The sequence below is a fragment of the Brevibacillus nigriterrae genome (assembly GCF_049846925.1).
Taxonomy (GTDB): Bacteria; Bacillota; Bacilli; order Brevibacillales; family Brevibacillaceae; genus Brevibacillus_H.
In genome coordinates this window covers 57,672-115,342 of record NZ_JBNCMT010000012.1, presented here as the reverse complement: position 1 = coordinate 115,342, position 57,671 = coordinate 57,672, and the positions used below count along the sequence as shown (strand labels likewise).

At 44.7% G+C, this 57,671-nt stretch carries 49 protein-coding genes, 1 pseudogene and 1 riboswitch (2 of these 51 cut by a window edge); of the genes and pseudogenes, 26 read left to right on the top strand and 24 right to left on the bottom strand.

Annotation, left to right across the window (positions count from 1 at the left end):
* Positions 1 to 105, top strand: the 3' end of a protein-coding gene (locus ACPW7N_RS11265) for a hypothetical protein (protein ID WP_425651177.1). Its footprint begins 381 nt before the window's first position; 105 of the gene's 486 nt are visible here — the last part of the coding sequence; its start codon lies off the left edge, out of view; the stop codon is at positions 103 to 105.
* A gap of 95 nt (positions 106 to 200) precedes the next feature.
* Here the strand turns inward: ACPW7N_RS11265 and ACPW7N_RS11260 are convergent, their stop codons facing one another.
* The 10 genes from ACPW7N_RS11260 to ACPW7N_RS11215 form a co-directional block, all read right to left on the bottom strand.
* Positions 201 to 1,049, bottom strand: a complete 849-nt coding sequence (locus ACPW7N_RS11260) for an energy-coupling factor ABC transporter ATP-binding protein (protein ID WP_425651176.1) — start codon at positions 1,047 to 1,049, stop codon at positions 201 to 203.
* A gap of 4 nt (positions 1,050 to 1,053) precedes the next feature.
* The gene (gene cbiQ, locus ACPW7N_RS11255; protein ID WP_425651175.1) at positions 1,054 to 1,839 is read right to left on the bottom strand and encodes a cobalt ECF transporter T component CbiQ; all 786 of its coding nucleotides are present in this window, start codon (positions 1,837 to 1,839) and stop codon (positions 1,054 to 1,056) included.
* Complete coding sequence (locus ACPW7N_RS11250) at positions 1,826 to 2,134, bottom strand: energy-coupling factor ABC transporter substrate-binding protein (protein WP_425651174.1); 309 nt, start codon at positions 2,132 to 2,134, stop codon at positions 1,826 to 1,828. Before ACPW7N_RS11250 ends, cbiQ begins: the two co-directional genes overlap by 14 nt.
* A 1-nt stretch (position 2,135) precedes the next feature.
* Positions 2,136 to 2,876 carry an energy-coupling factor ABC transporter permease gene (locus ACPW7N_RS11245; protein ID WP_425651173.1) on the bottom strand — a complete coding sequence of 247 codons (741 nt, stop codon included), beginning with the start codon at positions 2,874 to 2,876 and terminating at the stop codon, positions 2,136 to 2,138.
* 176 nt (positions 2,877 to 3,052) lie between these two features.
* A riboswitch (cobalamin riboswitch) is annotated at positions 3,053 to 3,249 on the bottom strand.
* 39 nt (positions 3,250 to 3,288) lie between these two features.
* On the bottom strand, positions 3,289 to 4,431 hold the full coding sequence (locus ACPW7N_RS11240; protein ID WP_425651172.1) for a GNAT family N-acetyltransferase: 1,143 nt from the start codon (positions 4,429 to 4,431) through the stop codon (positions 3,289 to 3,291).
* Positions 4,412 to 5,740: a F390 synthetase-related protein gene (locus ACPW7N_RS11235; RefSeq protein WP_425651171.1), complete on the bottom strand. Its 1,329-nt coding sequence runs from the start codon at positions 5,738 to 5,740 to the stop codon at positions 4,412 to 4,414. The genes ACPW7N_RS11240 and ACPW7N_RS11235 overlap by 20 nt, the downstream gene beginning before the upstream one ends.
* Before the next feature lie 5 nt (positions 5,741 to 5,745).
* Positions 5,746 to 6,579, bottom strand: a complete 834-nt coding sequence (locus ACPW7N_RS11230; protein WP_425651170.1) for an MBL fold metallo-hydrolase — start codon at positions 6,577 to 6,579, stop codon at positions 5,746 to 5,748.
* Positions 6,576 to 7,568 carry an NAD-dependent epimerase/dehydratase family protein gene (locus ACPW7N_RS11225; RefSeq protein ID WP_425651203.1) on the bottom strand — a complete coding sequence of 331 codons (993 nt, stop codon included), beginning with the start codon at positions 7,566 to 7,568 and terminating at the stop codon, positions 6,576 to 6,578. The genes ACPW7N_RS11230 and ACPW7N_RS11225 overlap by 4 nt, the downstream gene beginning before the upstream one ends.
* Before the next feature lie 4 nt (positions 7,569 to 7,572).
* Positions 7,573 to 8,742, bottom strand: coding sequence for an ATP-grasp domain-containing protein (locus tag ACPW7N_RS11220; RefSeq protein WP_425651169.1), 1,170 nt, complete (start codon positions 8,740 to 8,742; stop codon positions 7,573 to 7,575).
* The gene (locus tag ACPW7N_RS11215; protein ID WP_425651168.1) at positions 8,732 to 9,727 is read right to left on the bottom strand and encodes a beta-ketoacyl-ACP synthase III; all 996 of its coding nucleotides are present in this window, start codon (positions 9,725 to 9,727) and stop codon (positions 8,732 to 8,734) included. The genes ACPW7N_RS11220 and ACPW7N_RS11215 overlap by 11 nt, the downstream gene beginning before the upstream one ends.
* Before the next feature lie 310 nt (positions 9,728 to 10,037).
* Between ACPW7N_RS11215 and ACPW7N_RS11210 the strand changes: the two genes are divergently transcribed.
* From ACPW7N_RS11210 to ACPW7N_RS11195, 4 genes are all read left to right on the top strand, one after another.
* Positions 10,038 to 11,750, top strand: a complete 1,713-nt coding sequence (locus ACPW7N_RS11210) for a methyl-accepting chemotaxis protein (RefSeq protein WP_425651167.1) — start codon at positions 10,038 to 10,040, stop codon at positions 11,748 to 11,750.
* 123 nt (positions 11,751 to 11,873) lie between these two features.
* Positions 11,874 to 12,566 carry a hypothetical protein gene (locus ACPW7N_RS11205; RefSeq protein WP_425651166.1) on the top strand — a complete coding sequence of 231 codons (693 nt, stop codon included), beginning with the start codon at positions 11,874 to 11,876 and terminating at the stop codon, positions 12,564 to 12,566.
* A 155-nt stretch (positions 12,567 to 12,721) separates the two neighbouring features.
* On the top strand, positions 12,722 to 13,489 hold the full coding sequence (locus tag ACPW7N_RS11200; protein ID WP_425651165.1) for a M48 family metallopeptidase: 768 nt from the start codon (positions 12,722 to 12,724) through the stop codon (positions 13,487 to 13,489).
* A 170-nt stretch (positions 13,490 to 13,659) separates the two neighbouring features.
* Positions 13,660 to 14,304 carry a glycosyltransferase gene (locus ACPW7N_RS11195; protein ID WP_425651202.1) on the top strand — a complete coding sequence of 215 codons (645 nt, stop codon included), beginning with the start codon at positions 13,660 to 13,662 and terminating at the stop codon, positions 14,302 to 14,304.
* Positions 14,305 to 14,427: 123 nt separating this feature from the next.
* Here the strand turns inward: ACPW7N_RS11195 and ACPW7N_RS11190 are convergent, their stop codons facing one another.
* Positions 14,428 to 14,712 carry a phospholipase A2 family protein gene (locus ACPW7N_RS11190; RefSeq protein WP_425651164.1) on the bottom strand — a complete coding sequence of 95 codons (285 nt, stop codon included), beginning with the start codon at positions 14,710 to 14,712 and terminating at the stop codon, positions 14,428 to 14,430.
* Positions 14,713 to 14,774: 62 nt separating this feature from the next.
* Positions 14,775 to 15,248: a DinB family protein gene (locus ACPW7N_RS11185; protein ID WP_425651163.1), complete on the bottom strand. Its 474-nt coding sequence runs from the start codon at positions 15,246 to 15,248 to the stop codon at positions 14,775 to 14,777.
* Between the two features lie 76 nt (positions 15,249 to 15,324).
* Here ACPW7N_RS11185 and ACPW7N_RS11180 point away from each other — a divergent pair, with 76 nt between their 5' ends.
* The 6 genes from ACPW7N_RS11180 to ACPW7N_RS11155 all read left to right on the top strand — a co-directional run bounded on the left by ACPW7N_RS11180 (position 15,325) and on the right by ACPW7N_RS11155 (position 21,328).
* Positions 15,325 to 16,020: an ArsR/SmtB family transcription factor gene (locus tag ACPW7N_RS11180; protein WP_425651162.1), complete on the top strand. Its 696-nt coding sequence runs from the start codon at positions 15,325 to 15,327 to the stop codon at positions 16,018 to 16,020.
* A gap of 27 nt (positions 16,021 to 16,047) precedes the next feature.
* Entirely contained in the window at positions 16,048 to 17,412 is a 1,365-nt protein-coding gene (locus ACPW7N_RS11175; protein ID WP_425651161.1) for a sigma-54 interaction domain-containing protein, read from the top strand.
* A gap of 353 nt (positions 17,413 to 17,765) precedes the next feature.
* Positions 17,766 to 19,106 carry a GntP family permease gene (locus ACPW7N_RS11170; RefSeq protein ID WP_425651201.1) on the top strand — a complete coding sequence of 447 codons (1,341 nt, stop codon included), beginning with the start codon at positions 17,766 to 17,768 and terminating at the stop codon, positions 19,104 to 19,106.
* 44 nt (positions 19,107 to 19,150) lie between these two features.
* Positions 19,151 to 19,927 carry a 3-hydroxybutyrate dehydrogenase gene (locus ACPW7N_RS11165; protein WP_425651200.1) on the top strand — a complete coding sequence of 259 codons (777 nt, stop codon included), beginning with the start codon at positions 19,151 to 19,153 and terminating at the stop codon, positions 19,925 to 19,927.
* 26 nt (positions 19,928 to 19,953) lie between these two features.
* Positions 19,954 to 20,655, top strand: a complete 702-nt coding sequence (locus ACPW7N_RS11160; RefSeq protein WP_425651160.1) for a CoA transferase subunit A — start codon at positions 19,954 to 19,956, stop codon at positions 20,653 to 20,655.
* A gap of 16 nt (positions 20,656 to 20,671) precedes the next feature.
* Positions 20,672 to 21,328: a 3-oxoacid CoA-transferase subunit B gene (locus ACPW7N_RS11155; RefSeq protein WP_425651159.1), complete on the top strand. Its 657-nt coding sequence runs from the start codon at positions 20,672 to 20,674 to the stop codon at positions 21,326 to 21,328.
* Between the two features lie 208 nt (positions 21,329 to 21,536).
* On the opposite strand, the gene ACPW7N_RS11150 is transcribed toward ACPW7N_RS11155, so the two are convergent.
* The 3 genes and pseudogenes from ACPW7N_RS11150 to ACPW7N_RS11140 all read right to left on the bottom strand — a co-directional run bounded on the left by ACPW7N_RS11150 (position 21,537) and on the right by ACPW7N_RS11140 (position 24,075).
* Positions 21,537 to 22,550, bottom strand: a complete 1,014-nt coding sequence (locus ACPW7N_RS11150) for a DUF3231 family protein (protein WP_425651158.1) — start codon at positions 22,548 to 22,550, stop codon at positions 21,537 to 21,539.
* A 274-nt stretch (positions 22,551 to 22,824) separates the two neighbouring features.
* Positions 22,825 to 23,136: pseudogene (locus tag ACPW7N_RS11145) on the bottom strand (erythromycin esterase family protein); the annotation flags it as partial.
* A 177-nt stretch (positions 23,137 to 23,313) separates the two neighbouring features.
* On the bottom strand, positions 23,314 to 24,075 hold the full coding sequence (locus ACPW7N_RS11140; protein ID WP_425651157.1) for an SDR family NAD(P)-dependent oxidoreductase: 762 nt from the start codon (positions 24,073 to 24,075) through the stop codon (positions 23,314 to 23,316).
* A 112-nt stretch (positions 24,076 to 24,187) separates the two neighbouring features.
* On the opposite strand from ACPW7N_RS11140, the gene ACPW7N_RS11135 reads away from it, so the two are divergent.
* From ACPW7N_RS11135 to ACPW7N_RS11115, 5 genes are all read left to right on the top strand, one after another.
* Positions 24,188 to 24,553 carry a MerR family transcriptional regulator gene (locus ACPW7N_RS11135; RefSeq protein ID WP_425651156.1) on the top strand — a complete coding sequence of 122 codons (366 nt, stop codon included), beginning with the start codon at positions 24,188 to 24,190 and terminating at the stop codon, positions 24,551 to 24,553.
* An 83-nt stretch (positions 24,554 to 24,636) separates the two neighbouring features.
* Positions 24,637 to 25,446, top strand: coding sequence for a TrmB family transcriptional regulator (locus ACPW7N_RS11130; RefSeq protein ID WP_425651155.1), 810 nt, complete (start codon positions 24,637 to 24,639; stop codon positions 25,444 to 25,446).
* An 87-nt stretch (positions 25,447 to 25,533) separates the two neighbouring features.
* Positions 25,534 to 26,913, top strand: a complete 1,380-nt coding sequence (locus ACPW7N_RS11125) for an amino acid permease (protein WP_425651154.1) — start codon at positions 25,534 to 25,536, stop codon at positions 26,911 to 26,913.
* Between the two features lie 201 nt (positions 26,914 to 27,114).
* Positions 27,115 to 30,336 carry an Ig-like domain-containing protein gene (locus tag ACPW7N_RS11120; RefSeq protein WP_425651153.1) on the top strand — a complete coding sequence of 1,074 codons (3,222 nt, stop codon included), beginning with the start codon at positions 27,115 to 27,117 and terminating at the stop codon, positions 30,334 to 30,336.
* A 204-nt stretch (positions 30,337 to 30,540) separates the two neighbouring features.
* Complete coding sequence (locus ACPW7N_RS11115; protein WP_425651152.1) at positions 30,541 to 31,005, top strand: hypothetical protein; 465 nt, start codon at positions 30,541 to 30,543, stop codon at positions 31,003 to 31,005.
* A 20-nt stretch (positions 31,006 to 31,025) separates the two neighbouring features.
* On the opposite strand, the gene ACPW7N_RS11110 is transcribed toward ACPW7N_RS11115, so the two are convergent.
* The gene (locus ACPW7N_RS11110; protein WP_425651151.1) at positions 31,026 to 33,080 is read right to left on the bottom strand and encodes a LuxR family transcriptional regulator; all 2,055 of its coding nucleotides are present in this window, start codon (positions 33,078 to 33,080) and stop codon (positions 31,026 to 31,028) included.
* A gap of 237 nt (positions 33,081 to 33,317) precedes the next feature.
* Here ACPW7N_RS11110 and ACPW7N_RS11105 point away from each other — a divergent pair, with 237 nt between their 5' ends.
* From ACPW7N_RS11105 to ACPW7N_RS11085, 5 genes are all read left to right on the top strand, one after another.
* Positions 33,318 to 35,321 (top strand): ATP-binding protein, encoded by a 2,004-nt coding sequence (locus ACPW7N_RS11105; protein ID WP_425651150.1) that lies wholly within the window; start codon positions 33,318 to 33,320, stop codon positions 35,319 to 35,321.
* An 18-nt stretch (positions 35,322 to 35,339) separates the two neighbouring features.
* On the top strand, positions 35,340 to 35,813 hold the full coding sequence (locus ACPW7N_RS11100; RefSeq protein ID WP_425651149.1) for a hypothetical protein: 474 nt from the start codon (positions 35,340 to 35,342) through the stop codon (positions 35,811 to 35,813).
* A gap of 3 nt (positions 35,814 to 35,816) precedes the next feature.
* The gene (locus ACPW7N_RS11095) at positions 35,817 to 36,956 is read left to right on the top strand and encodes a LuxR C-terminal-related transcriptional regulator (RefSeq protein WP_425651148.1); all 1,140 of its coding nucleotides are present in this window, start codon (positions 35,817 to 35,819) and stop codon (positions 36,954 to 36,956) included.
* 87 nt (positions 36,957 to 37,043) lie between these two features.
* Positions 37,044 to 37,499 carry a DUF2269 family protein gene (locus tag ACPW7N_RS11090; protein WP_425651147.1) on the top strand — a complete coding sequence of 152 codons (456 nt, stop codon included), beginning with the start codon at positions 37,044 to 37,046 and terminating at the stop codon, positions 37,497 to 37,499.
* A 16-nt stretch (positions 37,500 to 37,515) separates the two neighbouring features.
* Positions 37,516 to 38,322: an arylamine N-acetyltransferase gene (locus ACPW7N_RS11085; protein WP_425651146.1), complete on the top strand. Its 807-nt coding sequence runs from the start codon at positions 37,516 to 37,518 to the stop codon at positions 38,320 to 38,322.
* Between the two features lie 112 nt (positions 38,323 to 38,434).
* Here the strand turns inward: ACPW7N_RS11085 and ACPW7N_RS11080 are convergent, their stop codons facing one another.
* The 3 genes from ACPW7N_RS11080 to ACPW7N_RS11070 all read right to left on the bottom strand — a co-directional run bounded on the left by ACPW7N_RS11080 (position 38,435) and on the right by ACPW7N_RS11070 (position 43,635).
* Complete coding sequence (locus ACPW7N_RS11080) at positions 38,435 to 39,271, bottom strand: hypothetical protein (RefSeq protein WP_425651145.1); 837 nt, start codon at positions 39,269 to 39,271, stop codon at positions 38,435 to 38,437.
* A gap of 84 nt (positions 39,272 to 39,355) precedes the next feature.
* On the bottom strand, positions 39,356 to 40,507 hold the full coding sequence (locus ACPW7N_RS11075; protein WP_425651144.1) for a response regulator: 1,152 nt from the start codon (positions 40,505 to 40,507) through the stop codon (positions 39,356 to 39,358).
* Entirely contained in the window at positions 40,504 to 43,635 is a 3,132-nt protein-coding gene (locus ACPW7N_RS11070) for an ATP-binding protein (protein ID WP_425651143.1), read from the bottom strand. Before ACPW7N_RS11070 ends, ACPW7N_RS11075 begins: the two co-directional genes overlap by 4 nt.
* 325 nt (positions 43,636 to 43,960) lie before the next feature.
* Here ACPW7N_RS11070 and ACPW7N_RS11065 point away from each other — a divergent pair, with 325 nt between their 5' ends.
* Positions 43,961 to 50,608, top strand: coding sequence for an NHL domain-containing protein (locus ACPW7N_RS11065; protein ID WP_425651142.1), 6,648 nt, complete (start codon positions 43,961 to 43,963; stop codon positions 50,606 to 50,608).
* 132 nt (positions 50,609 to 50,740) lie between these two features.
* Here ACPW7N_RS11065 and ACPW7N_RS11060 read toward each other — a convergent pair whose 3' ends face one another.
* The 4 genes from ACPW7N_RS11060 to ACPW7N_RS11045 form a co-directional block, all read right to left on the bottom strand.
* The gene (locus ACPW7N_RS11060) at positions 50,741 to 51,568 is read right to left on the bottom strand and encodes a prohibitin family protein (protein ID WP_425651141.1); all 828 of its coding nucleotides are present in this window, start codon (positions 51,566 to 51,568) and stop codon (positions 50,741 to 50,743) included.
* A 114-nt stretch (positions 51,569 to 51,682) separates the two neighbouring features.
* The gene (locus ACPW7N_RS11055; RefSeq protein ID WP_425651140.1) at positions 51,683 to 52,024 is read right to left on the bottom strand and encodes a YrdB family protein; all 342 of its coding nucleotides are present in this window, start codon (positions 52,022 to 52,024) and stop codon (positions 51,683 to 51,685) included.
* A 1-nt stretch (position 52,025) separates the two neighbouring features.
* Complete coding sequence (locus ACPW7N_RS11050; RefSeq protein WP_425651139.1) at positions 52,026 to 52,688, bottom strand: response regulator transcription factor; 663 nt, start codon at positions 52,686 to 52,688, stop codon at positions 52,026 to 52,028.
* Positions 52,689 to 52,706: 18 nt separating this feature from the next.
* Entirely contained in the window at positions 52,707 to 54,830 is a 2,124-nt protein-coding gene (locus ACPW7N_RS11045) for a GAF domain-containing sensor histidine kinase (RefSeq protein ID WP_425651138.1), read from the bottom strand.
* A gap of 213 nt (positions 54,831 to 55,043) precedes the next feature.
* Between ACPW7N_RS11045 and ACPW7N_RS11040 the strand changes: the two genes are divergently transcribed.
* The 4 genes from ACPW7N_RS11040 to ACPW7N_RS11025 all read left to right on the top strand — a co-directional run bounded on the left by ACPW7N_RS11040 (position 55,044) and on the right by ACPW7N_RS11025 (position 57,490).
* Entirely contained in the window at positions 55,044 to 55,607 is a 564-nt protein-coding gene (locus ACPW7N_RS11040; RefSeq protein ID WP_425651137.1) for a hypothetical protein, read from the top strand.
* Positions 55,608 to 55,633: 26 nt separating this feature from the next.
* Positions 55,634 to 56,497, top strand: a complete 864-nt coding sequence (locus ACPW7N_RS11035; protein WP_425651136.1) for an aldose epimerase family protein — start codon at positions 55,634 to 55,636, stop codon at positions 56,495 to 56,497.
* Between the two features lie 87 nt (positions 56,498 to 56,584).
* A complete protein-coding gene (locus tag ACPW7N_RS11030; RefSeq protein ID WP_425651135.1) occupies positions 56,585 to 56,707 on the top strand; it encodes a hypothetical protein in 123 nt (40 codons plus the stop codon).
* Between the two features lie 150 nt (positions 56,708 to 56,857).
* The gene (locus ACPW7N_RS11025) at positions 56,858 to 57,490 is read left to right on the top strand and encodes a nitroreductase family protein (protein ID WP_425651134.1); all 633 of its coding nucleotides are present in this window, start codon (positions 56,858 to 56,860) and stop codon (positions 57,488 to 57,490) included.
* Positions 57,491 to 57,559: 69 nt separating this feature from the next.
* Here ACPW7N_RS11025 and ACPW7N_RS11020 read toward each other — a convergent pair whose 3' ends face one another.
* Positions 57,560 to 57,671, bottom strand: the 3' portion of a protein-coding gene (locus ACPW7N_RS11020) for a benzoate/H(+) symporter BenE family transporter (protein ID WP_425651133.1). 1,115 nt of this gene lie beyond the right edge of the window; the window shows 112 of its 1,227 coding nt (coding positions 1,116-1,227); the start codon falls outside the window, past its right edge; it ends in the stop codon at positions 57,560 to 57,562.

The window sequence follows — 57,671 nt, the reverse complement described above, 5'->3', positions numbered from 1 at the left end:
TGGGGTCGTTTCGGTATTTTCGTCACAATATCCATTGTTATTTATGTCTATCAATCATGGCTAGAGGAAGTTTTCAAGCCGGAATTAAAACGAACAAGAAATTGATACCCTGTAAAGCAGTAAAAACTGTTGAGAAAATTTCCTCAACAGTTTTTTACTTTCTCAACAATTCCTTTACCTTTGGTTCAAGCAAAGGAAATCTACCTCTCTTTTTGTTTTGCAGCAATAAATTGATATAGCTCATCTCTGCTTTTCGGTGCGGCTGTTCCAGAATCAACGAGATGTTTACCCAACAGAAACTGAAAGGTTTCGAGTATCCACGGTTTTTCCAGATGAGCCTTATGTAGCCAATCCTCTTGTTCAAACACCTGCGCAGGCTCACCCTGACCCAAAATTTCACCATCGTGCATGACAATGATCTCATCGGCCCACTGATAGGCAAGATTGACGTCATGGGTTGACAGGATAATGGTCTTGTTTTGTTGGTGGATATGATCGAGCACTTGCATGATCTGCCTTGAAAAATAGGAATCCAGCCCAGCAGTCGGCTCATCGAGAATGATGACTTCCGGTTCCATCGCAAGGACTCCTGCAATCGCTACACGCTTTTTTTGACCGATGCTTAAAAAATGAGTGGGTTTATCTTTTAAAGGCGTTGTTTCTGTCAGTTCCATTGCCCATTCGACTTTTCGCAGAACGTCTTCCCTGGATAGCCCTAAGTTTTGCGGGCCAAAGGAAATGTCCTCCAGCACACTGGCTGAAAACAACTGGGCATCCGGGTCCTGAAAAACAATGCCTACCTGTTTGCGCAACGAGCGAAGCGAATCCCGGCTATACGTAATGTCTTTTCCCAGAAAACGGATCGTTCCGCTTGTTGGTCGGAGGATGCCATTCAAGTGCAAAAACAGCGTCGATTTGCCTGCGCCATTGTTGCCCAAGAGTGCGATTTTTTTCCCTTGCTGGATGCTAAGTGTAATGTTTTTCAGAGCCAATGTGTTATCGATATAAGTATGGGTTATTTGCTCGATGTCAAAAAGAAGCGGCTTCATTTTTTCAATATCCTCCAAATTGCCAATATACCGTAAGCATGGCAGTGAATATCCCTGCGATTAAAAACCAGTTCAAAAAAGAGACAGGATACGTTTGTTCTACCAGTACAATATCATTCTCGTAGCAGCGGGAGTCCATCGCAATGGATAGCTGACTGGATCGATGGAATGATTTCAAAAACAAGGTGGCGACAAGCTGACCAAGTGACTTGAGGCTTTGTCGAATGGTGATGTAACCCAAGCGGGACGTCTGTGCCTGATGGATCATGGCTGCTGTCTCCAGGAAAACAAAGATAAAGCGATAGGTTAATGCGATCAGGTCAAGCAGCAGGGGGGGCAGTCTCAGTTTGCGCAGAAGCCCCAGCATGACGGTAATCGGTGTGGTCAGGATGAGAAAGTACAGACAACTGATACCCCCCAGTACACGAAAGATTAGGTTCACAACCTGCTCCATACTCGACTTGCTAATAAAAATCTGCCAATTCCACACATGCACATTCCAAATCGGGTGAACGATCGCTGCCTGTCCATCGGTGACTGAAAAAAGCAGGGTAATCACACCTGAAAGCAAGAAAAATACAGGTGCCAACAGAAGTTTTCCATAATAGGAAGAGGGAATACGTGCTGCCCAGACAACAAAAGTACTCATTACAAGAAACGTGATGAGTGAAACCAAGGGGTCCTTCGCAATCAGTGAAAAGAGAAGCAGACCAAGCGAAAGGGTCGCCTTTTCGACTGGGTGAACATGTCGTAACCGATTGAAATAAGCATACTTATCAATCAGCAGCATGATACACCTTTTCTTCCTGCTGCTCGTCTCGCTTGCTCTTTCCCCTCATGAAACCGATATAATAACCAATGAAACCTGCCCCAATCGCTGCCTGCAGAGCAAAAAGTAAGCTCTCAATTTCGGCACTAGGAGGTTCCCAAACGCTGGTAAACCAAGGCTCATAGTCAGGAGAGATTTCCTGGATGGCAGCTTCGGCCTGACCATCGGCTCCGCTAAACTCTGCCCCTTGCTGGATAAAAAGCGGAACGACGGCGAGGAAAACCACTACAAGCAGTAGCAACGTGTTCTTTTTCATGTTAGCGTGCCTCCTTGGTCAAGATTTGCAGCATCTTTAATTCTCTGAAATTATATTTGGTCAGGATGTTCATCACGATGACGGTCAATAGTCCTTCACTAATCGCCAACGGAATTTGGGTCAGAGCAAAAATACCTGAAAACTTGGCAAAGGAAGCGAATACGCCACCGACCTCAGAAGGAAAGGACAACGCAAGCTGGATCGATGTCATGAGATAGGTACCGAGATCCCCTAACGTAGCTGCCAAAAATACAGCCACGGAAAATGATAAACCCGCCTTTGTAGAAGCTTTATAGACAAAATAGGCAAGGAAGGGACCGACGACCGCCATGGAAAAGGCATTGGCACCTAACGTCGTTAAACCACCATGAGCTAACAGTAACGATTGAAACAGGAGAACGATAAATCCGACGACGCTCATTGCTGTCGGGCCAAACAAAACGGTGCCAAGCCCAACTCCGGTAGGATGCGAGCAACTGCCGGTCACAGAAGGAATCTTTAAGGCGGATAATACAAAGGCAAATGCACCGGATAGGCCCAGCATCATTTTGATTTCAGGATGTTGCTTTACTTTCTTCTGAATGGAGTACAGGCCCACGAGTAAAAAAGGAATGGTCACAGCCCACCAGAATAATGACCATCGGACGGGCAGGAAACCTTCCATGATGTGCATTGCGTATGCTTGCTCTGGAATACATAGGAACATAAACAAGAAAAAGACGCTCATTTTCAACTGTTTCATCAGTATCACTCCCACTTTACTAAATGTACGACTAACAAAAATAAAAAAGCACTTCTTTCCATTTGGAAAAGAAGTGCGTTACTACGACATGATATATCGCTTGATGGTTTCGGGGCTTGCCCTGTTATTCATTCTCGCCATCATCGTAAACACCTCCCTAACTCCCGTAGGTTTTGCAGTGTTTGTTCTCTATGGCAGGTCTCCTGACTTAGCTTCAACCATCTGTTTCGCCTTCCCAGTCTTGGAACCAGTGGCATTAGAAACAGATGTCAGCATCACAGTGGCGGGTCCGTGTCGGATTTGTACCGAACTTCCCTATTAAGCCGTTTGATCGAGATGTCAATCAAACAGCACCATAAAGCAACAATATTTGGTTGTTTTCATCAATTCTACTACATTGTTGGTAAAAATACTATCTCGAATACTTCTGCACCAGCGGCTTCGCCACTTTTTCAAGCAGAGATTTCAACAAGCGCCACGGGAGCTTTCGAACCCAGGGCAGATGATTGAGATAAACGGCATTATACTCAAAGCTCTCGAGTGCGCCCCGGGACTTTTTAAACTCGGCTGCGCCCGAGCTTGCATGCAAAAGATAGCCGTATTTCCTTGCATCGTACAGCAAAAGCAGGGAGATCATTCGATACAGCCCCCACTCTTTAGGGAGGCGTGTATCATAACCAAACAAAGGGGTAGTCATTACCCCGTCACGATGGAAATATCCGAGGATGGCATCTACATGGCCATCCTTTTTTAATAGCTTCATCTGGAGCAATCGCTCTTTGTGAGCCAGATGAAAGAATTCATCGGTAAACTGCGGGTTGTTGGGCGAGTACTTCTCCAGATACAACGCATTGTAATTATCGAGAATTCTTTGCATATCGTCTGCCAGAATTTCACCGTGTTCAACGACTTGGTAGGGGGTATGCGCCAGTATCTTTTCGTCTTTTCCCAAGTTGTAGCGTGCCCTTGAATTGATCCTTTGAGAAGTGTCCATTAGAAAGATTTGGCGACTTATCAGCATGTGAAAGCCCATCTGAGTGAGAGACTCAAACAGCGATTGATTCCGGTAGTCCTCGACAGAGCGAAAGATGATGGCATGGTCGGGGAACTTTTTTAAGAGAAACGCTTTGATTTGCGCCAGCTGCTCCCGCTTGATGTACGGGTAGAGATTTGTTGAGACCATCCAGTTGTTGACGATGACGACCTTGTTGATTGAAAGCAAGCGAAGCAACGAGCCAAAACCCGACAGAAAGCCGCCTAGTATTGATTCCAGCAGCGGATTTTTGATTAGATACAATTCCTCTTTGGTATAGGTAATGTACTGATCAAAAGGTGAAACGACATACGAGTTTCCATATTCAGCATCATTTACCGTGACTGGCAGAACCAACTCATCGACTGTTAGGATACCAACCCTAGTGTTTACATTGGCAATGTATTTCGCTGTTCCATTCTCGATGAACGGAGTCAGGAATTTTCGAGCGTACTGCTGGTTCTCGCTTTCTCCCCATTCGCACTCATGCAAATTCTTTTGATCATACCACCTGATCGTCATTGATTGGAAACCTTCTTTCCACCCGGCGTAGCTTTTTATCTGTTGGAACATGGTTATATGGATTGAAGCGAATGGTCGGGATTGCCGTTCCCAGTTCTGTGCACATAGATTCTATCGATGCTCTCACGAGGCTTTCCACCTGTTCTGGTGCATCCAGGTAGATCGTCATCTCCAGTGGGGAGTCCTGAACTACGATGTATTGTTCAAGCAATGAAGATGAGGCAATCACAGCTCTTCGGATAAAATCAGGGAAGACGGGGATGAGTCTCTCTCTCACCTTGCTGGAAGGCAAGTAAAACAGGTCATCACACCTGCCCTCAATGGCTTCTATCGCCGTAAAAAGGGAACCGCATGGACAAGCAGATTTCTTTTCAACCAGAATGTCGTTCAACCGATAACGGATGATCGGTTGGGCTTTGCGAGAAAAATCGGTAATAATCGGTGAGAATCTGCTTTTGGATTCATCGAGATAGTCTTTTTGAATGACAACCAAATCTTCGTTTACATGCAGTGTTCCGTATGCACAGGTAGTAGCCAAAAAGCCTTCTGTACACTGATACACCTGATGGATGACCTGATTGAATGTTCTTCGGATGTGCGCTTCGTCAAGCGGATCCAGCACCTCTGCCACCGACAGGATTTTTTGCGGATGAAGCTTCAACTGTCCTCGTTCCTGTTTTGTTGCGATGTAGCGCAGCATGGAAGGTGGAGCGACGAGAATCGTCGGGTCAAAGTCTGCTAACTGCTTCATGTTTTCCGAGATGTCCTTTTGTAAGTCAAAGAAACAAAACTGAATCCTGCCTTTGCTAACCGTCGTATACAGATTGCTGTTTGCCCGAAGAAAGAAGGCAACCTTGTGATGCTCAAACAAGGAGCCTGGCATGACTTTCCCCAGAATATATCCCGCCCAGGAAGCCGTTTCTTCGTCTGTTACGAGAAACAGCCCCCGATTGCCTGACGTGCCGGAGGACAGCCCAATCGTGGCTCCGTTTACTTTTGGATCAAAATTTCTTGACCGTTCTGCTTCCAAGGCAATGGCAAAAGCCTCTTCTTTATGTATCCCAAGTGTATTGAGGTCATCGAAGTTGCTCATCATCTCCTGTTTTTGAATGATCGGGAAGCGACTCCACTCATCAAACGGCAGACCCGTATAGAGCGAGCGATAGTACCAGGACTTCGGCAAGATGATCTGCAAGTGTTTCACTATCATCTCGTGCTGCCAACGCTCCAGCTCTTCACGTGAGTTGAATTTCTTTGGATGTCGAGCACGCCATAGACAATAGAGGAAGAGAAATGCTCGTTTTAACATGGGTCTCACACCTGTTCTTCAGAAAATAGCTCGTCGCAATGGGTGGGGATGATCTTAAGCTCAGGACGATTGGTATGCAACTGGTGAATTCGATAGACATTCTCTTTAAACTCTTTGGAGTCATCCATGATGAGGGAAGCGACGGCTGCCGGGAAGCGAAGCGATCGATACGTTTCACTAAGCCAACAGGCATCGGCGATGAGAAAGTAACGCCCCTGTTCCTTTGTCTCAAACGTAATGCCGAATTGCCCCTTGGCATGGCCTGACAGCTCGATTCCTACGATTTTACCGTCTCCAAACAAATCGTAACCTGTTTCAAAAGAACCATCGCCAAACGGATTTTTCACTTTTGGTTGATCCTCCAGATAGCGAAGCCGTTGTGCAAAGTCGGTGGGCAGCAGGTTGGGGATGAAGGCCTTGCGAACAGCCGAAAATCCTGTCCGATCTTTCACATCATCGTATGTCTTTTTCATCGTAATGAATGTAGCCTTCGGAAAATCTCTGGTCCCGGCAATGTGATCGGCATGCAGATGAGACAAAATAACGTAGGAAATATCGTTTGCGGCGATTCCAAGCTTCTCTAGCTGACGGACAATTGATTCCTCTTCCCGAAAATAGACGGGGGTGACCCTCCCGTAAACGGAATAGGGAAAATGCTTCACTTCCTCGTAAAATCTTGAAGAATAGCCTGTGTCAAACAGGATGTAACCGAACTCGGGGTGCTTCAATATTGCAACCAGCGCAGGGAAACGGCGGCTTTTGAAAGAACCGCCTGCAATAGCGACGAATTCCGGATGTGTACAATAACCTGCCTGAAAAAACAGTACTTCTTCGATCATCGATATTGACCTTCTTTCTGCCACCACTCGACGAAAATATCGAGTCCTTGCTCAATGCTCACTTTGGGACTGTAGCCCAAATCCTGTCGTGCTGCTGTTATATCAAGCGTCTGACTTTTGGATAAAACACCTACTGTATAGCGGGTGAACAGCGGTTCCTTGTCGCCCTGAAAGGTATGAGCAAACCATTCCATACTGTGTGCGATTCTCGCTAAGAGCCAATAAGGAATGTTGATAGCGTTCATGGGCATGTTCATTTTCAGAAATACTTTCGCAAGCAGTTCCTTCATCTGCATCGGCTCGCCATTGGTTATATTGTACTTTCGCCCCGCATAAACAGAGGGAGCCTCCATGGCAAGAAGCAGTGAATCTACTACATTTTCGATATAAGTGACATCAATGATGTTCGTTCCGCCGTTGACGAAAGGAATCTTCCCTTTTTCGTTGGCACGGATCAGTCGGGGGAGAATCGAGGTATCCTCTACACCGAAAAGTCCTCTCGGCCGAATCGTGATTGCATTCAGTCCATTTTTCGCAACCGCATCATCTACAACCAGCTCTGCCTCGTATTTTGTACGGGCGTAATGATTGGCGAACGTGCATGGGAGTGAATCAGATTCTTTGACCAGAAATCGATCAGTAAAGTCAAAATAGATGCTTGGTGTACTGACATGTACCAGGCGTTTGACATCGTGAGTCAAGCAGCCCGAAATAATATTCTGCGTTCCCAGTACATTTGCCCGGTGAAAATCATCAGGGTGACCCCACGGGGATGACAAGGCTCCACAGTGAATCACATAATCGCTTCCGTAACATGCGGACAAGACACTGTCGCTGTCTTCCAACTGGCCTTTTACAAACCGGATTCCTCGATTGTGCAGAACTTGTCCAATGACTTCATTACGGCCAAAGACAGTCACATCCATGCCATTTTCCAACAGGCGAAGAGCCAGCGCCTTACCCAAAAATCCGGTTCCCCCGGTAATCATGACCTTACTCACTGTCTTCACCACCATTCCACTCAATATCCCACGTCGACGCTTCCAAGGGGGAGATGTTCTGTTTTTTTGCCAGCATGATCATTTTCCAATAGGAGATAAATTGATAGGCAAACGGAGCGAAATCGTCGTTTTGCCAAATCACATCGCTCGATTGGCGAAAGGTAGAGAACCAACTTGTAAACTCAGACAAGGAACGTACGGCTGGCAAACCATACAACAGCATGGCTAATCCAAGCATGCGCTGGTTCACGCCTGCAGGCTCCAGACAAATGTCCGGTTGACCACCTGCAAAAGCTCTGCTGATCGGTTCATTCAAAAACAAATGAAGTCCGCTAGTCGCTCGTGGATTGCATTCAATGGGAATCAGCCCGTTAGCAGTCTTGATGAAGTCAAAGGAAATCATCCCGGTAAAATCGAGGGAAGCAACAATTTCTTCGACGATTCGTTTTGCGTCCGGCTCCTGCACGTTCTGAAAGGCAATGGTTGCTCCTTTACCAGCAGTAAATTTCGTTGGGTAAGCGACATGGGCGCCGAGGCGTCCGTTTCTTGCAATGGAAAAGGTGCACAACTGTTGGCCCTCCAGGTACTCCTGCACTAGCCATGGATATTCTTCCGTTGGTTGTATTCCTGGTAACAAGTCATTTTTGGTTCCGATTTGCACATGAGAAGCGAAGCGGGAAAATACGGGTTTCGCCACAAAGCGAACGTCATCGCTAAACGAAGAAACGATATCGTTCCATTCTGCTGTTGAGGTTACTTTGACCGAGTGCGGATGCGGCAATTGAAGCTGGGACAATAGCTCCACAAATGCAGCCTTGTCATGGAGAACCCGTAATTTGCCGGGCTCATCAGCAAAAACAGTGGTATAGGGCGATAGCTTCTCTCTTCCTTTGGCAATGTAGAATACCTCTTCACAGGTAGGGAGTAACAGATCAATCTTTTCATCAATCACAATCCGGGTGAGATCCGCAATAAACTGGGAAAAAGCCTGCTTGGGCTGTGCAACCACATGCCATTTATCGATTTTCTTTGAAGACTTTGACAAAGCATAAGGAAAGCTCTCTGCCATCTGGACAGAGATGCCTTCCTTCTGGAATAGACGGGCCAGTTCCAGCGCAACAGGAGCCCTTCCCCCTGTAATCAGCACCCGTTTAATATTCAAAAACAAGCCCCCCTAAAGAAAGCCCGGCAGACGTTCCGATAAGCATGACTTTATCTCCCCGTTTGATCCGTCCACGCTCGATGGCTTCATGCAAAGCACAAGGGATGGAGGCGGCGATCATGTTGCCGTGGTCCTCTATAATGTCCATGAATTTTTCGGCAGGAATTCCTAACTTCTCCCTCATGATTCGCATGGCCATTCCGCTTGCCTGATGCGGGATGACAAAATCAATATCGCTCATTTGCAGGTTGCCTTCAGCAAGGAACCGTTCCATAAATCCTTCGATCAGACGGGAACTGAGCCGAAAAATGGCCCTGCCATCCATCTGAAAGACGAAGTTTCGCTTAGTGGACTCACTGTATGTCCGAGGGTGAATCTTTGTTCCGCCTGCAAGAATTTCCGATTGGTGGGCTCCTTTGGAGTAGGTTTCCATGCGGGAAGCAAGAATTTTGGAGCTGTCTTCCGATTTTTCTACGATGACAGCAACGGCTCCATCCCCGAACAATACGGAACTTTCAGGCTTTTCATAATCGAGCGCAATGGAGGCAATTTCCGATGCAACGAAAACAACCCGTTTGTACCGTCCAAAATGGATGGCGTAGGATAGGTGATCCAATCCGGTAACAAAACTCAGGCAAGTGGAATTGATATCAAAACAGGGGACACCCGACTCCAACTCGCCCAATTGTTCCTGAATCAGTGAAGCCGTAGAGGGGATAGCCTGTTCAATAGAACCACTTGTATAGATAAGCGCATCTATGTCACGAAAGGTGAGCCCGGCCTGGTCCAAAGCCCGCTTGACCGCAATGGCTCCCATAGAAGAATTGGTTTCATCAGTTACATACCGTCTGGAGACAATTCCTGACTTTTTATATGTCCAGCCTTCTTTTAACCCAAGCTCTCGATCGAGTTCATTTGAGAAGACGATTCGTTCTGGAAGATACTTACCGGTGGCTATAATCTTGCAATTTCTCATTTTTTCCATCTTCTTTCTCTTTTTAACAGTTTGGGGCCCCGCCCGGCGATGCACAGGACGTGCGAGTGTCGACGATGCAACACGGATGTTGTGATTAGTCGACCGCCAGCGATAGCTAATGTCAGGTGGGTATTTTAGCATTACTTCTAAATAATAATTACTTTTCTTGTCCATTATCAAGCCTGCCATATGTCATTGTTCCTACACATGAAAAATTAATTTCGTTAAAAATTGTTTAATTAAAGTCAAAAAAGGGAATTTTGTTACATGTCGAGGCAGAACTGTAACTATATTCAGACAAGAAAGGAACTGACTTATTATGTTATCGTTTCGAAATCTTACTACTTTCATGAAAATTTTGGTATTGCTACTGATTGCTGTTATTTTTCTTGTTGGTGTTGGTATTACAGGTTATTACAATATGCAGAATATCAAAGTCAATTCTGACTCGATGTATGATAATAACTTGCTTCCCATCGACATGCTCAACAAGATGAGAATAAATAATCGTGCCATCGATTCGTTTACTCTTGAATTGATGATTAACGTCGACCAAAGCAAAAATCAGGAATTGAAGAAGGCTATTGAAGAGCGGGTTCATGAAAATATTGATTTAATGAATCAATATGAGAAATCAGAACTGGAATTCAAGGAAAAGGCAATCGTTGATCAATACAAAATGATGATGCCCCGATTTAACGGAGCTCGTGATAAAGCCATAAAATTGGCGATGGAAAATCATAACAATGACGCCTACCAGATTTACACGTCAGAGGTAGCGCCTGTTCGTGAACAATTAAACAAACTGCTAAGTGATTTAGCTCAGTTGAATATCGAGGGTGCACAGTCGCTAAATACAAGTAATGACGAAACATATCGTTTCTCCACAAATTTGATTTTGGCAGCTACTATTTTAGCTGTTATCCTTTGCCTCAGCATCGGTCTTGTGATCACCCGTCAGATTACAACTCCGGTCAGGATGCTGCAAGAATTGATGAGAAAAGCAAGCCAAGGCGATTTATCTGTTGAGGGAACGTATCGATCAAAAGATGAAATCGGCCAATTAACCAATGACTTTAACGAGATGATTTCAGGCATCCGACTAATTATTCAAAGTGTCAGTTCCAATGCGGTCAATTTGGCGGCAAGCTCTGAGCAGTTATCGGCAAGCGCTGAACAAACGACACAAGCAACAAACCAGATTGCTCATTCGATTCAAGAAGTGGCCACAGGAGCCCAAACACAGTTGCATAAATCAGAAGAAAGTGCAAGAGCAATGGAAGAAATGGCAAGTGGAATTCAACGGATTGCCGAGTCGTCTTCGAGCGTTGCCGAATCTTCTCTGGAAGCTTCCAAAACTGCTGAAGACGGGAATGTAGTTATTTCCAAAGTAGTCACTCAGATGAATGAGATCCAAGCATCTGTTCAAGACTCAGCGCAGGTTGTTGAACAATTGAATGAACGCTCCAAACAAATCGGGCAATTTGTTGAAGTGATTACAGCGATTGCTGGGCAAACCAATTTGTTAGCTTTGAATGCTGCCATTGAAGCAGCACGTGCAGGTGAACATGGGCGAGGGTTCTCCATTGTTGCTGATGAAGTGAGAAAACTGGCAGAGCAAAGCAAAAACTCTGCTGATCATATTTCGAAGTTGATTGGCGAAATTCAATCCGATACCAATCAAGCCATCATTTCTATGGATAAAGGGAATAAAGACGTCGAAGCAGGCATAGTTATCGTAAATCAGGCAGGTGAAGCATTTCAAAAAATTCTGCGCAGTGTGCAGCTCGTGGCCGAGCAAATTCAAGAGGTGTCAGCAAGTGCAGAAGAAATGTCTGCCACCACCGAAGAAGTGGCAGCATCTGTTGAGGAAATGGAGCAGGTGGCAAAAGAGGCATCAAGCAGTTCCCAAATGGTCGTTGCTGCTTCTCAGGAACAACTGGCATCAGTTGAAGAAATATCAAGCTCTTCTCAATCACTTGCCCAAATGGCTCAAGACCTGCAAGCACTAACGAGCAAATTTAAACTGTAGTCCTTGCTTAATCCCTGTCAATTCCTGTTTTGTTGGGAAAAATAGCCAAAATTTCCTATTTCATTCTAAATGTTATGACTCTAATATTAGAAATAGATTTTACATTTATTGGAGGTAACAAACATGAATAGCTATTTTTCTAAAGGATGTAAGCTGTTATCCAGTGCAGCATTGATCGCAACATTGGCCATCCCGGGACTTGCAAGCGCAGCCGGAGAGAGACAAGTGCTGGAGGCTTCAAACAATAACAAGATTCTGCTGGAGTCAGAAGGGGAATTCAATGCCCTGCAAATCAACAACCGTGTTTTCGTCTTCCAAAATGAGAATCCTCTCTTCCAAACAAAAGGAGAAGGACAATTGGGGCCGCTTAGCGACCTGTTCGTACTGAAATTACATACTCCTGATGGCAACGAAATGGCAATCCCACTGATCGCCGTGAAAAAGTCCAAAAGCGAGTACATTGTGTTCAGCGACTTGTGGCCGAAGTTTGACGATCCCGATAACAGTCAGGCAGACAACACGATTGATGCATACGATGCAGGACGGATTTATCCCGTAGCCAAAAAGAAAATCGTCAGCAAAACAAAACATCATTATGCAGACCAGATTGGAAAAGAAGTAGTAGTCTCTACTGCAAATGACTATGATGATCTAAGCAAGGGGTACCATGAGTCCATTCGTGTCGAGGGAAAATTAAGAGGACTCGTTTTGTATGATTGCTGTCCATATGTAGTTGTTGAGCAGGACGGCAAATTAAACATATTCCATGCGGGTGCTAATGGTGCCGAGCAAATTGGAAGTGTCGATCTTAACTAGGAAATGATCAGAAGAACCCTCTCTCAGATTTATTGGGAGAGGGTTTTACTATCTATGGAATTGTAGATTTTTGTTGAAACAGGGAGTATAATTATGTGCATTATGTAAAATAGTGTAAAAATAAATAATAATCGAAATAGGGCAGGGGGCAGATTATGCACGAAAACAGGCTGATTCATGAAAATGAAAAAACGTATTTTACAATTGCCGTTATTGTTAGCGTCATCATTTATCTTTCCTTGATAATCTCTCTTGTAGGAATTTTTTATATTATCATCGGCGTCTTGATTACGTTTTTTTTACATGGTTTGATGATCGGCAGTATCCGCAGCAATGGTGTGAAGCTGACTGAAATGCAGTTCCCCATCATACATAAAAAAGTGGTAGACCTGTGTCGGCAACTCGATATTCGAGAGATTCCCGATGTATTCATCATCCAATCAAACGGGATTTTGAATGCATTCGCTACCCGATTTTTTGGACGTAACTTTGTCGTACTCTATTCTGATATTGTTGAGTTGATCGAGGCAGAAGGGGAAGAAGAACTAACCTTTGTCATTGCCCATGAATTGGCGCATATCAAACGAAAACACGTTTCCAAGCAATTATTAATCCTGCCTGCTCTATGGGTGCCGTTTCTGGGGAATGCCTACTCACGAGCGTGCGAATATACATGTGACCGCATGGCTGCTGTCTACACCGGTAATCCAGAAGCTGCCATGAATGGCCTGAGTATCCTGGCAATCGGAAAAATTCTTTACAAACGAATGAATCGTGCTGACTATCTGATGCAAAGCAACAAGGAAAGAGGATTTTTTGTCTGGCTAAGCCATGTGATGTCCACTCATCCTCCGCTACCATTACGGATTATGGAGATTGAGAGGTTAAAAAAATTTCCTCAGTTTTTTGAAGTGCAGAATTAGCAGAAAGTTGAGACTGCGTATGGTCCGTCTTATCGAAGGCGCATCGTATGGCAGTCTTTTTTTGTTTTTTGGAGATAATTACCTCTACGTAAAAGAATGATTAAAGCCATTTGGTAAAAAAATAACGGTGAAATTTCCAAGTAAATCCTTTAAAGGAGAAGAGATGAATGATGAAACAGCTCTGGAAGATTACATTTTTGATCATGGCTGTTGCTTTGATTTTTTCACCCATACAGGTAGTTGCACAAGAAGGACAAACGGCTCAACAGCAATGCTTGAACCAATCGGCAGTACAACTAAAGGAAAATATGAGAAAACTGTGGACTGACCATGCGGTTTGGACAAGAAATTATATCGTCAGTGCAGTGGCAGGAATGAAAGATCAAAAACAGGTACTGGCAAGGCTGCTCCGAAATCAGCAGGAAATAGGGAATGCGATCAAGCCGTATTATGGGGATGCGGCTGGAAATCGGCTGGCTGAACTGTTAAAAGAACACATCTTGATCGCAGGTCAAATCGTGGATGCTGCCAAAAAGGGAGACCAGGCTCGCTTAAAAAAATCCAATACAGAGTGGTATCGAAACGCTGATGATATCACCGAATTTCTCAGCAGCGCCAACCCCAATTGGCCGAAACAAAAAATGAAAGAATTGTGGCATACGCATTTGCAACAGGTGGCAGATATTCTCACAGCAAGATTGAAAAAGGATTGGGACGGAGAAATTATCGCCTTTGATAAAGGACTGGACCATCTCTTTGTGTTGGCTGATACCCTTTCAGAAGGGATTATGAAGCAATTCCCGGATAAATTTTAATAGATTTCTGCTCAGACTCTCCGTGATCGAAGGTATTAAAGAAGAAAGGTCTGTTCCTACAGGGATATTACCCCAAGGAGCAGACCTGTTTTTTGGAGAAATTTTGTTCCAGATTTTCATTGCCTATTTTGTCAGAGTCTTTGCTTTATAGAAAGAGTACATTGCTGCTGCCATTCTGCCTTGTTTCGTAAAGAGATTGATTTTTGACTTGAGGCATTTCATAAATTTTTTATCACAACTGAGATTGAACTTGCCATATTTGTCGTAGCATTTATCGTGCTTCATACAGCATCTGTCGACCGAGTCAATCGGCTTCCCAGGGCCACTACAATTTAATCCGCACCATCTTCCGTACAGGCAAAAACCCTCTTCTGTTCTACGAGTTTGTACTGGCTTCTTTTTACGCACCTTCCATCACTCCAGTCTTTGTTATACAAAATATGACAAAGAAAGAGTTTGGAATAGACGTATTAATCCCAAATAAGCGGTCGCTCCAGACCAACCATTCTCATGTATTGAAGAAATTGACCAGTGTGTACAGAGTCATGATAGGCAATCCGCATCAACATATCACCCAAATATCGCTGATATCCAACATAGCTGCGGTCAATTAGCCTCGTAGATAACTCTTCTTCCGTTAAGGCTTCTACATAACTGATAAGATTTTGAAAGTAAGTCTCAGACATCGAAATTTCTTTATCAGCAGAGACAATCGGTTCATCCTGATAGGGTTGGGGTTCTTTTTTATCTATTGAACCATTATTTTGTACTATGATCAGGTAGTCATAAGAACCAGTCCAAACATGGCGAATCATTTCTCCAAAAGACATGGCATCTTTATCAGGTCTCCAAGGCAGCCATTCATCAGGCAAACTGCGCCATAGCTTGATAGAGCGTCTTCTCGTTTCAGTTAGGTTAAGTATGATAGCTTCACGTGCATTCATGATTTTCTGCCTCCAATTAATAGTGAAATGCCACAGTACTATTGTAATAAATTAACACTACGTCTATCATCGAAGTATGAATGCATATCCGAATATTTCTTATATTGCCTCGTTACTTGCTGATTCGACTCGTGCAGTAATTTTGGATGCTTTGATGGATGGTCGGGCTTTACCGGCAGGGGAGCTCGCCTATCTGGCAAGAGTAACTGCGCAAACTGCCAGCAGTCATCTTGCCAAGTTGGTAGAAGGAAACCTTCTGACTGTTGAACACCAAGGAAGGCATCGTTACTATCGCCTCGCTAATCCTCAAGTTGCCTATCTGCTTGAGACTATTAGCACCATCGCTCCACCAGTCCAGGTTCGATCCCTGAAGCAGTCCGATCAATTAAAACAGTTGAGATTTGCACGTACATGTTACGATCACCTGGCAGGTCAAGTAGGGGTATCGATTTCACAAGCGTTGCTTGAACGAGGATACCTGACAGAAAATGAGAAGGAGTATGAACTCACAGCAAGTGGTCATGATTGGCTTAAACACATGGGATTAAACGTAGAAGAACAACGAAAAAAACGACGTGCTTTCGCCAGAAAATGTCTCGATTGGAGTGAAAGACACCATCACATTTCGGGATCATTGGGGGTAAGTATCGCTTCTCGCTTTGTTGAGCTCGGATGGATAGCGAAACTTCCAGGCAGCAGAGCTGTTGTATTAACCGATCAAGGGAAGGAAGGACTACAAAGAGAATTGGGGATTCGTTTTTGGGTTGAGTAGTAGAGTTTAAGTAAAGGAGCAGCTTGAATGTCAACAAAAGATTATCTGGAGCCTACTGAAATACTCAAGGTAGCAATGGAAGGAGCACATGAGTGCATTGTTGTTACTGATGCCAAGGGCTATATCGTTCTGATGAATAAAGCATACCGCCAATTTATCGGAGTGGAGGATGTAGTTGGCAAACATGTAACAGATGTGATAGAGAACACCCGAATGCATCTCATCGCTGAGACGGGGAAACCAGAAATCGCAGATATTCAGAAGATTAACGGGCGGCAAATGATTGCCAATCGCGTGCCGATCTACAAAGACGACAAGATTGTAGCGGTACTGGGCACGGTTATCTTTCAAGATGTGAAGCATTTGCAGTCACTTGCCTCTTCGGTGGAACAACTCAAGCAGGAACTTGATTATTATAAAGGCGAACTCCGATCCAAATTCGGTGCAGTCTATCGGTTTGAGGAAATCGTTGGGACAAGCCCTGTGATTCAAAATATTATTCAAATGGCAAAACGGGTCGCGAAAAGCGATACGACCGTCTTGATTACGGGCGAAAGCGGAACGGGTAAAGAATTGTTTGCCCATGCGATTCATGCTGCAAGCTATCGGGCGATGGGGCCGTTTATCCGAATCAATTGTGCTGCGATTCCAGACACTTTGCTGGAGTCAGAACTGTTCGGTTATGATGAAGGTGCTTTCACCGGAGCGTCACGCAAAGGGAAAAAGGGAAGATTTGAACTGGCTCATCATGGCACGATTCTGCTCGATGAGATCGGGGATATGCCACTCTCCTTGCAAGCCAAACTGCTGCGGGTACTACAGGAAAAAGAGGTGGAAAGAGTAGGGGGTACACGTCCCATCGCTCTGGATGTCAGAGTAATCGCATCAACCAATCGCAATCTCAAGCAACAGGTGATCGAGGGGAAATTCCGTGAAGACCTTTACTATCGCCTTCATGTGGTGTCCATCCCAATCCCTCCTTTGCGAGATCGAATTGAGGATATCCCGTTACTTGCCAACAATCTTCTTAGTCAACTCGTAAGTTCTACCGGAATGGTCGTCGAGAACATTGAAGACGAAGCGTGGGATACTCTGTATTCCTATAATTGGCCAGGAAATATCCGTGAATTGCGTAATGTGCTTGAACGTGCATTGCATCTCATGGAGGATGGGACACTGCGCAAAGAACATCTGCTGCTTCCGGTCAATTCAAAAGAAAAGAAGCAGGAAATGTCAGCACCCCTGACTCTGAAAGAAAGTTTGGAAATAGCTGAAAAGGAAGCGATCCAAAGAGTGCTTTCTTCTGTAGACGGGAATCGGATAGAGGCAGCAAAAATCCTTGATATCAGTAAATCTGGATTATATGCGAAAATCGAAAAATATGGGCTATAGTCATAATTTGTCACTATTCGTCCAAATTATTGGAACTATTCCAAAATTTTGGACGATGACGATTTTGCCCAATTTAACAGAAATAAGACCCGTCTGACAGAGGATTGTTGCTAAAGTCGGAGGGGTTTTCTCTTTGGAACAAGCAGGATCATTCCAGAATTTTGGAATTGGTAAGAGAGAATGTTATTGAAATGTCGATAAAATGCCATTGATTTAGCTTGGCATGAATTGTGCAATAATTCAGGATACATCGATGCAATGATATTTGTACATTTATCAAACAACACATCAAAGGGGAGGAATAAGTAGTGTTCATCGAAATTTTTGCAATTTTACTTTCGCTTGGCTTATTGATGTACTTCGCCTATCGTGGTTTCCCGGTTATTGTGTTCGCCCCGATTTTTACCTTGCTCGCTGTTGTTTTGTCTGGCCTTGCACTATTACCTAGCTATACAGAAGTTTTTATGGTTAACGCAGCTAACTATGTGAAGTCATTTTTCCCAATCTTCTTGCTTGGCGCAGTATTCGGAAAAGTAATGGAAATGAGCGGCGCTGCTGCATCTATTGCTCGCTCCATTGTAAAAGCACTCGGTTCCAAACGAGCCATCCTTGCTGTAGTGCTTGCCTGTGCCACCCTTACCTATGGTGGAGTTTCCCTTTTCGTAGTAGCTTTTGCCGTTTATCCGTTCGCAGCAGCGATTTTTCGAGAAGCCAATATTCCGAAGCGACTCATTCCAGGAACGATTGCTCTCGGTGCGTTTACCTTTACGATGGATGCTTTGCCTGGTACACCTCAGATTCAAAATATTATCCCGACAAATTACTTCGGCACAGATGCTTATGCTGCTCCTGTAGTTGGGATTTTGGGCGCATTAATGGTATTTCTCGGTGGTATGTACTGGCTCGAAACCCGCAGAAAACAAGCTTTGGCGAATGGTGAAGGATACGGAGAAGGTCACACCAATGAACCTGAGGTGAACCAAGAAGAGAAGTATCCGAATATTTGGTTGTCACTTCTGCCGCTCGTACTTGTGCTCGTCTTCAATTATTTGTTTAGCAGAGGCGCCTTGACTGTAGCTGCTTGGTACGATGCTGAAATGCTCAAAACCACTTTTAATATCGCAAATGTGAAAACGGTTACATCGTCATGGTCCCTGATCATCGCTTTAACCATTGGTATTTTGGCAGCGACACTGATTAACTTTAACGGTGTCAAATCAAAGCTTGCCGCAGGTTTGACGGCTGCTTCCGCAGGTGCATTGCTAGCTATTTTCAACACAGCTTCAGAAGTAGGCTTCGGTAATGTGGTGAAAACACTTCCGGGTTTTAAAGCAGTACAAGAGTGGATTGTAGGATCTAGCAGTCATCCACTGGTTTCGGAAGCTGTTGCTGTTAACGTGCTGGCTGGTATTACAGGCTCGGCGTCTGGTGGTATGTCAATTGCGCTCGAAGTCATGGGCAAGCAGTATATGGAAATGGCAAATGCAGCAGGTATCAGTCCGGAGCTTCTTCACCGCATCGCTTCAATGGCGTCTGGTGGTATGGATACGCTTCCACACAATGGAGCCGTTATTACTTTGTTAGCTATCACCGGTCTGACGCACCGTCAATCATATAAAGACATTTTTGCCATCACGGTGATCAAAACGCTTGCTGTATTTATTCTCGCATTTGGTGCATCGCTGCTTGTATAGAGCAAGATGGAAGTTTTGGGAGAGGAGTGGACATTTTGAAGAAACTGTTAGAAGAGAGAGTTGCCTTGATCACTGGCTCTGCAAGTGGAATTGGTTTTGAAATGGCACGAGCCTTTGCGACAGAGGGGGCGAAGGTAGTCATCGCTGACCTGCATGAAGCAGGCGCAATAGAAGCAGCCAACACCTTGCAAAAAGATGGTTTCGAAGCTATTGGGGTCAAGTGTGATGTTACAAACGAGGAGGAATTTCGTAACAGTCTCGATCGAGCTGTTCATACATACGGAAGGCTGGATATTCTGGTGAACAATGCAGGATTGCAGTATGTGTCACCAATTGATGAATTCCCTACCGACAAGTTTGAACTGCTGCTGAAAGTCATGTTGACTGCTCCGTTCGTGGGGATCAAGCACGCCTTTCACATTATGAAAAAACAACAGTACGGACGAATTATCAATGTGTCTTCGATCAATGGTCTTGTCGGTTTCGCAGGAAAAGCAGCCTATAACAGCGCCAAGCATGGGGTCATTGGGTTGACGAAGGTTGCGGCACTAGAGGGAGCACCATTTGGAATTACCGTAAATGCCTTGTGTCCGGGTTACGTGGATACCCCACTGGTCAGAAACCAGTTGAATGATTTGGCAAAGACAAGAAATGTTCCTCTGGAAAATGTACTGGAAGAGATTATTTATCCTCTTGTTCCACAGAAGAGATTGCTTTCGGTTGAAGAGATTTCAGACTATGCAATTCTGTTAGCAAGCGACAAGCTTAAAGGCGTAACCGGCACATCAGCCGTGATCGATGGAGGTTATACAGCCCAGTAAGTACACGAAAAAGGAGAGAACTCACTATGAGAAAAGGAAAAGTGCTGTCATCCGCACTGGATGCGATTCAAAACATTCAAGATGGTGCGACGATTGCCGTGGGCGGTTTTGGGCTTTGCGGGATTCCTGAGAATCTGATTCTTGCCCTGTGTGAGAAAGGCGTGAAAAACCTGACCGTTGTCAGCAATAACTGCGGGGTTGACGATTGGGGACTTGGTTTATTACTTGCCAATAAGCAAATCAAGAAAATGGTTGCCTCTTATGTGGGGGAGAACAAGCTTTTCGAACAGCAATTTTTAAGCGGTGAGTTGGAAGTAGAACTTGTTCCTCAAGGCACATTGGCGGAAAGGCTGCGTGCGGGTGGAGCGGGGATCCCTGCATTCTACACGGCAAGCGGAGTCGGTACACCGATTGCGGAAGGCAAAGTACATCAGGAATTCGAAGGGCGTACTTACATCATGGAAAGAGGGATCGTGGCTGACTTTGCATTGGTCAAAGCGTGGAAAGCAGACCCGCTTGGAAACCTGATCTATCATAAAACAGCGAGAAACTTTAACCCCGTGGTTGCGACAGCAGGCAAAATCACAATCGCAGAAGTAGAAGAACTGGTCGGTGTAGGAGAATTGGACCCAGATCAGATTCATACGCCAAGTGTTTACATTCAGGGCGTACTTCACGGAGACGCATACCAGAAACGGATCGAACGGCTTACTTTGGCGAAAGCATAAAGGGAGGGTGAACAGGATGTCAGATACAAGAACCAAAATCATCGCAAGAGCAGTGAAAGAAATTCAGGACGGGATGAACGTGAATCTGGGGATTGGGATGCCTACCTTGGTAGCCAACATGATTCCGCAAGAATTCAGCGTTTTGCTCCAATCAGAAAACGGATTGCTTGGCATCGGGCCCTATCCTTTCGAGAATGAAGCCGATCCTGATTTAATCAACGCAGGCAAAGAAACTATAACCGCCGTACCGGGAGCAGCTTTTTTTGACAGTGCCGAATCGTTTGCCATGATCCGTGGCGGACATATTGATCTGGCGATTCTCGGAGGGATGGAAGTTTCAGAGACAGGAGATCTCGCCAACTGGATGATCCCAGGCAAGATGATCAAGGGAATGGGCGGAGCGATGGATCTTGTCCATGGTGCCAAACGTGTCGTAGTTGTCATGGAGCATGCTAACAAGCACGGAGAATCAAAGGTAAAAAAAGTGTGCTCGTTGCCTTTGACAGGGCAAAAAGTTGTCAATTGTCTCATTACAGAGCTCGCTGTCTTTGAGTTCACCACAGACGGAATGGTTCTGGTTGAACTCCAGGAGGGTGTAACGCTAGAAGAGGTGCAGGCAAAGACAGAGGCGACTTTTGTGGTGAGTGAAAATCTCTTGAACAAGAGTAAGTAGGAAATAGGAATAGTCTAAAAAACAAATGAATCCAAAACCAGTGAAGAAGTCTAGTAGCTGGTTTTTTTCTTTTAAAACGGACAGCCCAAACGGACAAATGTTTAGGCATAAACCAATTGAGGAATACAGCCAAGATACAGCAAAGCCGCACTCCTTATGTAGAAGTGCGGTTGGAAGAAACAAGCCAGTTATATCGTTGTCATTTGGGTTATTTCAAATTGGAAACCAAGGCGTTCCGATTCGCTGCTTGAGGGGGTTGCTCCAGCCATCCGTGATCAATCATGATGTTAGCGCCATCCTCGACATAATTACCTACCTCTACAATGAATCGTGCGTATTTCTCCACCACATCGTGTCTAGGACTCATTGACATTGCATTTCCGTAGGCTCTTATTCTTACTGCATACATATCCAGCTTATGAAACAGCATCAATCGATCTGAAAAGGGCGCAGTTGTTGAGGTGGTTACCAGCGGATCAAATATAGGAGGTGAAGTTAGTCCTTCCTCCAGTAGCAGATTACTGAATATGTCGTAATGTTTTGTTGCAATTTCGATACCTCTTCGAAAAAAAGCCTTTGACTGGTTTAAATGTGCTACCTGACTAAAACCAATTAAGACCGCTTTACTAGTGGCATTATTATCGATGTTATCGTAAAGATGTGTAATCTCGAGTGCTTGCAGGGGCCTAATTTCACCCAAGAAGCCATTTAAATAGCTGTGTTTTTCAATAAAATCCACTTCAGTTGGATAGGGAATAAAGGCTGGCTTTGTTAATAGGCCCTTTTTAATTAATGTTTCATTGACCTGATTTACTAATTTAATTGTCAAATCAATGCTTTGCGTAAAAAAAGAACGAACATCGGGTCTACTTACCAAAGGAATAGCTATTCCGTAAATACTAATTCCTGCCTTGGCTAAGTACTTCAAGTAGTGAAGATAAAACTCGTCTTCAAATAATCGAGGAGCGCTTAGATTGACATCATCCATGGTAAATCCTTTGGGGATGGGGTAATTTTCCTTGTCAAAAATTTCCTTAACCGTAAGCGCAAAATGCTTTGACAAATGAAAAGCGTTATTCAGTACCACCTTAATTTCTTGGTCCTCTACGTTTTTAAGCATATAACCCAATACGCATAAAGACATCGTATTGCCAACAAAAGTAGCCCAAAGCTTTCCTTGTTCAGCCGAAGTTAATTTATCTTGAGTATCACTGGTCTCCACAAAAATCCCTCAGTTCACTGATTTTCCTATTATTATCACCAGTAGGTAGTGGAAGTATGTTTTCTGTTTAAGATGCAAACACCAAAGTAATGACATAGAAAAACTGCATCTCCAGTTGTTAGGTTTGTACTAACCATTGAGGTGCAGTTTAATCAGTTATTTTCTGCGAACACTTAGCAAGATTCTTGACATGGTGACCTCCATTTGATCACAAATTTTGGTAGAATCCGTTGCTATGATTGTAGTCGATAATCAATCACTGGAAAAGCGGGTTCCCTCGTCGGTTATAAATGTATTCATTGATCTTTTGTCCTCCGCCGAAATCGCCTTCGATAGCAAATACGCGATATCCTTGCTTTTCCACCAGATGCTTAAAAATATCTGATTTTAGCGTAGTAAATTGCTTGTTACCATGTGTCGCTTCTCCAAACCCGATGATGGTTTTTGAAGGAAGTTCCATTTTGGTAACAGGAACAAGGTTAGATTGTAATGACTGTAGTAACGTGGTGGTTGATTCAGTTTGAAAACCCGTCAATACACTCATCATGAGCAACAAAATTATTGCGATCAGAAGATTTTTTTTCATATCATTCTCTCTTTCTTGAGTTGATCATTGTTGTGGTTTTTATTACCATTTAAGCAATTATACTCGTTCTTGATGTCGATTAACATTGTATGCAAAAAGCCAGTTGGTACACTTTCCTGATGTGTTCCAACCGGCTTTTGTTCATTTGGCGTTCTTTATTGGGGCATTATCAAAAAACTATTTCTTTGACCTCGTCACATACGTAAAGATGGGATCCCTTAGTTCGAAGTCATATGTTTCCCCGTTCACTATTCCTACGACCTTCTCACTATCATATAAATCGAGCAAGAATCCGGCCATTTGACTAGCTGTATGAAACTTAGGAACTGCACCAACATATTCGAAATTATCAATGTCAAGGGAACGCTTCGCAAATTCAGTCTCTGTTGCAGCCGGGGCCAAGACTTTTGCTTGCATTGCTGCACCTTTCTCACTCAATTCTTGTGCTAGACCTTCCGTAAAGGCACTTACATAGAACTTCGTTGCACAATAGGTCACGGCGTCAGCAACAATTCTGTATCCTCCGCCTGAAGAAATATTGATAATTTGCGTTCCTTTAATCTCTGCATAGTCACGTACATAAAGAGAAGATAGAATAGTTAATGCTTCAATATTCAAGTGAAGCATTGACTCAATTTTATTTAAGTTCTGTTCTCCAACAGAAGCAAAGTTTCCGAACCCAGCATTGTTGATCCAGGTCTCAATCTCATAATTCTGTAGACTATCGTAAAACTCATGAACATTTGAATTCACAGATAAGTCAACGGCCCGAATGACTACATCCAACTCTCCGTTAATGTCAGCCACTTTTGATTTTAACTTTTCCAATTCCTCCGTTCGACGAGCGGCTAGGATCAAGTTTTTTCCGCGAGCAGCAAATGCAAGTGCGGTTTCATATCCAATCCCTGAACTTGCTCCCGTAATTACCGTATATTTCATGTAGATCCCTCCTGAATTTATACAATAGCTTCAATTGAGAAGTTACGATGAGTTGATTATACTGGTTAGAGTAAACTCTAAGTCAAGGGTAAGATCAATGCGGAGGTTTCTTATGTATACCATTGGTGAAGTGGCACATTTATTAGGGATAAGCACACATACGTTACGTTATTATGAAAAGGAAAAAATTATTGTTCCTGATCGCGATGAAAACGGTGACAGGCGTTATAACGATTCACATATTAAATGGCTGCGATTTGTTATCAAGTTAAAAGAAACGCAAATGCCTATCTCAAAAATAAGCAAATACGCCTCACTGTTTTTGGAAGGAGATCATACTACCTCAGCTCGATTGAGTCTCTTAGAAGAACATAAACACTCTATTAAGGAACAAATAAGAACGTTAACTGATGTGGATGAAATGCTAGAGCGTAAAATCGTAGCTTACAAAGATTACATCTCGTCGGTTATAGGGTAAGTAATGGAGATCAGTTGAAAACAGTTGACATATAAACAAATTCGTTTATAGTAAGTAGTACACTAACTACTATCGGAGGCACCATGGACGAATATGTTAAGGAGCTTCAGAAACTGGGGTTTTCCCAGTATGAATGCAAAGCGTATATCGGTCTGTTGAAGAACTCTCCGATTACCGGCTATGAGATCAGCAAGCGGACGGGGGTTCCTCGTTCTATGATCTATGAAGTAATTGGCAAGCTGTTGGACAAGGGTGCTGTTTTCACGGTACCATCTGATCCGGTCAAATATGCACCACTTCCGGCAAAAGAGTTGATTGGGCGATTGCGTAAAGAATTTGAGCAATCCTTTGATTTTTTGGAAAACAGCCTCTCTTCACTCGAAACCGATCAGGAAGCGAACGTCATCTGGAGGATCAATGGTGACGATCATGTTATCGCCGAGATGAAGGACATGATCGATCAGGCCAAGGGTGAGCTGTGGATGTCTGTCTGGGAAGGTCAGGTCCCACTCATCAAAGATGCAGTCGATCAGAGGATGAAGGAAGGCGTTCATGCGTTTACGGTTCTGTTTGGAAATTCGGATGTCGAGCTGGGCTTGACCTACCATCACAATTACATGGCACTGAATATTGCCAATGATCGGATGGGTGGCCATTTGACACTGGTGGCTCGGGACGGGGAGGAAGTGTTAATTGCCAACTTCTCCGAAAGCAATGCAGCATGGGCAGTGAAAACAAAGGACCCGGCATTGGTGCTAGTCGCGACAGAATACATTCGACACGATATTATGTACGGAGCTTTAGCTAAGGAATTTGGTTCTGAGAAAGTAGATAGCATCTGGAGAAACAATATCGATTTGACCCATATCGTAACAGGAAAACGGTTCAAATAAGCTTTGAACCGTCCTTTTAGGGAGATTTTTTAGTAGTTAGTTTTATAACGTCTATTTTTATCTGGTAGAGAAAGGTGCCATACAATCATGAAAAATCAATCACATGGATTAGCTCGCAATTTACAATCACGCCACATTATGATGATCGCTCTGGGAGGATCAATCGGCGCAGGAATTTTTAAGGGAAGCAGTGACTCGATCAGTGTGGCAGGACCAGGGGTAGTAATCTCCTACCTGATCGGTGGCTTACTCCTTTTGGCTGTCATGCAAGGATTGGCAGAAATGGTGGTTCACAATCGTGGAGCAAGAACGCATCTCGATTTAATTGAAAAATCAGTGGGCAGATTTGCCGGCTATTCCGTTGGCTGGATGTCCTGGTTCATGTACGTCGTAGTAATGGCCGCAGAAATTGTAGCATCGGCTTTCTTCTTGCAATACTGGTTTACCGATACGCCGCTGTGGGTCTTGTCTTTGATTGTTTCGCTTGTGATTACTGCATTGAATTTGTTTAAAGTGAATGTTTTTGGTGAAGTGGAGTACGTTTTGACAGGGATTAAAGTTAGTGTGCTAGCTCTGTTTATTTTCCTTGGTGGATACCTGCTGTTTTTTGGGACGGAGAATTTTGCACCTGTTGGCTTTACGAATCTAACCGCACATGAGGGCTTTTTCCCGCTTGGATTATCCGGGATCGCTGCTTCAATGCTTGTCGTCATGTTTTCCTTCGGTGGTTCCGAGATGATCGGGATGACGCTTGCCGAGACAGAGCAACCGGAAAAGGTAATCCCTCGTGCCGCACGTGGCGTGATTTTGCGTATCCTGGTTTTTTATGCATTGCCGATCCTGATTATCGTGGGTCTCGTTCCCTGGAACCAGATTTCAGCCAGTGCCAGCCCGTTTATTACTGTCTTTGAATCCGTTGGAATTCCTTACGTTGCTGATTTCATGAACTTCGTCATGTTGATCGCCATGATCTCTGCTGCCAATTCCAATATGTATGCCTCTTCGCGAATGCTCTTTGCCAAAGCACAAGATGGACGAGCACCGAAGTTTTTGGCCGTGCTGTCGAAACAGAAAAGTCCCGTTCGAGCGATTCTCGTTTGTGTGCTGTTCCTGTACCTTGGTGTGCTGTTCGCCTTTTTTGCAGAAGAACAAACCTTTGGGTACTTGATGATCATTCCGGCGTACACGGTGATGTCGGTATGGATTATGCTGTTGGTTGCTCACCTGCGGAGTAGGAAAACAGAGAGCAGTCCACAAGGGTACCGTGCATTTGGTGCTCCCGTAACGACATGGATGGCACTTATCAGCTTGCTGATCATTTTTGTCGGTGTCGTAATCACCTCTCCTGTGATGGGAACGGTGTTTTATGCGATGGTATTGCTGGTGATCACGGGAAGCTATCTGCTGTATCGAAAAGAATCTGATAAAGGCACGCAAGGAAATCAACAGGTTGCCACGAATAATTAGGCTACAGCCTTCTTCCACTCGTTGGAAGAGGGCTTACCTTTTGAATTGTAAGGAAAAATTGTAAAAAATCATCGAAATATTCCAGAACCTAACTTTAGTTAGGTTTTTTTGTCGTTTCTTCTTGCTATCATCTTCAAAGATAGGAAAAGCATTTTGTTGGACAAGCCTGTCACCGGAAGAAATTTAAGTGAGGTGTTGATCTTGAGCTTCAAAAAAGCATGGAAAATAGTGTTTATGATGGCCATGTTTCTCTTTAGTGCCATTACATCTGAGTATGCTCATGCAGCGGGTACCATCTCGATAGGGTCATATATGCAGCTAGGCTCTTATAACGGAGAGCCCATTATCTGGAAGGTGATTCATACTGACTCCAATGGTTACTTGCTACTTTCCAATAAGATTCTTAGCATCAAGCCATTCGATGCCTATGGGGATGCGTCTGAGAATCGTGCGGACGAGGATGGGAACCGTTTGGTTTATGGAAGTAATTTTTGGAAAACGTCCAATTTGCGTGAATGGCTAAACTCGAGTGATAGCACAGTTGGTTTCACTCATCAGGTGCCAGATGATGCTCATGTAACTGATGGATTCAATAATTATGAGAGTGAGTCGGGATTTCTAGCTGATGGCAATTTTACAGCATTGGAACGCTCCGTCATCCAGCCAATTACACATAAAGTGATTCTGTCGATAACAGATGAAGCTGTCAAAAATGGCGGGACAGAGGCACATGCATCTGATCTTATCCTGTCTGTTGACGACATTAAGAATGCTGATACAGCTTATTACCAGGATGTCACTGATCTCGTGTTTGTACCTTCATTGAAGGAAATACAGCAGTATGTCTATGAGAGAGAGTGGAACCATCGAGCTTATCCAACCGCACAGGCCGTTTTGAAGTCAGAATACAGCTCATCAGATCTACAATCAGAAAAGACATGGGAATATTGGTTACGAGATTCAAATGCCGATACCGCAAATAAAGTTCGTAGCGTTTCTGGCGATGGAAACATCAGTTCAACGAATGCTGTCGCTAACACCATCGGGGTTCGTCCTGCTCTCTATTTAAAATCAGATGTTGATGTTGCTGGTTTTGGAGATATAGAGAAGCCATTCGTCCTGGATCAGGGTCCGAATCTCACGCTAGCCGATTCAAATGCCGATCATTACGCTTCGTATGTTTGGGGGCGTAGCTCCTTTTCTATTTCAGGAAAGGTGTGGGACATCAATGGTGATGACGTTACAGTCAGTGCAGCAATTGGAGGCATTACCAAATCAGTAACCGTAGCCTCTGCTCCCACCAGTGTTCCCACAGAAAATAACTTCACGCTGACGTGGAGCGCCGATGATGGAACAAACAGCTTGCCACCAGGAGAATATATCAATATTCCATTTCTCGCAAAGGATAGTCATGACGAGGTTGATTTTGCCTTGTACAGCGGCAAAATACTGGTCGAATTTACTCAACCAACCCAACCGACAATCCAATTCACCTCACCAGTTGGCTACACTTCTGGATATCCAACAAACCAGGATGTCACGTTTACAATAAACGGTGGAACGGACGCAGAATCTGGGGTATCACATTATGAATATCGTTTGAGTAATGATATGATCACGTGGGGAGCATGGACCAAGCTAACAGACCCCGTCACAATCACAGGTATGGGATTAACGTTTATTCAGGCAGTGACAGTTGACAAGGCTGGAAATCAATCAAATCTAGAAAATGGAAGTGTATTTAAAACCAATCCACCCGTTATCAAGTTCACCAGTCCTGCAACTCAAATCGTATCCAACAAAGAGGGAAACAAAACGTTCACCATCTCAGGGAAGGTTTGGGACATTGATAACGATTACGTCACGGTAAAAGGAAAGTTTGGGAGCGTAGGTAAATCGACAGGTATGATGCACGCCCCTACTGCTGAGCCAGAAACAGATAATTTCACATTTACATGGAACCTGGAAACGGACGCAATTCCTGATGGGGTATATGATGCAATCGATCTTGATGTAAATAATGGAAAGTCTAAAGAGCGGTACCCTGGAAAAATCATCATAGATACAACCGCACCATCATTGCCAGCCATTCAGTTTACTTCACCGATAGGCTATACATCGGGAACCGCAACAACACAGAACGTAACCTTCCAGATCAACAATGGAACGGATGCAACGTCAGGTGTGTTGAAATCTCAATACCGTACGAAGGAGAATTCAGGAGAGTGGGGAGCATGGACGGACTACGCTGCACCGATTACAATCACTGCCATAGGAACCACACAGATTGAAGCAAAAACATTTGACAATGTGGGGAATGAATCAGCACAAGCATCGGCGCAAGTGGTGAAAAAAAATCCGCCGCCGCCTACGAATCAAGATATTCCAGTAACGGGTGTGAGTGTGGATCAGGGTAACTTGAGTCTGAAGGTCGGTGATTCCAGTGTAGGTTTGACTGCTTTCATTACTCCAGCGAATGCAACCAATAAACAAGTGATCTGGAAGAGTAGCAATCCTGCGGTAGCCACGGTAGACCAGAGCGGATACGTGAAACCTGTAGCATCGGGAGAAGCTACGATCACAGTAACCACAGTTTCAGGAAACTTTATGGCTTCTTGCGTAGTAAAAGTGGCGGAAAAAGAGGCAAAGCTGACTGGCTTGAAAGTCACGGAACAACAGGTAAGACTAAAGCCAAATCGTATATGGAAATTCTCGGTATTTGCTGTCTATGAAGATGGCAAAGAAAAAGAGATCACCTATGACAAAAAGACTCTCTATTCTAGTAGTTCCGATACCCTGGCTATCGTCAAACCAGGTTCGATCAGAGCAGGTAAAAAAGAAGGAGAGGCCATTGTGACGGTTAGCTTCGAGGGGCATAGTACGACGATCTCCGTAACTGTGTCTAAAGCAACCGTAGAGGAATTGATTCTTACTCCAGCTAGTCTGTCACTGCAAAGTAACGAAACAAAGCAAGTGAACCTGACAGCCAAACTCTCCAATCGCTCAACAGTGGACGTGACCAAGGATGCGAAATGGACTTCAGACGATTCTTCAGTGATTACGGTGGACAAAGGGGAAGTAAAGGCAATCGCCCCAGGAACTGCAACCATCACCGCAACATATGGCGGCAAAACAGTAAAATTGAAGGTAGAAGTGAAGGAAAACAAGAAAATTAAAAGCATCTCAGCCAACAAGAAGAAGGTTACACTTGTAGAAGGCAAACAACAAGAAATCAAGTTGACCGTAACGTACCAGGATCATTCCAAAGAGGTGATTACGGATCAAGCCGAATGGTTGTCGAGCAATGAGCAGGTGGTTACCGTTCAAAATGGTGTCATTACTGCAATCGCTTCTGGTACAGCTACCGTTAAGGCAAAGTATAAAGGTCGATCGATTACGATCAAGGTAACAGTTTCGAAATAATAGGTGAAGCGCAGAACCTTTTAACAAAGAGGGGCTGCGCTTTTTATATGTTTTCTTATCTGCCGTATCGTTTTATACGTATAGGTATACTTTTGGATAATCGTTTTTCCGTGTGGTGATGCGCTAAGATAGCTCAAGGAACAAGATGTGAACTTTGTCTCTTTCGTGAAAAGAGCAAAAAAGAGTTGAGAGGGAAGATGACGGATGTACACTACGTTATTAACGATTCACCTGATCTGTGTTGCTATGTGGCTCGGTGGAGCGATCTATGAACGTGTTTTTTTGGTCGGGAATATACGGCGTCTACGTGGAACGGAAATGGAGCTTGGTCTGATCCGCATGATGCTTTCGACAGAGCTTTATTTTATGGTGATCACGGTCTGTTTGCTTGCTACAGGTATCACGATGAGCCTCCTGTCAGGTGCTGGATTTTTTCATCTGAGCTGGCTTGGATTTAAGCAAATGGTGATGGTAGTTGGATTACTGGGCTTCCTCACGTATGTGGCTCCGCGAATGAAAGCAGTCAAAAAGGAAGTAGAGCAATCCATCGAATTGGGGGCAGAACGAAGAGAGCTAGTACATGCCAAGATAGGGGAAATGACGAGAGGATTTGATGTAATCCATCTTGGTGTGGTTCTCAATCTGATACTGGCGGTTTGGAAACCGTAAATCCTGCCGGGCAGCAAGACTTACGGATTTCCTTTCATGATGCTCTTTACCAACTGTGCTTTGCTATGGACACCGAGCTTGGCGTAAATTTTGCCCAAGTGCTTTTTAATCGTGACTTCAGACAGATAGAGATGTTTGGAGATCTCAACATTGGTCAGTCCCTTTAACACCCACTCGACGATTTCCTTTTCTCTAGGCGTTAGTGGTGAATGATTGATATCCGGTTCGTTCATCCGCTCATTAGAACTTTCAGGTATTTCTGATGGTGGGGGACTGAAGCTGGTAAGCAGCTTTTCCAAATAAGCGAAGCGTTGGTCGCCTCTCAGATCAAGGTGAAACGTCTTTGCTAGGAACTCATGCCCGAAATCATGGTGGGTTGCTGCAGGTACTTCTTCGAAACCAAGACTGATCATCACATCCTGATGCAATTGCAGCGGTGATGAATGGACGAAAAGACCACTGCGCATCAGTAGCAGCATCAGCATTTGAAACAAGGTCGAACGAGCAGGGGAACTATGGTCTCCCCACTGGTCGAGGTGATAAAAGAACCATCCGGCAGGAGATTCTGGTGACTGTGCCAGTTTTTCACGTTCCTCCTGCGATAGCGTCTGAAAATAATGCTTGGAAACAGGGCTCGACGCAAGATGTGGCAGTGATTCGCTGTGAATCGGAACGACGACAATCAGGCAGCCTGCTTCATGATTGCCATTTCGAATCACATACACGACCTGCTCACCAAACTGCGCCCACTTTTCCAATGAAAGCAGCTCATAAGCACTTTTAATAAAAGAAAACGGCATAACATTCTCATAAGGCTCGTGTGTATGGGGATCAAAAAATTGTTGTATGACATTCTTTTGTTCGTTGGTGACGCGTTGCATGTACTGATAGGCTTCCTTTAGCTGATCCGAGTGCAGTGCTTTTACGTAATAGGAGTTTTCCGTTGTTTCATCAAGAAAAATGGAGCGGATCTTCGAGTCTCCCAGGACGTAGATCAAATCAACGGCCAATAACGAAAAATCAGAATCCATGGCGTGTTGTGACAATTGCAACTTCATATATTCCATGCAGCGAAGCCACATATTCTCGTGCGCTGTAGGCTGTCTGCGTTTTGACTCCTGATTGAGCGGTCCTCGGAGCAAGTCGTGGATGAACCAGCCACGCTTCGATTTTCGAACAAAGGAGAGCGCTGTTAGCTGCTCAAATTGTTTGATGGAAATCGTCTCGTTTAACATCGTTTCCAGCATTTCTTTATTAAAAATGCGTACCATGGATGCGGCTTCGATCATTTCCTGCAAAAAAGGGTCGGAAACTTCACGCAACCAGCAAGAGGCAGCCTGTTTCAAAACATCATCCAGCTTGCTGTCTACGGTTTCCATGATTGGTGTCCGAGAAAGGTTCAGAATCAAAGATAATGTCAGCGGATGGCCTTTGGTCAAGAAAAACAGCTCGTTGATCTGTTTTTCCGAAATTCCTGGGAATCTGGCAGCATAGGCAAAACACGTATCCCAATCAAACACAGATAAGGGAATCACCTGGACAAAAGGGCTCCAAATCGGGCTTAACCATTCTCCGCTCAAGGGAAGTCTTCCAGCCAAAACGACGAGTACGTTATCGGGAAGTTCCACAAGGAATGAATCACGCAGCCAGTCGTCCAGATCACCCATTTCTTCGTACGTATCGATCGCAAGTACGACTTTCTTCTCGGTTGCCATCTGAAACACCAGGGCTAAACAGTCCGAAAGCTTACCTGCTGTCGATTGATTCGCAGTTCCCTGGTCACTAGTGTCGGGGAAGTCGAGCAGTTGATACAGCTTTTCACAAAAACCTTCCGGAGAATGGGAAAAATCACGGCTGTCCAAAACCAAAAACGGAGTCTCATGTTGTTTGGCGATCATACCAAACTGGTCGATTAAGGTGGATTTGCCGATTCCACCGGGACCAAACAGGTAAAGAACCCGTTCTGTCCGTTCGGGTTGCAGGAGGAAAGATTGAAAGATTTCTTTTTCAGCTTCTCGCCCAACGAAGTAGTGCTGTTTTAGTTGACGTAAACGATCTCCCCACGTGCCAGCCAAGTATGGACCCCTCCTCAGTAATCATACAGAAAGTATACTACCAGTATTATACAGGCGTACAGTACTCCACTTGCAGGCAATATTCCAAAATCCCGTCGCGACAGACGGGGTTTTTTGCTATTTCACCATCTACAGATAAAGCCGAATGTGCTATTTTCTTCATGGAAAAGTGGATGTACATGGAAAATTTAGATAATATTAAATATATTTAGATTTATAATAATTTGGAGGGAATGAATGGGACTCTCGAAGAATAAAGCAATCATCATGATGGTTCTGTACAGTGCTTTTTATTGTGCCTGGCTGAATGTAACCAAAGATCATGCTTTTCTCAAATTGCTCGGCGGAAACATCTTGCATATGATTGCTCCATTTCTATCATCCATCTGGATATATCAAGCTTTTCGTTCGAGCAAACGGGAGAAGAGCTTTTGGGCTCTTCTACTAGCAGCGAATCTGAGCTATTTTGTGGCACAGAGTTTGTGGAATTACGAGGAGCTGATCCTCCAAGAAATTCCGTCCATTCCTAGCGTGGCTGATCTGTTTTGGTCTGTTCAATATGTCTGTTTCTACGCAGCCTTTTTACACAAGCTGTTTATTTACAGAAAGAAATATCTTGTGGCTAAAACGTTTTTGGAGTTACTCATTTTTCTAGCGGTTGCGTCTGTGCTTAGCTATGAGTTCATCGTGCAACCTTTCCTTGGTTTCGCCCTACAATTGAATACGTACAGTTATTTATACATGTATTTTTTTTACTCCATTGCCAATTTGGGCTTATTCATTGTAACGATTATTTTGTATTTTGTATTGCCGGACAACAGCAAGGTGCTTTTTTTTCTCATACTAGGTTTTCTGTTGAAGTTTATTGCGAACAGCATCAACATGCTCCTGCTCGCATTTAAAGACGCCCAAAGCTATTTTGGAGGATATGTTGACCCGATTTGGGCTTTGGGTCTTTTGCTGATTGGGTTCTCTGCTTTTTTTAAAGAAAAGGAGGACGAATACAATCTGATTCGGGAACGGTTTGCTTCTGGAAATAAACATGGTGCAACCATTTCCATTATTAGCGTATTGATTATGTATACGGCAGTCGTTTTTGTCCATCAAGAGGAATACATCGTTTCCTTTGGAGCAGTCCTTGTATTATGTATGGCTGTCTTGTTGCAGCTATTGGAACTGAAAGAAAAAAAAGAGACATCCGATGCATTGATCGAAGCGGAGGCAAAGTACCGGGGACTAGTAGAAGAATCAACATTGGGGGTCTTCATCTTGCAGGAAGATCGGATCGTTTATGCCAATCCTCGTTTTGCTGACATATTTGGCTATTCTGCTGATGAGATAAGTGCTCAATTCTTCGTTAATTTCGTTTTGCCTTCTGACCGACAGGAGATCGCAGAATTGTTGGATCTCAGCCTCAAGGGGGTTCACACTCCCCATCATCAGTTTAGAGGGATACAGAAGGAAAAAACGATCGTCAATCTGGAGGCATATTTTACCTTGACCATCTACCGGGGAAAACTGGCTATTACAGGCTCTGTGCAGGATATTACTGATCGAAAGCGAACAGAAGAATTGCTGCGCAAGTCAGATAAACTTACCGTTGCAGGTGAACTGGCAGCAGGCATCGCTCATGAGATCAGAAACCCGCTTACTTCTTTGAAAGGATTTGTCCAATTTTTGGAAGCAGGGGAGAATTATAAAAAAGAGTATTTCCACATTATGCATGCTGAACTTGATCGGATAAATGAAATTGTTAATGATTTTTTGACGCTTGCAAAACCACAAGCAACGAAAACAACCCAAAAAGAAATCCAGTTTATCCTGGAAAATGTGCTTTCCTTCCTGCAACCTCAATTGTTGCTGCATAATGTCCAGGTGACTATGAAAGTTTCTGATGCGGTGCCGCCAATCACATGTGACGAGAACCAAATGAAGCAGTTGTTTATCAACATTTTGAAAAATTCGATGGAAGCTATGACCTCGGGCGGCATTGTTCGTATTCGAGTGAAACCGGGAAAACATCAGGAAGTATTGATTCGTTTTCTGGACCATGGCTCAGGAATCCCGGAGGAACGGATGAAGAAACTGGGGGAGCCCTTTTATACAACAAAAGAAAAAGGAACAGGCCTTGGTTTGATGATGTGTTATAAAATTGTGGAATCACATCAGGGGCGAATCACGTTTCAAAGCAAAAAGGGAAAAGGCACTATGGTGGATATTTTTCTGCCAACTGACATGTAACGGGAAGTGAGATTTGCGATGATTTTAGACGATTATATCCATAGATTCTTATCGGAGAGAGAACCATTGATGATTCATCTGGCAGTTGCTGATGAGCGGATGCGTCCTTTTTCTGTGCGTGCTTTCGGCAAAAGAGTGGATAGAGGAACGAGTACACTCCGGGTTTATATTCTATCATCTCAGGCTTCTCGGTTTTTTTCTGCCGCTAGATGTGGCACAGGAATCATCACTGGCTTGTTCACGGATGGACGCACGAATGAATCGTATCAATGTAAAGGTTCTCTCATCGAGTGCGGCCCCTGCAAGGATGATGAAGAGGATCACGCAGACCTGCAACGATACCGAGAAGGAAGTATGAGGATTTTTCCTAAACTGTATAAACAATTTCCTCTTTCCACTTCCGTATGCAGCTTTGTTTCCTACCGGGTAGAAGAAATCTACATTCAGACCCCAGGGCCGAATGCAGGAAGATTGTATGGGAGAGGAGGATAACCGTTGATACCAGAAGAGATGCTTCCCGCATTATTAGGAGTGTTGCCTTCCACGTTGACTACATGCAGCAAGAGTGGAAAACCCAATCTCACGAATATCGCCCGGGTGTGGTATGTCGATGAATGTCACGTAGGTATCGCCAATCACATGTTAAATAAAAGTATTGCGAATGTGAGAGAAAATCCCTTCGTCTATTTCCGTCTAATCAATCCTGCTAATTTTTCTACGTGGGATATGGAAGCGGAGTATATCGGCTCCCAAACAGAAGGAACCATTTATGAGGAAATGAAAAAGCAAAATGAGATTCTCTCTATGATGGCTGAGCACGTGTTTTCTTTCAAGGTGCGTTCGGCAGAAGTATTTCGAGTTTTGTCTGTGCGATTATGTGTAGAAGAAAGCATGATAAGTGTTGCTAACCCAGATACATACAATGAGTTGCTTGAAGCGTTGGAGAAAAAATGGGGCTGGGACAAATCGGCTGTTTGGCACGTTGATAAAGCCCAAGAGGATCTGGGTGAGCTCTCCTACAAGCGGGGGATAGGAGAGGTGCTGAATAATCAAATTCTCCATCGCGTGGCTTCATGGACTCTACAAAACAGGAAGCCGATTCGAATCGACAATATCCGCTCTCAATTCAAGTATGCCTTGTCTGCAACCAAGCAGCCACAGGATGATCAACATTCGCCTGAGGTGAACCAGCATTATGTAGCCATACCGATTATAGGAGAAAATGACAGGATTGTAGCGGTTATTGGCAGTCAAAGTGACGATCATTCCCGGTTTGCTCTGTATGACGAAGAGGCTCTGGAGGTCGTCTCTCGTCACATTAGTCATATTCTGGGAACCCTGGGCCTCGTAGGAGAGAAAGAATGTAAACAGGGGATCGAACAAACTCTGGACCGCATTTTCTTTGAAATATCCAAGCGCAAGGGAGAGGTTTCCAGCCCGCTTAGTGCCAGAGAAGTGCAGGTTGCCGTTCTGGTCGCCAGAGGATTATCCAATGCGGAGATTGCCCAAAGCCTTTTTATCAGTAAACGAACGGTAACGACCCATCTGGAACGAATCTTTCAAAAAGTGGGGATTTCATCGAGAGCAGCACTGGCAGCCTATGTATTGGAACAGGGTCTGGCAGACGAAAAATAAAGATACGTATTTCAACCGATACAAGGTTTTTCCAGTACCATCTATAATCAGGTTCAAGTCAAAACTTACAGGATAGGTGGTATTTGGATGGAATGGCTTGTATTTGTACACGTATTGTCCGCAGTTGTCGGCCTTGGCCCCGCATATGCTTTTCCAGTGATGCTGAAAAAGGAAACGTCATTGGTGGAAGTGATCCGTAGATCGGAAATGGTTACGAAACTGGAGATGTTCCCCAAGATATTTGGTGGGATAGCGCTTGTCTCGGGGATCATTTTGTTCTGGCTCGGCGACTACGGACCGATTTTGTCTCTGTGGCTAGGCGGTTCACTCCTTCTCTTTCTTCTTGCCGAGGTTGTTATTATTGGATTTTTGGCTCCTGCTGCCAAAAAACTTTCATCCGTTCTAGCCAAACAAAAAGAAGGCGGCGCTTCAGAAGTGAATCAAGAATCGTCGATCTTGTTGGCGAAAGTGCGAAACTTTCATACACTGGCAGGTGTGCTCACAACGCTAATTTTGGTTTTGATGGTTTTCAAACCGGTATAGAAGAGAGGCTGCTCAAGTGAACTGGACTGATCGATATCTGAAATTGTTGAATGTTGAACATTCTTTGCCTACTTACGACTTTCTTCAGGAGCTAATGGAAGCACATTTGCATGTTGTTCCGTTTGAGATTGTCAGTAAATATCATTACTTCTCATCCCGTGAGCCTCACGATCTCATTCCGACAAAAGAAGAGTTTCTGGACAATGCCATCCAGAGAGGGTGGGGAGGGAACTGTTACATTTTGAATATTCATTTTGGGGAGCTGCTTCGCACGCTTGGATTTGACACTAACTACGTTCGAGCTGTTGGCGGAAACGCACATCTGGCATCAATGGTCACGATCGATGCAAACCGCTATTATGTGGATGTCGGCTACATGGCTCCTTTGTTTGAACCAGTGCAACTGGAGAAAGAACCGCATTTGGCTCGATGCGGCGAGGAAATCATCATCAACAGGCGAAGTGATCACGAATATATCATTGACCGGAGAACGGGCGGGCAGAGTTTTGTGATGAAAACGATTGAATGGTTCCCTGTCGAACGGGAAACGTTTGTAGATGACATCATTCATGCCCATCGAGATGAGGATGAGAATCCGTTCATGCGCAGGATTATAGCCACCCGGTTCAATAATCGGGTGTGCTATCAAGTGATTAATTCGAAACTGTTGATCAAATCAGATACGGATATTCAGGCAAAAGAATATACGAACAAGGAAGAGTGGCTGGACATGATGCAATCGCATTTTTCTTTTGATGAAAGAGATTTGGCTTTTGCGCTGGATTTTCTGGCAAAAAGAAAAGTGGAACTCTTTTCAAACTAGTATAGTAATGTGCGAAATATGTCGAACTAACAGAATCCACAGACAATTGTGGACAACTTTTGCCCAATAGCATTGAAAAAAAGCCTATCTCATTCGATAGGCTTATTTCTGTCTACAGAGTAAGCTGTTTGTTCACTGTCTCGGTTATCCTCAAAACGAGTATTGGCAACAAAAGATAATAAGGTAAGTCCCACCAGACAAGACTGTGCAATATGCCATTTCCTATCAGGAATAAGTAGCCAATCGAGATTATGCAAACCGAAATTACGTATTTCGACCAAGGATGCTTCCAGTGAAATTGGACAAGCACAACAAAAAGAAGGCTGGCAGTTAAAAAATACATAGCTGCAAATGCAGTGGTATCCTCTGATTTGCTTGCAAACCAGCCAATGTCGTAGTATCTGTTTGAAAACAGCATGATTGGGAGAAAGTGAAGGGTACCTGAAATTGCTCCGGTGATAAAAAACAGGATGATTTTGTTTAGGTATTTCTTAAACGGATGGATAAGCTGGCGATAAAACACCTTGCCAATCGCAAAATAAACAGGTAGACCAAGAGCCGTATATCCAATCTTCCACCAGTTGTGAAAATAAATGTTGAGTTCCAAAAATAACCATTCAATCCCCACGAAAAGAATGGTAATGCAGGCGATCCCGATCCACTTTAATTGATAAATTGCGATATAGGAGGAAGCCACAGGCAAAGACAGGAGATTGGAAGTAAATGCTCCTGCATTGCTGTCATAATAGCGGTCATGCTTGATAATGTTTGGGTCGTAGTGATAGCTATGCAGGAAGTTGTAAATTACAGCCTCAATGGAGTAACCAAGCCCGACAATGGCCAAAAAGAGTAGCAGGGTTTTTACGTTTTTGGTTTTGAAGAACAAATAGATAAGAAACAGCAAGCTTATTGATCCCAGGCCCAGATACCAGTATGTATTGAAATCCATCTGTAAACACTCCGTTGACTATGTGCCTATACCTTTCAGTATCGTCCGTGGGAAAAAAACTATACAAAATTAGACAATCTTCTACTAGTTGATCAGAGTGATTTCTCGATAGAGCAGTTTGGTCTGAGGGGAAGGCTCGATGTGTAATTCGTTCAATGCTTGAACCAAACGTTGATAACTGAGGAATACGGCATCATGATTCCCCGTTTTCTGATAACAGCGCATGAGGATACGGCACGCTTCTTCACTGCCCGGATTCTGATTGAGCACAAGGCGCCCCACTTCAACAGCTTGCTTGTATGCACCTTGCTCCAAGAGGGTTTGGGCGAGTTCCAGTCTTGCCTCCATTACGCTTCTGTGGAGGTACTCGGTTTCCTTTTCGATCCAGGGATAATCACAACCAAATAAAAGTGGAGCGTGATATTGTTCCAGAATTTGTTCAATTTTACCGGTGTCTTTGGGAGCGGGCTGCTTGATCTGTTCCAAGCTCTGTTTGATCTGGATATAGTCGATATGGATTTTGGTCTGATTCAAATAATAGTTACTATCTTCATAGAGGATGATGTCAACGAAGCCGAGTTTTTTGATATTTTTTCGGATGTTGCTAATGCAGGTATGCAAGTATATTTTTGCTTTCTGGTAGTCTTCCTCTTGCCACAGGGTATCAATAATTACATCGCGATGCGCACGTGTGTTACCGTGAGTCGCTAGAAACGCCAATAATTCCTTTTCTTTGGATGTGCGCCAGATCAGTCGATTGTTTTGTGAGTTGAACACCTCAAATCCGCCCAAGCATTGGATATGCAGTTTCGGCGGTGCAAAACTGGCATGGAAAATAGGTGACGTGCTTTCAGACAGTGCGATGCTTGTCTTTCCCAGTTCACGTCTCAGTCGATTTATGGTCTTTTCTAACCGTTCCATTTCGATAGGCTTGAGAAGATAATCGATTGCGCCCTGTTCAAATGCGGAGATGGCGTACTGGTGGTGAGCCGTGACAAAGACAGCATGTAGGTCCATGTTGTCGCTCTTCAGGATTTCCACCAGCTCGACTCCATCCATTTCTGGCATTTCAATATCGAGGAAGACAACATTTGGCTTTAATCGTTTGCACGCTTCCACCACTTCAGAAGGATTGGAGGACTTTCCGATAACCTCGACTCCTCCGATTTGGTTCAGAATGTATTCCAACAGATGAAGAGCGTGTTCTTCATCATCAACCAATATTGCTCGAATCATTCAGGAAAAGACTCCTTTCCATCCATGTCTGGGAATTCTGGAAATACTTTTAGGATCGGTAATTGCATGTGGATCAGTGTACCTTTGAGGGGAATGCTTTCAATAACAAGCTGTTTTCCAGTCCAACGAGAAATCCGTTTGTTAATGTTGGCAATACCCACGCCTTTTTTGGTATTCTCCCTGCTTATGATGTCCTGAATCTGCTCAGCGGACATTCCTACACCGTCATCCTTGACGATAACCTCAATAGTACCTTCATGTGAACGAATGAAGAGTTGGACATGACCACCCTTCAACTTTTTAAGCACACCGTGGCGAATTGCATTCTCTACCAGCGGTTGTATCGTAAGTGGCAGTACTTTGAATCGGTGCAAATTTGCATCGGTATCAATTGTGACTTGAAGCCTTTCTCCAAATCGGGCTTTTTCAATATTTACATAAGTCTGTACCAGATCCAGCTCATCCGACAGAAGCACCATTTCGTCGCTGGCATCCAAATTGAAAATTAGACGCAAATACTTGCTGAAGCTCGCCAACAATTCGCCTGCCTTTGGTCCATCGGTGTAGCACAAGGACATGATTGTGCCTAGCGTGTTGTAGAGGAAGTGTGGCTTGATTTGCGAGTGCAAAAAAGCCATCTCGTTTAATGTGGACTCTCTCGCCAATTGTTTCATCGTCAACAGCGTCCTGACACGGGCAACGACCTCGCCTGAATCAAACGGCTTGGACAAGTAATCATTGCCGCCAGCAGCCAAACCGGCCTCCAAATCCGCCTGGGTATTCCGAACGGAAACAAACAGGACAGGCATTTCAATTAATGAATAGTTCTGCCGAATGGCTCTGCAAACATCATATCCTGATTGCCCTGGCAGCATGACATCAAGCAGTATGACATCCGGTTTATGTGGGCCATTGATTTTGTGCAATGCCTCTTCCCCCGACAGGGCTGTCATCACTTGCCAGCCTTCTACAGCCAAGACATTCAAAAGTACCTCGATGTTCATCACTTCATCATCAACTACCAGCACAGTATAGGTGCCGTCACCTGATTGATACATATCTTTTGCTGTTGCCCACTCTGCTGTAGCTTTTGTGGTTTCAAAGGCACTGTCCTGATTTGCCGGAATGGTCGGGCTAGCCGGTAATGTAACCGCAAAGCGAGAGCCCTTTCCTTCTTCTGACCACTCCAAAGCAACTATCCCACCCATTAAACGTACGAGCTGATCCACAATCGACAGACCGAGACCAATCCCTCTATTATCCAGCTCAGATGCTCCTTCGCCACGTTCATAAGGCTTGAAGATCGCATCGTGGTTTTCCGAGCGAATCCCTCTCCCCGTATCCGCTACCGTAATGACAATTTGCCCAGCTTCCAGTCGGCTGGTGACGGCAATGCTTCCGCTATCCGTATATTTCAGACTGTTGTCCACCAGATTGGAAAGCACCTGCATCAGTCGGTTTTCATCGGCCAAGACAAATCGGGCATCAGGGGCGATGTGACTTTGCAGCACGATGTTTTTCCCTTTTGTCAAAAATCCGAAGACTTCAAACAGAATCGAAACACAGGTTGCCAAGTTCACCATGCCGATTTTTACATCCAGCCGACCATCCTTGATCTTTGCCAGATCGATCAGGTCATTTACCATGTTGGACATCCGATAGGCCGTGTTGTAAATGAGATGGAGCCGATCCTGTGAGTCGGTGGCAGCCGGATTTTTTGACATTTCCATCAAGGATTGAGAGATGTTGATGATCCCGTGTAAAGGAGTTTTCAATTCATGGGAGGTTCGAATCAGAAATTCATCTTTTGCCTGGTCAGCAACTTGAAGCTTGCGTGTCATCTGCACCATTGATGTAAATGTTTCATAGTAACGGTTGGCGAGCATCATGGTAATCGAAATGATAAACACCAAAAGCCCCAAATCACCAATCAACGTTGTAGATGCCTTGCTTGCATAAAATAAATAGTATTGAAAAACAAAAAAGGCAATCAAGTAAACGGAGACGATAAAGTAGCGGAGTTCCTTTTTTTCAAATCTCCCATTGTTCTCTTTTGCATACTCAATCAGCAAGATCCCCATCAGCCACAAATAATACAGGAAGCTGGCAGCGTGGAAAATATCGTTCCACTCTACATAGACATGATAGGGAAAAATCAAGATAAACAGACAGTAGAGGGCAAAGATGATACCAGGCGCAAGGAGAAAATAGCGGTACTTCCAGTTTTCATATCCCTTGTAGGAAAACAGACTGATGAGAGGAATGGTAGCAAACGCAAGGAAGTCTTTTGTTTTCCAGTAGATTTCAAAGGGAATTTGCGGAAAGAACTGCAAGAATTGTCGCTCTGCTCCCCCTAAAAAAACCATCCCGCTTGCGAAAAGAAAATACAACCCAAACAGAAACAAGCTGTTGTTGTCTCGAAGCAGGAAGGATAACGACAAGTAAAAAATGCCGAAAACGAGGAAGATGACGCCGCCGGAAATCTCCAGTGTTGCCTGCACATATTTATGGAACAGAAGATCCTGACTCAGCCCAAAGGAGAGAGGAAGCCCAATTCCTCCCGTATAAAAATCATAGTTTGCCACGTTAATGATGATTTCGACCTGATTGCCCTGTTCATAAAAAAAGGCCTCGTAGGGCAAATTCGCTGGTTGGTATGATTCTCTGTCTGTTCCAACTTTGCCAGACTGTCCAAGCATTTTACCATTCACATACAGTTGATCAGCCACACGTATGCCTACCTTTTTGATGCCCAGGAGCTTGTCTGTTGGCTTAATATGTACGACGAGGCGATAGGTGGCATATCCCCACTTTCCAATCAATTGACTACCTTTATCCCAAGGACCGGGAACTGCCAAATAATGCTCTGCACGATGTCCCCTGCGAAAATCTTCTGGATCAAGCAGCTCATTCGGATAAAATTCCCATTCGCCATCCAATTTGACAGGCCCCTTGGTATCCAAATCCCATTGGGTCAGGTCGAGCTCTCCTTTTTTGGCTACAGGCATCGGGCCGTGTTTTCCCGGAATCACATCGGATGTACCGATCATGACTGCAATGGACAGTGGAATAAATAAAAGCAGAAACAGCAAATATTTATCTCGGATTAAGCGTTTTAATGTTTTCATGGGACCCACCATTTATTTCGATAATATTAATCAGGACTATAGCACTATATAAATTTAATTGTATCAAAAATCACTTATCTGCGTATAAAGAATTTTTCTACTAATAATGTTACTCAAGTTTTTTTGTGAGAATGGATTGAGAGTCTGATCGAGTACCCACTTTTTCTGCATGATGCAGAGAAGTGGGTATTTATTTTGTGAATTTCGACAATAAACGAGCTTTTGTGAGTTTTTTGTGAGAATGACTTGATAGAATTTCCAAATACCTGAGTTGAAAGGGGGAAGGATTTTTTTGATCTATAGCAAGAGAGGAAATAGGAGAAAGATGAAGCTGTTTAAATGGTTAATGGTTTTAAATCTAGTAATTGTTCAATTATTCATGGATGTATCTTCAACGAATGTAGCCCAGGCAGCGGTTGACATCAATGACAACTATACGATTTCAACAGTTGCAGGGACCGGAGTCGCTGGAAATAAGGAAAGGGCAATGGATTTGAAGCTTGCATATCCGAATGGCGTCGCCATTGATGCGGATGGAAGTTTATATTTTGCTGATTTTCAATCACATCGAATACGCAAGCTTGATCAGGATGGTCAAGTGACAACCATTGCTGGCTCCAATGTTCCGGGGCAATTTGGGGTAGACGGACAGGCTAGAGCAGGTCAGCTTAATGCCCCAAGAGGGATTTTCTTGTATGGCAAAAAGCTATATATCGTAGATTCCTCGAATCATCGCATTATGATGGTTGATTTAGATACTGGAATTCTTACTAAGGTGGTTGGGGATGGAACATCCGGATATTCCGGAGACGGTGGCTCGGCACTTTCCGCAAAACTTAATAACCCTCAAGATGTTACAGTAGATAAAGATGGGAATGTGTACATCGCTGACTATGGGAACTTTCGGATCAGGAAGGTAGATACGAATGGAACAATCACTACACTAGCTGGTGTTGGTACATACCCTGCTAGTGGCTCTCCCGATTGGGTTCCAAATGGTATTCCTGCTACAAGTGCCAAGTTGCATTTCCCTTATTCAGTTACTACAGATAAAAGTGGAAATGTTTATTTCGGGACCGCAGGGAATACAGTTCAAAAGGTGGATAATGAAGGGAAAATATGGACAATTGCTGGTAATGGCAATAATGGAAATCCTCTGGAAGGAGCAATAGCAAAATCAGCTCCTTTAGGCCAAATATCCAGTATTCGATTTCATCCTGTGTCAAATGACATGTATATTGTAGATGGCTCCAATAAAAAAATACGCAGAATCGATCAGGATGGAAAGATATGGTTGGTCGCAGGTACAGCTTCGAATAGTTATAACGGAGATGGATCTACAGGAACGACAAATTTGGTAGGTCCCAATAAAATGGACTTTGATGCATCCGGAAACATTTATTTCTCCGATCAATTACGGATCCGAAAGATAACAACAGATGCTCAGATTGTGACTTTGGCAGGAAGTGGCTCCCATGATCCTGCTGGACGTGGGCCTGCGACCTCCGCACAGCTCAATGAGCCAACCGATGTAGCGGTGGATTCCAGCAATAACCTGTTTCTATCCGATTCTCGTAATCATCGTGTGATGAAAGTACCAACTGATGGACTCATCATGGCATATGCAGGAACAGAGATAGCGGGTTATAGTCAAGCGACATGGGCAAGAAACGCCAATTTCAACACTCCGACTGGCCTGGCTGTACGAGGAGTAAGTTCTTTACTTATATCAGATACGCAAAGCTATCGAATTCGCAGTACAGCTAGTGGTGCATATTCTGGTACGATTGATAGTTTTTTGGTTGGTAATGGTACGGCAGGATTTAGTGGAGATGGAGGTAATATCCTTGCTGCACAATTAAATGAAGCTACCGGGGTTGCCATCGATCCATCATTCAGTGCGTATTTTATTGCAGATACGGCTAACAACCGCATTCGCAAAGTATCTGGTTTGATCACGACTTTTGCAGGTAATGGTACTACAGGCTTGACAGGTGACGGAGCAAGCGCAACGAATGCTGGACTGAATGCGCCTCGTGGAGTAGCTGCCGACAGTAAAGGCAATGTGTATATCGCCGATACAGGAAATCATGCGATTCGTAAAGTGGCAAAAGCAACAGGCATCATTACCACATTTGCCGGAACAGGAGCAGCAGGCTACAGCGGTGACGGAGGGCAAGCTGTATCTGCAGAGTTGAACAGTCCGTGGGATGTGTTTGTCGATAAACACGATAATCTCTATATCGCTGATACAGGGAATCACACAATCCGCAGAATCGATCAGTTTGGTCAAATCATGACTGTGGCTGGCGACGGTGCAGCAGGTTTTGGCGGTGATGGCGGTTCGGCATTAACAGCGCAGTTAAACGGACCAACAGGAGTATTTGTCACTTATAGTGGAGAAATATTCATCGCCGACCGTGACAACCATCTTGTACGCAAGGTCGTACAACAAACGATTGCCAAGGTAAGCTCAGATAAAACAGAACATATTCAAGGCACTGCAGCGACTGTTGCAGTTACGGTAAATACATTTGGAGTGGCAAATGGAAAAAGTGCCACCATTCAACTGCTGGACAGCAATGGAGCTGAAGCAGCTGGCGTTCAGGGAACGAATACGATTTCGGGTAATCTGACTATGATTAATCTGAGCATCCCTGATACGACTGCCATCGGAAATTACCGCATCAAAGTTCAAGTGGAGGATGCAGCTGAGGAGAAATACATCGGTTATTCTATTAAACCGCCAGTAAGCAAAGATGCAACGCTAAAAGATCTTACTGTTGGTGGAGTAACCGTAAGTGATTTTGCTTCTGCAACCGAAAATTATGATGTCGTCTTGCCGTACGGTACTACTGTGGTGCCTGCTGTCGTTGGAGTGGTCAATGATACAGGAAAAGCGAACGCAGTGGTGACTCCTGCACCCAGTTTGCCTGGGACGACAACCATTAAAGTTACCGCTGAGGATGGTGTAACGACCAAGACGTACAAGGTGAACTTCACTTTGGCAAAGAACCCGGCAAAGGCGATTACCAGCTTCACGTTTGGAGGGTTAAATCCAACCGTATCTGGAACGATAGATGAAACTGCAAAAACAGTAGCAGTAACCGTTCCTTATGGTACGAATATCACCAACTTGGTACCCACCATCGTGTTTACTGGAGCAAGCATCTCACCAAACAGCGATGTACAGCAGGATTTTACCAATCCAGTGACGTACACCGTAACGGCAGAGGATGGAAGTAAAGAAAATTATATAGTAACCGTATCGACTGTTCCACTAACCTATACAATTGCCTCCATTGGCGGTCAAACGCTTAGTGAGTTGACCGTCGGCTATACAAGCGGTTCACAGGAAACCAAGACAGTCACGATCACACGAATAGGTACAGGCGACCTTGAGAACCTGGCTGTAGGCGTAAGTGATACAGACAAGTTCGAGCTGGTGCAGCCGTTGGAAAAGACGTTAAATGCGGGCACGCCAAGCACAAGCTTTACAATCAAGGCGAAGGATGGCTTGACAGAAGGCACCCATACAGCCACGATTTCAGTTTCGGCGGACAAAATGACGCCTGTGACGTTTACGGTAACACAGGTGGTGAAAGCGAAAGATGCCCCTGCGCTAACCTATACAATTGCATCAATAGGCGACCAAACACTAGCTGATTTGACCGTTGACTATACAAGCGGTTCACAGGAAACCAAGACAGTCACGATCACACGAACAGGGACGGGCGACCTTGAGAATCTGGCTGTAGACATTAGTGATACAGACAAGTTCGAGTTAGTACAGCCGTTGGAAAAGACATTAAATGCAGGCACGCCAAGTACAAGCTTTGCGGTCAAGGCGAAGGATGGCTTAACAGAAAGCACCTATACAGCCACGGTTACTGTTTCGGCGGACAAAATGACGCCTGTGATGTTTACGGTAACACAGGTGGTGAAAGCGAAAGATGCCCCTGCGCTAACCTATACAATTGCATCAATAGGCGACCAAACACTAACCGAAATGACCGTTGACTATACAAGTGGTTCACAGGAAAGCAGATCAGTTACCATCACCCGGACGGGTACAGGCGACCTTGAGAATCTGGCTGTAACCGTCAGCGACCCAGCCAAGTTCGAACTGGAGCAGCCGTTAGTAAGCACACTAAATGAGGGTACTCCAAGCACAAGCTTTACGGTCAAGGCGAAGGATGGCTTGACAGAAGGCACCTATACAGCCACGATCACTGTCTCAGCGGACAAGATGACGCCTGTAACGTTTACGGTAACGCAGATGGTAAAAGCGAAAGATGCACCAGCGCTAACCTATACTATTGCGCCAATTGGCAACCAATCGCTACGTGATCTGATCGCCGGCTATGCGAGTGGTTCACAGGAAAGCAAGCCCATCACTATTACCCGAACAGGGACGGGCGATCTGAAGAACCTGGCTGTAACTGTTAGTGATCCAGCCAAGTTCGAATTGGAGCAGCCGTTAGTAAACACGCTAAATGAGGGTACTCCAAGTACAAGCTTTACGATCAAGACGAAGGATGGACTGACAGAAGGCACCTATACAGCCACGTTTACCATCTCGGCAGACAATATGACACCTCTGACATTTACGGTAACGCAAGTGGTGAAAGCTCAACCTCCACAGGTAGTTGAGCTGACATCCGTCCAAAATCCGGCACCAATTACCGGCATTCCAAACGGCACTGCCAAAACAGCGGCTGCACTCGGACTGCCATCACAGGTAGAGGCATCATTAAGCAACGGATATTCCATCATGGCAGAAGTGAGCTGGGCAGTTGCTGCTGCAAACTATGACCCTGAAAACAAGGAAAAACAGACCTTTACAGTATCAGGCGATCTGATGAATCTGCCGAACGGGGTCACGAATCCGCAAAACCTGGGGACAAGTATCCAGGTTACAGTAAAAGCAGCTAATGCGGAAAACAGAGAAATCATCAGTGTCACCAATCCAGCACCTATTACTGGCCTTCCCAACGGTACAGCCAAATCGGCTTCTGCACTCGGTCTCCCTGAACAAGTCGATGTTACTTTAGATGATGAGAGCACACTTTCAGTCAGTGTCAAATGGGATGTTGCAAGCACTGATTACCAGCCGGAAAGCAAGGACGCCCAGCGCTTTAGCATCACAGGTCGACTTGTCAAGCTGCCGGATGGAATCAGCAATAGCAAGAATCATACGGCAAGCATCCAGGTAAGCGTAGAGGCAGCAGATGACCAAGGAGAGATCCGCAAGATCGAGAAAGTGATTCAACCGGAGGACATTACAGATGTGGAGAATGGAACCAGAAAAACAGCGTCAGCACTGGGTCTTCCTAAAAAGGTAAAGGCAATTCTCGACAACGGCGAAACCATTCGAGTTGAAGTCAAATGGGACGTCGAGGATGCCGATTACAACCCTGACAGCAGAAAAAGACAGAAGTTTACGGTCGAAGGAAATCTGATAAACCTCTCGGATGGAGTAGAGAATCCAGAAAAACTTGGAGCCAGTGTCCAGGTTACGGTAGATGCTGCTCCACGAAATGATCGTGATGATGACAAGGATGACAAAGGCTCCAATGGAGGCACAGGAGTTTCCACATCTTCAGGTCAAGTCGACAACCAGCAAAAAGAATCGACTCGTCAGGTCAAAGTGGAAGCAGGGGCTGATGATTCCCTGTTTGAATATGTTGAAATTACCCGCAAATCTTCGAAAAGCAAACAGATCGACGAAGTCGTTCTTGATCGGAAAAAGGCAAGAGAAATTTTGAAAAAGGCAGCGGAAAACAACAAGGATGTCGTCCGCATTGTCATTGACAATCTTCCTCATAATCCGGCAGACGAAGTGTCTGTTAAAGTATCTGATAACGCTCTCGGTCCAATAAAAGAACAACAGGTTAAGCTTGAGATCAAAACAGATGAGGTAACAATCACACTTCCGAGGGAAACGGTAACAGCCCTTCCTGAAGATGAGCTTATCTTCCGAGTGGTTCCAATTCGCAAATCTGATGAGGAACAGATCGTTACAGAACGAGCGCTCCAAGCGGACATGGTGAAGCAGGCAGCAAATGGGCAGATGGTGGAGGTGGTTGGCAAACCAATGGTGATTGAAACCAACTATCAAAACAGACTGACGAGAGTCATGTTCCCATTGCAAGATGTCAAGCTGCCAACCGACCGCAAAGCATTGCGCACCTTCCTTGCCTCACTGGCAGTCTTTGTAGAGTATACGAATGGGGAGACGGAACTCAAATCTGGCACGATCCAATTTGAAAAGGGGAATCCGGTAGGCATCGAGATCGAGACGAAAAGGTTCAATACGTTTACGATCCTGTCGCTAGAGGGCAAACAGGAGCAGGTCGAGCATACACCGTACATGACGGGCTATCCGAACAGAATGTTCCAGCCCGACGGTGCATTGACACGGGCAGAGATGGCAGCCATACTAGCTCATTTCGTGCAAACAGAAGGGCAGAAGCATCCAACCGAAATGTCATCCGCTTTCCCTGATGTGCCAACCAGCCATTGGGCAGCCAAAGCGATTCAGCAGATTTCGAGCGCTGGACTGATGAAAGGTGACGGAAACGGATTGTTCCATCCGAATGCCAAAATCACTCGTGCGGAAATGGCGACGATTATTGCCAGATGGAAAGAGCTTTCCGCAGCAGGACAGGCAACTGTCTTTGGGGATACGAAGGCACATTGGGCATCCGCCAGCATTGATGCCGTGGCCGAACAGGGAATCATGAAGGGATATGAGGATGGTTCTTTCCGACCGAATCAAAAGCTGACACGGGCAGAGGCGGTAACCCTGTTCAACCGGTTGACGAGAAGAGGTCCATTGGTGGAACTCCAGCAAGCGATCTGGCCCGATGTTCCGTTAACCCACTGGGCGTTTTCCGAGATTGCAGAAGCAACGTTGCCGCATACGGCGATGAAACAGGTGGATGGAACGGAGAGAATGACTGATAACTAGTAAAGTTTTTGGCGAATAACGAAACAGATAAAAAAGAGGCAGTCCGACTACATGTGCGGATTGCCTCTTGCGTTTTGAACGATTTTTTTGTGTCATTACCCATTTGAGATAATGAAATATGGAGCTTCCTGCTTACTTCTGATCCACGTTAATAAATGGAGTTGCCCCACCCGTTACGTTAGGCAGTTTGCCATCCCATTTGCGAATCGCTTCCAGTTGTGCTTCAATTTTTCTCAATTGAATCAGTTCAGGAGTGACTTCCTGTTTTTGCAAACGAAGGGCTTCTGCTTGTGCCTGAGCTTTCGTGATTTCCTGCTCCTTCTCAATCTTGATGCGCTCTAAATCCAGTTTGGACTTCAAGGCTTGCTGCTCAGCAACCTGTTTCGACTCGATTGCACGGTCGAATTCTTCGCTAAACTTGAACTCACGAATGTTGATTTCATCTAGAACGATATTATAGACGGCCAGCTTGCTGTGAAGTACTTCTTTTACCTTCATGCTTACTTCTGATCGCTTGGAGATTAACTCTTCTGCTGTATATTGAGCCGTAACCGCTTTGAGTGCTTCGGCGATGGCAGGATCAACAATTCGTGTAGCGTAATCCATACCGACCTGCTGATACAATTTATTGACGTTATTTCCGTCTAAGTGGTGGTTGACAGCAATGGTTGTGGCTACAGTCTGCAAATCACGGGAGGCTGATGTCTGACTTGTTTCTGATTTCTGTACCCGAACTTCTAGAGGAACGACTGTTTGAATGAACGGGATTTTGAAATGCAGCCCTTCATCAAATACCTGAGGCTGAACTGCTCCTAATTGCAGGACAACCCCACGATGTCCGGCTTGCACAATCGTGATCGATTGAAAAATGAGAATACCAATGATGACAACTAAAATTCCAAATGTAATTAGCCTTGGACCGAACTTTGGATTTAATTGAGTCACTTTGTTCGCTTCCATAGTGCCTCCCCCTAGTAAATTAGCTTATTTGCCGTAACGCTTTGGCTCTATTTTATACGTAGGAGAGCAGCAGCAGGTTTCAAACGTTATTGCAGAATATCCAGCCATTTTTACCTATTGTCCCCACGTAAACATAAGGATTCGATTGATGATTGCCACAAAACCGTACACGAGTGCCCAAAATGGCTTGCCAACGGCATATAAGGCGAGAGCAGGCAACCCAAAAATAACGATCTCCAATAGCAAATGTGGGAGTGGCGGCAACGATATCGGTGCATTGGGCGAGCCAAGAGCTCCCCAGACAACTGCGATGAGCAGTGGGGCACCGATACCAAGACAGTACCGCAAGAAAACGTTAGACCCCGTCTTGAATCCCCAATAGCCTACCGCAGCAAGTGCACACAGTTCTAACAGGAAGCGTAAGGCAAGATTAAGCATTTTAACCATTTCCAGCATGTCATATCACCCCATCGGTTGGCTCAAGCCCTTCGCGTGATCGTTTGAGCATTCGTTTGGCTTCGTTGCGATCGACAACCTGCAGCTTGTTCAGGATATTGGTTACATAGTTGGCGACTGTTTTTACACTCAGGTGCAGGGTGGAAGCGATCTCGGCGTTACTGTCCCCTTCCGCAATCCGCTCCAGGATCTCTCTCTCACGTACTGTCAGCTCAGCAAAGGCGGGATCGATCTCTTCGACTGCTTTGGGAGCTGAGAAATAGTGAATCATGCGGGAGGCAATATCAGAGCTGAATACGGCTCCACCGCTGCCGACCATTCGAATCGATTGCAGCAACTCCGATTCATCAGCATCTTTTAGCACATAACCTCTGGCGCCAGCTCGCATGGCTGTAAATACTGATTTATCATCCTTAAACATGGTCAGGATCAAAATTTGTATATGGGGATGCTGTTCTTTGATCAGACGCGTGGCTTCAATTCCATTGCAGCCAGGCATCCGAATATCCATCAAGATGATGTCAGGTTGCAACGTTGAGGCCAACGCCAGTGCTTCTTCCCCAGTGGATGCTTCGCCTACGAGCTGCAGGTCTTCTGTTGTTTGTAGCAAATTCCGTACTCCCCCACGAAAGAGTGGATGATCATCAGCGATCAGTACTCTCATGTTTGTCGTCTCCTTTCTCTAAAACGGAAGAATTGCTGTTATTTTGGTACCACCTTGTTCCAATCGTTCAAAAGTACACTGTCCGCCTAATTCTGCCGCTCGCTCGCGAATGGACACGAGTCCAATTCCACCTTTCCCAGATGCTTTTGGGCGAAGGGAGATGCCTTTCCCGTTATCAATAATTTCGAGCATCAGTTGGTTATTTTTCACAACCTCCACTCGGACCAAGCATTGGGCCGCTTGCGCATGGCGCACAACATTGACCATCGACTCGGTGACAATTCGGTATGCAGCCACTTCTACGGCAGCAGGCAACACGGGAAGCTGCTCGGGTGCTTCCAACTCAATATGCAGGTAGGGTGTTTCTTGTGCGGCTGCCAGTTGTTGAGTCGTTTTGGTCAAATCTTTTACCCGTTCCTGAATGGCTCCGAGCAGTCCCAATTCGTCCAAAGTAGGAGGACGCAAATCGTGTACCAGTGTACGGATTTCTTCGACAGTAAAGCGGATTACTTTTCGCAAATCTTCGAGAAGCAGTGTTGCTGTATCGGGGTCTGTCTTTACGTACTTCTCTGCGGTAGCAGCATTCAAGGCAAGCGCAGCCAGGCGAGGTGCAAGGTCATCATGCAGATTTCTGCGAATATTCCTTCGTTCCTCTTCACGAGCAAGGATCAGCTTTTCTCGGGACTCCTGCAGGTCTTGCGCCAGGTTTTTCATGCCGATCGTCATGGTTACGTTCTGAATAATAGGACCCGCCTGGCTCAATAGCACATCCAGCAATTTCTGATCCTCAGCGGTAAATGCTTCCCCCGGCGAGCGAGGCGCAACGTACAGTGTCCCCAGTTCTTCACCACGCTGGATAATTGGAAAAGAAGATAGATCATCGGTGCTTTCGCCGGAGATGGCCGTAAGTGTTTGGAGTCCATTGCTGTGAATCGAGATACAAACAAAGGGTAGACGAAGCGCATCCTGGATGGTTTGAACGACAACCTCCAGCATCGCCTCGGGAGCCATGGGCTTCACCAGATGATTGCCCAACTCAGTAAGAACGGCGTACGGATCATCGTGTCTTCCTTTCATCAGGCGATTGACGATGCGTTGCAAACGCTCCTTTAAAGGGGCGAAAATGACGGCAACAACTGAGGTTGCCAGCAACGAAATGACGAAATTGTCCTCTGTTCGAAAGAGTCGGCTGAGATATAGCACAGAGAAGGTATAGATGGCGACTACGCTAATCGATAGAGCTGAATACACAAGTGTTCGATTGACCAACGGATCGATGTCCCACAAACGACGTCGCAAAATAGCCAGCGTTAGCGTTGAAGGTATGGTCAACATCCCGAGCGAAAGGGCGATATTTAAATAAATATAAGTAAGGGGTTCCTTAACAACCGCAGGATCGAAAAAGGCGCTGATACCGATTAATCCAAGCATCGCAAAGGATACACCGTATACCACCCATTTGGTCTGTTGGCGTTCGGCAGGGCTTGATATTTTTAGATAGCGATAAAACTGAGTATAGATAAGAAGGATAGCTAACAGGATAATCCAGATTCCTTTTAGAGTTATCGGCCACTCGAGGTAATCCAGTTGTGTTCCAGGAAAGAGTATCCCCATGCCATAGCTAATTGTTAGGAAAGCGGTCACGTAGCCAGTCCATTTGGGAACGAATTGTCCATTTGGAAACAGGAAAAAGAATAGGTAGAAAGTGATCCATCCTGTCACTCCGATAAAGGAATGTACCGTACTCAACAATGGATTGCTCGTGACAGAAAGGGGAACCAGAGAAGGAAAGGTAGTACCAAATGATACCAACATGAGAGCCCCTAAAAGCCCTAACGGTTCATGAAAGCATTTCAGCAAAATGATGAGTGCAGCCGTATAAAAAAGAAAAATAAAGGCACTGTCGATGATGACAAACGATAGCGCATAGCTGTCAATGGTCATGTTGATTTTTGCCAGTTCGGTAACGGTTGTTGGCGGCGCTGGCTGGATTTCACACGGCTCAAGAATGCACTTGGCACGCAGGATGTCATAGTATTCCGAGATGCATCCGACGAAAACGATAGCTGTCATGAGGCAAAACAGAACAACAAAAAGTTGAAACAAAACGAGTTTTTTAGATTTACGCTCCAAACGAATCATTTGTCGCACCTTCCAAGTTGTTGTGACGAATGTAACAATTATAACAAGGAAGACAATTATTGGATATGCTACCGCTGTATGAACATGGAGTGTCGGATGGGTATTTCCTGCAATCATTCCTGTTGAATTAGGGAATCAGATGCTCTGTTGGTTGGGAATTCCCGACTGGTACGATTGTATAAACTCGATACCAACAACTGGAGGATGAAGGAAATGAAATACGAAACCGTGGTCAAATGGCTCGGAATGATTTGTCTGTTGGCTGGAATTGTCCGGATGGGAATGACCCCAACGGCTTACTTGTGGGGAACGGACAGTGTGCAGGAGCTGACGTTTGGCTTCATTGCCTGTATTTTAATGTCGGCTGGAACAATTGTTTTTTTCTTGGTGCAATCAAAAGAAACAGGAGTTATCGGATTTATTTCCACGCTGGGCATGATTGTAGGAAATATCATAACAACAGGGATGGTTTGGACGATCCTAGCCCTTGGCAGTGTGCCTGAGACAGAGAATATGGTTGTCACTATTACTCGGACAGTCATGATGGTTAGTTTTATGGTAGGGACATTGGTATTTACCATCGTAAGCTTTCGGGCAAAAGTATTCCCCAGGTGGATCGTATTCCTCTTCGTATTGATGCTGGGTTCCATGGCCCTTCCATTGGATGATAACAAATGGTTTGCGTTTTTCTGGGGATTGGCGTACGTTGGTTTTGGATACTGCGTCTGGGCAGGGAAGCTTGGGAAACAATTTGCCACAGAGGTGAGCGCCAGATAGCATGATGGGGAAAAGGAGCGAGGAAGTTGTATCAGGTTCGTACACATGACGATTGTTTTCTCATTTATGAATTGATTGATTCGAGCACAAATTCATGGGTCAAGGTAGCTCCAGAAAGAGGTGGACTAATCATCGGCTTTGGGGTACAGGGAGAAGAAATTCTCTATCTGGATAAAGCGACATTTGAACAGCCTGATACCAATGTGCGAGGCGGCATCCCCATTCTTTTTCCGACTTGCGGTCAATTGAGCAACGGGGGATACTCCCTTGACGGAGTCACTTATCCGCTTGGGAATCATGGATTTGCGAGAAATCTTCCTTGGACAGTCATTTGTACAGGTACCGATGGTGAAGCTTCTATTACTCTGCAATTAGAGAGCAATGAAGAAACACGGAAGTCATACCCGTTTGATTTTGAACTGACTTTTACGTATGCACTGCAAGGCAATAAGCTGCAAATCTTGCAAAAATACGAGAACAAGTCTGCTGAGGATATGCCTTTTTATGCTGGGTTTCATCCGTATTTTCTCTCTCAGGAAAAACATCTCGCATTCAAAACCGATGCAACCCGATATTTGGACTATAATGACATGCAAATTAAGCCGTATGAGGGCAGTATTGACCTTGGCAACATGAAGGAGTCACCCGTCTTTCTGGATGCACAGGAGAACAGAATCTCTGTATCACTTCCTCAAGCGAAACGAAAACTGACGCTCGAATATGGAAAAGAGTTCAAATATGTTGTGCTTTGGAGCGTCGAGGGGAAGGAATTCGTGTGTGTGGAACCGTGGATGGCAAAAGCCGATGCATTCAACACAGCGGAGGATGTAGTGATGCTCCATGCAGGGGATTCGCTGCACACGTACTTCAATATTACTTGTGATAAGTAGAGACTTGTGATGAGGAAGCATCTGTCAGGATACTCCGAGGCTGCAGCGCAAACAATAAGAGCAACTTTTGAGTAAAGGAGCACATCCATGGCAAACAACCCAAATACCAAGTTTAACAATAAACAAAATGCGGGAAACCAAACCAAAACATCCGGCACGAAGCAAAAGAGTGAGAAAGATAAAAATCTGAACATGCAAGACCAGCAGTAAAAACAGGTATTGATCATGAGAAGCTATCGTGGCATAAAGCTGGGTAGCTTTTTTGCTATGCAGAAACAAATAAAACAAAATAAAGGTACTTACTAATGTTTAGATACCGTGTTATCATAAGGGTGACATTATTAGGGAGTGGTGTATTTTATGACAGTACAAACCAATCAATTATCTGCAATAGACATTATGAAACAACGTCATTCCGTAAAATCGTACGATGCTTCACACCAAATGCCGCAAGAAGTACTAGAGGGTATTCTGACAGCAACAACTATGGCTCCATCGGCATGGAACCTGCAGCATTGGAAATTTCTTGTGATTCAGGATCAGGCGCAAAAAGAAAAGTTGTTAAAGATCGCCTATGGGCAAAAGCAAACTGTTGAGGCATCTGCGGTGATAGCAGTTTTAGGGGATTTGGAAGCCAACCGCAACGCCGAGCAAATTTACAGTGCGGCGGTTACCAGTGGAATGATTACCGAAGAAATCAAGCAGACGTTGGTTTCACAGATTAATCGGGCGTATGAAAGCAAAGAAACGGCACGTGATGAAGCCAATCGGAATGCATCCCTTGCTGCGATGCAGCTCATGCTGGCTGCTAAAGCATACGGATACGATACATGCCCGATGGGTGGATTTGACCGAGAGCAATTGATTGAAGCATTCAATATTCCAACTCGATATATGCCTATCATGCTGATTTCTGTCGGCAAAGCAGCTAAACCAGCTTATCCTTCCAGCCGCTTCTCACTGGATCAAGTGGTAGTGAAGGAAACGTTTTAATCGTATCAAACCAAAAACCGACGTCCACGATTTCGTGAGCGTCGGTTTTTTGCTTGTGTCGGGGGGTTCTTATCCTAAAGCCTGATCATTCTTTCTTTTCAGCGAGCCTGTCAGAATAAAGCTTGTAGCCAATCCGGCGATCAGGCCCCAGAAAGCGGAACCGATCCCAAACAGTGTAATA

Coding starts and splice junctions, on each gene's coding strand:
- ACPW7N_RS11260 (WP_425651176.1), bottom strand. CDS start 1,049: ATGAAGCCGCTTCTTTTTGACATCGAGCAAATAACCCATACTTATATC.
- cbiQ (WP_425651175.1), bottom strand. CDS start 1,839: ATGCTGCTGATTGATAAGTATGCTTATTTCAATCGGTTACGACATGTT.
- ACPW7N_RS11250 (WP_425651174.1), bottom strand. CDS start 2,134: ATGAAAAAGAACACGTTGCTACTGCTTGTAGTGGTTTTCCTCGCCGTC.
- ACPW7N_RS11245 (WP_425651173.1), bottom strand. CDS start 2,876: ATGAAACAGTTGAAAATGAGCGTCTTTTTCTTGTTTATGTTCCTATGT.
- ACPW7N_RS11240 (WP_425651172.1), bottom strand. CDS start 4,431: ATGACGATCAGGTGGTATGATCAAAAGAATTTGCATGAGTGCGAATGG.
- ACPW7N_RS11235 (WP_425651171.1), bottom strand. CDS start 5,740: ATGTTAAAACGAGCATTTCTCTTCCTCTATTGTCTATGGCGTGCTCGA.
- ACPW7N_RS11230 (WP_425651170.1), bottom strand. CDS start 6,579: ATGATCGAAGAAGTACTGTTTTTTCAGGCAGGTTATTGTACACATCCG.
- ACPW7N_RS11225 (WP_425651203.1), bottom strand. CDS start 7,568: ATGATTACCGGGGGAACCGGATTTTTGGGTAAGGCGCTGGCTCTTCGC.
- ACPW7N_RS11215 (WP_425651168.1), bottom strand. CDS start 9,727: ATGGAAAAAATGAGAAATTGCAAGATTATAGCCACCGGTAAGTATCTT.
- ACPW7N_RS11210 (WP_425651167.1), top strand. CDS start 10,038: ATGTTATCGTTTCGAAATCTTACTACTTTCATGAAAATTTTGGTATTG.
- ACPW7N_RS11205 (WP_425651166.1), top strand. CDS start 11,874: ATGAATAGCTATTTTTCTAAAGGATGTAAGCTGTTATCCAGTGCAGCA.
- ACPW7N_RS11200 (WP_425651165.1), top strand. CDS start 12,722: ATGCACGAAAACAGGCTGATTCATGAAAATGAAAAAACGTATTTTACA.
- ACPW7N_RS11195 (WP_425651202.1), top strand. CDS start 13,660: ATGAAACAGCTCTGGAAGATTACATTTTTGATCATGGCTGTTGCTTTG.
- ACPW7N_RS11185 (WP_425651163.1), bottom strand. CDS start 15,248: ATGAATGCACGTGAAGCTATCATACTTAACCTAACTGAAACGAGAAGA.
- ACPW7N_RS11180 (WP_425651162.1), top strand. CDS start 15,325: ATGAATGCATATCCGAATATTTCTTATATTGCCTCGTTACTTGCTGAT.
- ACPW7N_RS11175 (WP_425651161.1), top strand. CDS start 16,048: ATGTCAACAAAAGATTATCTGGAGCCTACTGAAATACTCAAGGTAGCA.
- ACPW7N_RS11170 (WP_425651201.1), top strand. CDS start 17,766: ATGTACTTCGCCTATCGTGGTTTCCCGGTTATTGTGTTCGCCCCGATT.
- ACPW7N_RS11160 (WP_425651160.1), top strand. CDS start 19,954: ATGAGAAAAGGAAAAGTGCTGTCATCCGCACTGGATGCGATTCAAAAC.
- ACPW7N_RS11155 (WP_425651159.1), top strand. CDS start 20,672: ATGTCAGATACAAGAACCAAAATCATCGCAAGAGCAGTGAAAGAAATT.
- ACPW7N_RS11140 (WP_425651157.1), bottom strand. CDS start 24,075: ATGAAATATACGGTAATTACGGGAGCAAGTTCAGGGATTGGATATGAA.
- ACPW7N_RS11135 (WP_425651156.1), top strand. CDS start 24,188: ATGTATACCATTGGTGAAGTGGCACATTTATTAGGGATAAGCACACAT.
- ACPW7N_RS11130 (WP_425651155.1), top strand. CDS start 24,637: ATGGACGAATATGTTAAGGAGCTTCAGAAACTGGGGTTTTCCCAGTAT.
- ACPW7N_RS11125 (WP_425651154.1), top strand. CDS start 25,534: ATGAAAAATCAATCACATGGATTAGCTCGCAATTTACAATCACGCCAC.
- ACPW7N_RS11115 (WP_425651152.1), top strand. CDS start 30,541: ATGTACACTACGTTATTAACGATTCACCTGATCTGTGTTGCTATGTGG.
- ACPW7N_RS11105 (WP_425651150.1), top strand. CDS start 33,318: ATGGGACTCTCGAAGAATAAAGCAATCATCATGATGGTTCTGTACAGT.
- ACPW7N_RS11100 (WP_425651149.1), top strand. CDS start 35,340: ATGATTTTAGACGATTATATCCATAGATTCTTATCGGAGAGAGAACCA.
- ACPW7N_RS11090 (WP_425651147.1), top strand. CDS start 37,044: ATGGAATGGCTTGTATTTGTACACGTATTGTCCGCAGTTGTCGGCCTT.
- ACPW7N_RS11080 (WP_425651145.1), bottom strand. CDS start 39,271: ATGGATTTCAATACATACTGGTATCTGGGCCTGGGATCAATAAGCTTG.
- ACPW7N_RS11075 (WP_425651144.1), bottom strand. CDS start 40,507: ATGATTCGAGCAATATTGGTTGATGATGAAGAACACGCTCTTCATCTG.
- ACPW7N_RS11070 (WP_425651143.1), bottom strand. CDS start 43,635: ATGAAAACATTAAAACGCTTAATCCGAGATAAATATTTGCTGTTTCTG.
- ACPW7N_RS11065 (WP_425651142.1), top strand. CDS start 43,961: ATGAAGCTGTTTAAATGGTTAATGGTTTTAAATCTAGTAATTGTTCAA.
- ACPW7N_RS11060 (WP_425651141.1), bottom strand. CDS start 51,568: ATGGAAGCGAACAAAGTGACTCAATTAAATCCAAAGTTCGGTCCAAGG.
- ACPW7N_RS11055 (WP_425651140.1), bottom strand. CDS start 52,024: ATGCTGGAAATGGTTAAAATGCTTAATCTTGCCTTACGCTTCCTGTTA.
- ACPW7N_RS11050 (WP_425651139.1), bottom strand. CDS start 52,688: ATGAGAGTACTGATCGCTGATGATCATCCACTCTTTCGTGGGGGAGTA.
- ACPW7N_RS11045 (WP_425651138.1), bottom strand. CDS start 54,830: ATGATTCGTTTGGAGCGTAAATCTAAAAAACTCGTTTTGTTTCAACTT.
- ACPW7N_RS11040 (WP_425651137.1), top strand. CDS start 55,044: ATGAAATACGAAACCGTGGTCAAATGGCTCGGAATGATTTGTCTGTTG.
- ACPW7N_RS11030 (WP_425651135.1), top strand. CDS start 56,585: ATGGCAAACAACCCAAATACCAAGTTTAACAATAAACAAAATGCGGGA.
- ACPW7N_RS11025 (WP_425651134.1), top strand. CDS start 56,858: ATGACAGTACAAACCAATCAATTATCTGCAATAGACATTATGAAACAA.